At 66.1% G+C, this 55,704-nt stretch carries 50 protein-coding genes; 32 read left to right on the top strand and 18 right to left on the bottom strand.

What is annotated here, in order from left to right:
• Nucleotides 1-803: enoyl-CoA hydratase (locus tag DNX69_RS07900; protein ID WP_110786017.1), on the bottom strand; the 803-nt coding region annotated here is incomplete at its 3' end.
• Nucleotides 804-893: 90 nt separating this feature from the next.
• Between DNX69_RS07900 and DNX69_RS07905 the strand changes: the two genes are divergently transcribed.
• From DNX69_RS07905 to DNX69_RS07925, 5 genes are all read left to right on the top strand, one after another.
• Nucleotides 894-1,322, top strand: a complete 429-nt coding sequence (locus DNX69_RS07905; RefSeq protein ID WP_110785473.1) for a PaaI family thioesterase — start codon at nt 894-896, stop codon at nt 1,320-1,322.
• Between the two features lie 155 nt (nt 1,323-1,477).
• Entirely contained in the window at nt 1,478-1,942 is a 465-nt protein-coding gene (rplM, locus tag DNX69_RS07910) for a 50S ribosomal protein L13 (RefSeq protein ID WP_110786018.1), read from the top strand.
• A 1-nt stretch (nt 1,943) separates the two neighbouring features.
• A complete protein-coding gene (gene rpsI, locus DNX69_RS07915) occupies nt 1,944-2,426 on the top strand; it encodes a 30S ribosomal protein S9 (RefSeq protein WP_110785474.1) in 483 nt (160 codons plus the stop codon).
• Between the two features lie 298 nt (nt 2,427-2,724).
• Nucleotides 2,725-3,960 carry a GGDEF domain-containing protein gene (locus DNX69_RS07920; RefSeq protein ID WP_110785475.1) on the top strand — a complete coding sequence of 412 codons (1,236 nt, stop codon included), beginning with the start codon at nt 2,725-2,727 and terminating at the stop codon, nt 3,958-3,960.
• 80 nt (nt 3,961-4,040) lie between these two features.
• The gene (locus DNX69_RS07925; protein WP_110785476.1) at nt 4,041-4,343 is read left to right on the top strand and encodes an antibiotic biosynthesis monooxygenase family protein; all 303 of its coding nucleotides are present in this window, start codon (nt 4,041-4,043) and stop codon (nt 4,341-4,343) included.
• On the opposite strand, the gene DNX69_RS07930 is transcribed toward DNX69_RS07925, so the two are convergent.
• On the bottom strand, nt 4,327-5,487 hold the full coding sequence (locus DNX69_RS07930; protein ID WP_110786019.1) for an AI-2E family transporter: 1,161 nt from the start codon (nt 5,485-5,487) through the stop codon (nt 4,327-4,329). The two genes, DNX69_RS07925 and DNX69_RS07930, sit on opposite strands and share 17 nt — an antisense overlap.
• Nucleotides 5,488-5,725: 238 nt before the next feature.
• Here DNX69_RS07930 and DNX69_RS07935 point away from each other — a divergent pair, with 238 nt between their 5' ends.
• Entirely contained in the window at nt 5,726-6,673 is a 948-nt protein-coding gene (locus DNX69_RS07935) for a septal ring lytic transglycosylase RlpA family protein (RefSeq protein ID WP_110785477.1), read from the top strand.
• 59 nt (nt 6,674-6,732) lie between these two features.
• On the opposite strand, the gene DNX69_RS07940 is transcribed toward DNX69_RS07935, so the two are convergent.
• Nucleotides 6,733-7,680, bottom strand: a complete 948-nt coding sequence (locus DNX69_RS07940) for an alpha/beta fold hydrolase (protein WP_110785478.1) — start codon at nt 7,678-7,680, stop codon at nt 6,733-6,735.
• Between the two features lie 146 nt (nt 7,681-7,826).
• Here DNX69_RS07940 and DNX69_RS07945 point away from each other — a divergent pair, with 146 nt between their 5' ends.
• The 6 genes from DNX69_RS07945 to DNX69_RS07970 all read left to right on the top strand — a co-directional run bounded on the left by DNX69_RS07945 (nt 7,827) and on the right by DNX69_RS07970 (nt 14,059).
• Nucleotides 7,827-9,068, top strand: a complete 1,242-nt coding sequence (locus DNX69_RS07945) for a D-alanyl-D-alanine carboxypeptidase family protein (RefSeq protein ID WP_110785479.1) — start codon at nt 7,827-7,829, stop codon at nt 9,066-9,068.
• 2 nt (nt 9,069-9,070) lie between these two features.
• The gene (tmk, locus tag DNX69_RS07950) at nt 9,071-9,763 is read left to right on the top strand and encodes a dTMP kinase (protein ID WP_110785480.1); all 693 of its coding nucleotides are present in this window, start codon (nt 9,071-9,073) and stop codon (nt 9,761-9,763) included.
• Nucleotides 9,760-10,815: a DNA polymerase III subunit delta' gene (locus DNX69_RS07955; protein ID WP_110785481.1), complete on the top strand. Its 1,056-nt coding sequence runs from the start codon at nt 9,760-9,762 to the stop codon at nt 10,813-10,815. Before tmk ends, DNX69_RS07955 begins: the two co-directional genes overlap by 4 nt.
• 80 nt (nt 10,816-10,895) lie before the next feature.
• Nucleotides 10,896-12,440: a methionine--tRNA ligase gene (gene metG / locus DNX69_RS07960; protein WP_110785482.1), complete on the top strand. Its 1,545-nt coding sequence runs from the start codon at nt 10,896-10,898 to the stop codon at nt 12,438-12,440.
• A 3-nt stretch (nt 12,441-12,443) separates the two neighbouring features.
• Nucleotides 12,444-13,235, top strand: coding sequence for a TatD family hydrolase (locus DNX69_RS07965; protein WP_110785483.1), 792 nt, complete (start codon nt 12,444-12,446; stop codon nt 13,233-13,235).
• A 23-nt stretch (nt 13,236-13,258) separates the two neighbouring features.
• Nucleotides 13,259-14,059: an MBL fold metallo-hydrolase gene (locus DNX69_RS07970; RefSeq protein ID WP_110785484.1), complete on the top strand. Its 801-nt coding sequence runs from the start codon at nt 13,259-13,261 to the stop codon at nt 14,057-14,059.
• A gap of 177 nt (nt 14,060-14,236) precedes the next feature.
• Here DNX69_RS07970 and DNX69_RS07975 read toward each other — a convergent pair whose 3' ends face one another.
• The 5 genes from DNX69_RS07975 to DNX69_RS26825 form a co-directional block, all read right to left on the bottom strand.
• Nucleotides 14,237-15,886, bottom strand: a complete 1,650-nt coding sequence (locus DNX69_RS07975) for an acyl-CoA synthetase (protein WP_110785485.1) — start codon at nt 15,884-15,886, stop codon at nt 14,237-14,239.
• Nucleotides 15,887-15,940: 54 nt separating this feature from the next.
• Nucleotides 15,941-17,824 (bottom strand): TRAP transporter large permease subunit, encoded by a 1,884-nt coding sequence (locus DNX69_RS07980; RefSeq protein WP_110785486.1) that lies wholly within the window; start codon nt 17,822-17,824, stop codon nt 15,941-15,943.
• A gap of 12 nt (nt 17,825-17,836) precedes the next feature.
• Complete coding sequence (locus tag DNX69_RS07985; RefSeq protein WP_110785487.1) at nt 17,837-18,856, bottom strand: TRAP transporter substrate-binding protein; 1,020 nt, start codon at nt 18,854-18,856, stop codon at nt 17,837-17,839.
• Nucleotides 18,857-19,697: 841 nt separating this feature from the next.
• Nucleotides 19,698-20,363, bottom strand: coding sequence for a nucleotidyl transferase AbiEii/AbiGii toxin family protein (locus DNX69_RS07990; protein ID WP_133255988.1), 666 nt, complete (start codon nt 20,361-20,363; stop codon nt 19,698-19,700).
• A complete protein-coding gene (locus tag DNX69_RS26825; RefSeq protein WP_110785489.1) occupies nt 20,335-21,042 on the bottom strand; it encodes a winged helix-turn-helix transcriptional regulator in 708 nt (235 codons plus the stop codon). Before DNX69_RS26825 ends, DNX69_RS07990 begins: the two co-directional genes overlap by 29 nt.
• Nucleotides 21,043-21,137: 95 nt before the next feature.
• Here DNX69_RS26825 and DNX69_RS08000 point away from each other — a divergent pair, with 95 nt between their 5' ends.
• From DNX69_RS08000 to mnhG, 8 genes are all read left to right on the top strand, one after another.
• Nucleotides 21,138-22,361 (top strand): metallophosphoesterase family protein, encoded by a 1,224-nt coding sequence (locus tag DNX69_RS08000; protein WP_110785490.1) that lies wholly within the window; start codon nt 21,138-21,140, stop codon nt 22,359-22,361.
• Nucleotides 22,358-25,810, top strand: a complete 3,453-nt coding sequence (locus DNX69_RS08005) for a YhaN family protein (RefSeq protein WP_110785491.1) — start codon at nt 22,358-22,360, stop codon at nt 25,808-25,810. The genes DNX69_RS08000 and DNX69_RS08005 overlap by 4 nt, the downstream gene beginning before the upstream one ends.
• A gap of 192 nt (nt 25,811-26,002) precedes the next feature.
• Entirely contained in the window at nt 26,003-28,921 is a 2,919-nt protein-coding gene (locus DNX69_RS08010) for a monovalent cation/H+ antiporter subunit A (protein ID WP_110785492.1), read from the top strand.
• Nucleotides 28,921-29,262 (top strand): Na+/H+ antiporter subunit C, encoded by a 342-nt coding sequence (locus DNX69_RS08015; RefSeq protein ID WP_110785493.1) that lies wholly within the window; start codon nt 28,921-28,923, stop codon nt 29,260-29,262. The genes DNX69_RS08010 and DNX69_RS08015 overlap by 1 nt, the downstream gene beginning before the upstream one ends.
• Nucleotides 29,259-30,893 carry a monovalent cation/H+ antiporter subunit D gene (locus tag DNX69_RS08020; protein ID WP_110785494.1) on the top strand — a complete coding sequence of 545 codons (1,635 nt, stop codon included), beginning with the start codon at nt 29,259-29,261 and terminating at the stop codon, nt 30,891-30,893. Before DNX69_RS08015 ends, DNX69_RS08020 begins: the two co-directional genes overlap by 4 nt.
• Complete coding sequence (locus tag DNX69_RS08025) at nt 30,890-31,378, top strand: Na+/H+ antiporter subunit E (protein WP_110785495.1); 489 nt, start codon at nt 30,890-30,892, stop codon at nt 31,376-31,378. Before DNX69_RS08020 ends, DNX69_RS08025 begins: the two co-directional genes overlap by 4 nt.
• Nucleotides 31,375-31,656, top strand: a complete 282-nt coding sequence (locus DNX69_RS08030; RefSeq protein WP_110785496.1) for a K+/H+ antiporter subunit F — start codon at nt 31,375-31,377, stop codon at nt 31,654-31,656. The genes DNX69_RS08025 and DNX69_RS08030 overlap by 4 nt, the downstream gene beginning before the upstream one ends.
• Complete coding sequence (gene mnhG / locus DNX69_RS08035; RefSeq protein ID WP_110785497.1) at nt 31,653-32,030, top strand: monovalent cation/H(+) antiporter subunit G; 378 nt, start codon at nt 31,653-31,655, stop codon at nt 32,028-32,030. Before DNX69_RS08030 ends, mnhG begins: the two co-directional genes overlap by 4 nt.
• Before the next feature lie 16 nt (nt 32,031-32,046).
• On the opposite strand, the gene DNX69_RS08040 is transcribed toward mnhG, so the two are convergent.
• The 3 genes from DNX69_RS08040 to DNX69_RS08050 all read right to left on the bottom strand — a co-directional run bounded on the left by DNX69_RS08040 (nt 32,047) and on the right by DNX69_RS08050 (nt 35,804).
• Nucleotides 32,047-32,829, bottom strand: coding sequence for a YggS family pyridoxal phosphate-dependent enzyme (locus DNX69_RS08040; protein WP_110785498.1), 783 nt, complete (start codon nt 32,827-32,829; stop codon nt 32,047-32,049).
• A gap of 21 nt (nt 32,830-32,850) precedes the next feature.
• Nucleotides 32,851-34,155, bottom strand: a complete 1,305-nt coding sequence (locus tag DNX69_RS08045; RefSeq protein ID WP_110785499.1) for a serine hydroxymethyltransferase — start codon at nt 34,153-34,155, stop codon at nt 32,851-32,853.
• Nucleotides 34,156-34,313: 158 nt separating this feature from the next.
• Nucleotides 34,314-35,804, bottom strand: coding sequence for a PLP-dependent aminotransferase family protein (locus tag DNX69_RS08050; protein WP_110785500.1), 1,491 nt, complete (start codon nt 35,802-35,804; stop codon nt 34,314-34,316).
• Here DNX69_RS08050 and DNX69_RS08055 point away from each other — a divergent pair.
• Both DNX69_RS08055 and pdxY read left to right on the top strand, forming a co-directional pair.
• Nucleotides 35,797-36,087 (top strand): hypothetical protein, encoded by a 291-nt coding sequence (locus DNX69_RS08055; RefSeq protein ID WP_133255989.1) that lies wholly within the window; start codon nt 35,797-35,799, stop codon nt 36,085-36,087. The genes DNX69_RS08050 and DNX69_RS08055 overlap by 8 nt on opposite strands.
• The gene (gene pdxY, locus DNX69_RS08060) at nt 36,084-36,950 is read left to right on the top strand and encodes a pyridoxal kinase (protein WP_110785502.1); all 867 of its coding nucleotides are present in this window, start codon (nt 36,084-36,086) and stop codon (nt 36,948-36,950) included. The genes DNX69_RS08055 and pdxY overlap by 4 nt, the downstream gene beginning before the upstream one ends.
• Nucleotides 36,951-36,999: 49 nt before the next feature.
• On the opposite strand, the gene DNX69_RS08065 is transcribed toward pdxY, so the two are convergent.
• Nucleotides 37,000-37,833: a DUF3471 domain-containing protein gene (locus DNX69_RS08065; protein WP_349626962.1), complete on the bottom strand. Its 834-nt coding sequence runs from the start codon at nt 37,831-37,833 to the stop codon at nt 37,000-37,002.
• 244 nt (nt 37,834-38,077) lie between these two features.
• The gene (locus tag DNX69_RS08070) at nt 38,078-38,551 is read right to left on the bottom strand and encodes a collagen-like protein (RefSeq protein WP_425327297.1); all 474 of its coding nucleotides are present in this window, start codon (nt 38,549-38,551) and stop codon (nt 38,078-38,080) included.
• A gap of 270 nt (nt 38,552-38,821) precedes the next feature.
• Between DNX69_RS08070 and DNX69_RS08075 the strand changes: the two genes are divergently transcribed.
• On the top strand, nt 38,822-40,888 hold the full coding sequence (locus DNX69_RS08075; protein ID WP_110785504.1) for an ATP-dependent helicase: 2,067 nt from the start codon (nt 38,822-38,824) through the stop codon (nt 40,886-40,888).
• A 6-nt stretch (nt 40,889-40,894) separates the two neighbouring features.
• On the opposite strand, the gene DNX69_RS08080 is transcribed toward DNX69_RS08075, so the two are convergent.
• Together DNX69_RS08080 and DNX69_RS08085 are read right to left on the bottom strand one after the other, a co-directional pair.
• Complete coding sequence (locus tag DNX69_RS08080; protein WP_110785505.1) at nt 40,895-41,218, bottom strand: YdhR family protein; 324 nt, start codon at nt 41,216-41,218, stop codon at nt 40,895-40,897.
• A gap of 54 nt (nt 41,219-41,272) precedes the next feature.
• Nucleotides 41,273-42,079: an enoyl-CoA hydratase/isomerase family protein gene (locus DNX69_RS08085; RefSeq protein ID WP_110785506.1), complete on the bottom strand. Its 807-nt coding sequence runs from the start codon at nt 42,077-42,079 to the stop codon at nt 41,273-41,275.
• A gap of 91 nt (nt 42,080-42,170) precedes the next feature.
• Here DNX69_RS08085 and nthA point away from each other — a divergent pair, with 91 nt between their 5' ends.
• The 4 genes from nthA to DNX69_RS08105 all read left to right on the top strand — a co-directional run bounded on the left by nthA (nt 42,171) and on the right by DNX69_RS08105 (nt 45,136).
• Nucleotides 42,171-42,803 (top strand): nitrile hydratase subunit alpha, encoded by a 633-nt coding sequence (gene nthA, locus DNX69_RS08090; RefSeq protein ID WP_110785507.1) that lies wholly within the window; start codon nt 42,171-42,173, stop codon nt 42,801-42,803.
• Nucleotides 42,800-43,456 carry a nitrile hydratase subunit beta gene (nthB, locus tag DNX69_RS08095; RefSeq protein ID WP_110785508.1) on the top strand — a complete coding sequence of 219 codons (657 nt, stop codon included), beginning with the start codon at nt 42,800-42,802 and terminating at the stop codon, nt 43,454-43,456. Before nthA ends, nthB begins: the two co-directional genes overlap by 4 nt.
• Nucleotides 43,456-43,878 (top strand): nitrile hydratase accessory protein, encoded by a 423-nt coding sequence (locus tag DNX69_RS08100; RefSeq protein ID WP_110785509.1) that lies wholly within the window; start codon nt 43,456-43,458, stop codon nt 43,876-43,878. Before nthB ends, DNX69_RS08100 begins: the two co-directional genes overlap by 1 nt.
• 124 nt (nt 43,879-44,002) lie before the next feature.
• Nucleotides 44,003-45,136 carry a GNAT family N-acetyltransferase gene (locus tag DNX69_RS08105; RefSeq protein ID WP_110785510.1) on the top strand — a complete coding sequence of 378 codons (1,134 nt, stop codon included), beginning with the start codon at nt 44,003-44,005 and terminating at the stop codon, nt 45,134-45,136.
• On the opposite strand, the gene DNX69_RS08110 is transcribed toward DNX69_RS08105, so the two are convergent.
• Both DNX69_RS08110 and queC read right to left on the bottom strand, forming a co-directional pair.
• A complete protein-coding gene (locus DNX69_RS08110; protein WP_110786021.1) occupies nt 45,109-46,389 on the bottom strand; it encodes a serine hydrolase domain-containing protein in 1,281 nt (426 codons plus the stop codon). The two genes, DNX69_RS08105 and DNX69_RS08110, sit on opposite strands and share 28 nt — an antisense overlap.
• An 85-nt stretch (nt 46,390-46,474) precedes the next feature.
• On the bottom strand, nt 46,475-47,188 hold the full coding sequence (gene queC, locus DNX69_RS08115) for a 7-cyano-7-deazaguanine synthase QueC (protein WP_165825213.1): 714 nt from the start codon (nt 47,186-47,188) through the stop codon (nt 46,475-46,477).
• 127 nt (nt 47,189-47,315) lie between these two features.
• Between queC and mazG the strand changes: the two genes are divergently transcribed.
• The 3 genes from mazG (at nt 47,316) to DNX69_RS08130 (ending at nt 49,876) form a co-directional block, all read left to right on the top strand.
• Complete coding sequence (mazG, locus tag DNX69_RS08120; RefSeq protein WP_110785511.1) at nt 47,316-48,140, top strand: nucleoside triphosphate pyrophosphohydrolase; 825 nt, start codon at nt 47,316-47,318, stop codon at nt 48,138-48,140.
• Between the two features lie 78 nt (nt 48,141-48,218).
• Complete coding sequence (locus DNX69_RS08125; protein ID WP_110785512.1) at nt 48,219-49,514, top strand: hemolysin family protein; 1,296 nt, start codon at nt 48,219-48,221, stop codon at nt 49,512-49,514.
• Entirely contained in the window at nt 49,511-49,876 is a 366-nt protein-coding gene (locus tag DNX69_RS08130; protein WP_110785513.1) for a hypothetical protein, read from the top strand. The genes DNX69_RS08125 and DNX69_RS08130 overlap by 4 nt, the downstream gene beginning before the upstream one ends.
• Before the next feature lie 114 nt (nt 49,877-49,990).
• On the opposite strand, the gene DNX69_RS08135 is transcribed toward DNX69_RS08130, so the two are convergent.
• Nucleotides 49,991-50,491 (bottom strand): single-stranded DNA-binding protein, encoded by a 501-nt coding sequence (locus DNX69_RS08135; RefSeq protein WP_110785514.1) that lies wholly within the window; start codon nt 50,489-50,491, stop codon nt 49,991-49,993.
• Between the two features lie 479 nt (nt 50,492-50,970).
• Here DNX69_RS08135 and DNX69_RS08140 point away from each other — a divergent pair, with 479 nt between their 5' ends.
• Nucleotides 50,971-51,732: an outer membrane protein gene (locus tag DNX69_RS08140; RefSeq protein WP_110785515.1), complete on the top strand. Its 762-nt coding sequence runs from the start codon at nt 50,971-50,973 to the stop codon at nt 51,730-51,732.
• Between the two features lie 268 nt (nt 51,733-52,000).
• A complete protein-coding gene (gene uvrA, locus DNX69_RS08145) occupies nt 52,001-55,027 on the top strand; it encodes an excinuclease ABC subunit UvrA (protein ID WP_110785516.1) in 3,027 nt (1,008 codons plus the stop codon).
• Nucleotides 55,028-55,704 lie beyond the last annotated feature (677 nt).

A 55,704-nucleotide genomic window follows, 5' to 3' on the forward strand; every position in this document is an offset into this window, starting at 1 on the left:
CGCTTCTCGAGAAACGCGCCGATGCCTTCCTCGGCGTCGGCGGCCATCATGTTCTCGGCCATCACCTGGGAGGCGTAGTGATAGGCATCGGCGAGGTTGAGTTCGGCCTGGCGGTAGAACGCCTCCTTGCCGACCTTGATGGTGTGCGATGATTTGCCGGCGATCTGCTCGGCCAGCGCCACCGCCGCGGCGCGCTCGGTGCCGTGCGGCACCACGCTGTTGATCAGGCCGATGGCGCGCGCTTCGGCGGCCGGGACCGGCTCGCCGGTCAGCAGCATGTGCATTGCGTGTTTGCGCGGCACGTTGCGCGACAGCGCGACCATCGGGGTCGAGCAGAACAGCCCGATATCGACGCCCGGCGTCGCGAAGGTCGCCTGGTCGGACGCGATCGCGAGATCGCAGCTCGCGACGAGCTGGCAGCCTGCCGCGGTGGCGACGCCTTGCACCGCAGCGATCACCGGCTTGGGCAATTTGACGATCGCCTGCATCATCGCGCTGCAGGAGGTCATGATCCGGGAGAAGCTGGCGCGGCCACGATCGGCGTCGTTGCGATGCGCGGTCAACTCCTTCAGGTCGTGGCCCGCGCAGAACGCCGGGCCGTTGGCGGCGATTACCACCACCCGCACGCCGTCGTCGCGCCCGATCAGATCCAGCGCCGCGTGCAGATCGTCGATCATTTCCAGCGACAGGCTGTTGCGCGCGGCCGGCCGGTTCAGCGTCAGCACCGCAACACCGCCATCGACGGTCTCGCGAAGCAGAATCGGTGAAGGCTGGGTCGCAGCGAAGGTGGGCAACACGGTCATGGTGACGTCCGGGAACAGAATGAAGCGCTGGGAACGCGCGTCACCTTATTGTAACAAGCCGGGCGAAGCGAGAGCAGGGACGGGAACGACATGACACATGCGAGAATGAGCGTAGCCGAACTCGAGGAATTTCTGCAGCGCGAGTTCCCGCAGGCATTCAGCCACGGTGACATTTCGATCGAGACCGCCGATGGTCGCACGTCTCTGTTACGGCAGCGCTACAGCGACCGGATGCTGCGCCCGGGCGGAACCGTGTCGGGCCCGACCCTGATGGCGCTGGCGGATTTCGCCATGTACGTCGTGCTGCTGTCGGCGATCGGCCCGGTCGCGCTCGCCGTCACCACCAATCTCAACATCAACTTCCTGCGCAAAGGCCAGCCCGGCCAGGACGTGGTCGCAGTCGCCAAGCTGTTGAAACTCGGTCGCCGGCTGGCGGTCGGAGAGGTGGCACTGCTGTCCGGCACCTCGCCGGATCCGATCGCCCATGTGACGTCGACCTATTCCATTCCAACCGCTTGATGTTTTGGAAGGTACTATTGCACCATATTTGTAACCCGCTGTAATTACGCAATAAATTCAGGAAGGAGGGGATTGACGGGAAAGCGGTGCTTCTCTACAAGCGCCCGCAGTCCGGTGCTTCGCGCACCGAATTCCCCCTGTCATGGATCATTCTCATGAAGACGTTTTCGGCCAAGCCCGCCGAAGTCACGAAGAAGTGGGTCATTATTGACGCCACCGGTCTCGTGGTCGGCCGGCTCGCCACGCTGGTCGCGATGCGGCTGCGCGGCAAGCACCTCCCGACCTATACCCCGCACGTCGACTGCGGCGACAATGTCATCATCATCAACGCCGCGAAGGTGGTGCTGACCGGTCGCAAGCGCGACAACAAGGTTTACTACCATCACACCGGCTTCATCGGCGGCATCAAGGAGCGCTCTGCCAAGGCGATCCTCGAAGGCCGTTTCCCGGAGCGTGTGGTCGAGAAGGCGATCGAGCGCATGATCCCGCGCGGTCCGCTCGGACGTGTGCAAATGGGCAATCTGCGCGTCTATCCCGGCGCCGAACACCCGCACGAAGCTCAGCAGCCCGAGAAGCTCGATATCGGTGCGATGAACCGCAAGAACATGAGGGCCGCATAAGATGTCCGAGACAATGCAGTCTCTCGATCAGCTCGCCGCGCTGAAGACCACCGTCACTGCCGCCGACGCGCCGACCTACACCAAGAAGGTCGACAAGTTCGGTCGCGCCTACGCCACCGGCAAGCGCAAGGACGCGGTCGCCCGCGTCTGGATCAAGCCGGGCGCCGGCAAGATCACCGTCAATGCCCGCGAAGTCGAAGTGTATTTCGCCCGCCCGGTGCTGCGGATGATGATCCAGCAGCCGCTGGTCGCTGCGGCTCGTGCCGGCCAGTACGACGTGATCTGCACCGTTGCCGGCGGCGGTTTGTCCGGCCAGGCCGGTGCGGTCCGCCACGGCATCTCCAAGGCGCTCACCAATTTCGAGCCGGAGCTGCGCAGCGTGCTGAAGAAGGGCGGCTTCCTGACCCGCGACAGCCGCGTCGTCGAGCGTAAGAAGTACGGCAAGGCGAAGGCCCGTCGCTCCTTCCAGTTCTCGAAGCGCTGATCTTTCCCCGGTCTTCCGGGTACTCTCAAAAAGGGCGTCCTGCGGCTGCGGGGCGCCCTTTTTCTTTGCGTGCGGAGACTGGCGGGGAAGCTGCCAGCGGTCCGGTCCGAGGTTACCGGCAGGGCGCGCAATGCATGCAAATTGTCTGAAATTTCCAGCGACTTATCGGACAAATCGGACCCGTTACACAAACGCGATCTCAATTCACACGGAGTCAAATCGCCCGCACAAGGGGATCAGCGCCGTGCCTGCGGTGTTGAAATGCCGTCACTGGAAAGCCATCACCGAGTACCCCACCATGTCGCTCGACATTTCGACGCTGTTCCTGGTCGCGACGCTAATCTGCGCGCTGCTCGGTGTCATGCTGCACTACTTCGGCCGTCAGGAGAAAATCTCGGCCTTAAACTGGTGGGGCAACGCTTATCTGCTCGGCGCCATCACGGTGGCGTTGTGGACGGTTCTCCGCCCGGTGTTCGGCGAAGCCGTCACGCTTGGGCTTGCCGGCGTCGGCTTCATCACCTGCGGCATGGTTTGGAATGCAGCGCGGGTGTTCCACGGTCTGAAGCCGAGCTGGCCCGGATTGTTTCTTGGTGCCCTCGTTTGGGCAGCAACGGTCGCCAGTCTTTCGCCCGAGCAGGAAGCGCTGCGGATGACGGTCGGGGCGGCGATCGTCGCCGTCTATGCGGCACTGACAGCCAGTCAGCTTTCGGCCGAACGACGCAAATCGATGCAGCGGCGCTGGCCGACCATCGTGGTGCCGCTGCTGCACGGCACGGTTCTGATGCTGCCGATCGTGCTCGCCGATCTTTGGCCGTCGCCGCATTCCGGCCTGGTCGGCAATGCCTGGGTGATGCTGTTCGCGGTCGAACTGGTGCTGTACGCCATCGGCACCGTGTTCGTGATTTTTATGCTGGTCACCGAACGGACCGTGACGATTCACAAGACGGCGGCCTCGCTCGATCCGCTGACCGGGATGCTCAACCGCCGCGGCTTCTCGGAAGCCTGCGCGCGAATGATCGACCGTGAGGTCAATGCCGGCCGCCCGGTGTCGGCGATGATTTTCGACATCGACCACTTCAAGTCGATCAACGACCGGTTCGGTCATCCGGCCGGCGACGAAGTGCTGAAGCTGTTCGCCACCATCGTCGCCGCCTCGTTGCGGATCTCGGATCTGTCGGGGCGGATCGGCGGCGAAGAGTTCGCGGCACTGCTGCCATGCCCGATCGACGAAGCGGTGACGGCGGCCGACCGGGTGCGCGAAGCGTTCCAGAATTGCGGCATCGAGGTCGACGATGCGCCGGTGGCCACCACGGTGTCGATCGGCGTCGCCGGCGGACCGGCCGGGATTGAACTCGACGTACTGCTCGCTGCCGCCGACACCGCGCTGTATCAGGCCAAGCGCGGCGGCCGAAACCGAGTGGTGGCGACAGCCGAGCAGCCGGTGTCGCTCGAGGAAAGCCGACGCAAGGCGGCGCAGACGCGCGAGCACCAGGTTGTGGCGCGCGGCAACTCGGTCGGGCAGGCCGTCGCCTGAAGCCGTGATCGCGGATCGGCTTCAATTGCGCGGCCCGCTGCGATAAGACGCTCGTCCCATCACGGACGAGGCGCAGGTACATGATCACCGAAATCGCACAGATCGACATCAAGCCCGGCAGCGAGGCGGACTTCGAAGCCGCGGTCGCCAAGGCGCGCGAGGCGTTCGGCCGCTCCGAAGGGTTCTGCGGCTTCGAGCTGCACAAGTCGATCGAGAAGCCGCAGCGTTATCGCCTGATGGTGAAGTGGCAGACGCTGGAGAACCACACCGTGGACTTTCGCGGCTCGGAGAACTTCACCGAGTGGCGCGGCCTCGTCGGCAGCTTCTTCGCCGCACCGCCCGACGTCGAACACACCGAGACGGTGCTCACGTCTCAGGCGTAACCGCCAGCGCCATCGGGGAGGGGCCGGCCGCTGCGGCGGTTTCCCCCGGCTCCTCGCCGCGCAGATGGTCGATCACCACCCGGCCGATCGCCATCAGCGGGAGCGCCAGCGCCAGCCCCCACAGCCCGAACACGATGCCGAGCAGGATCTGCATCGCGAACAGCGTTGCCGGTGGAATGTCGATCGCCTGGCGCTGAATCAGCGGCGTCAGGATGTAGCTCTCCAGCGCATGTACGCCGAGGAACAGCACGAAGGCGCTCAGCACGGCGATCCAGCCGGAGCCGATGGCGGCGAGCACGATCACCAGCCCGCCGAGAATCGCCCCGACGGTCGGAATGAAGGCGAGAAGGCCGGCCTGGATGCCGAGGATGAAGGCGCCGGGAATCCCGATCAGCGACAATCCGATCGCGGTAACCGCGAACACCGCGATCATGGTGATGAGCTGGGCCAGCAGCCAGCGCTTCAGCATATCGCTGGTGTCGCCGACGATCACCTCGGCCTGCTGTTGATGGCGTCGCGGCACCATCCTGACCAGCCCGTTGCGATACACGCCGGGTTGCGCCGCGAAGGCGAGGCCGAGGAACAGCACGATGAAGAAGTTGCCGACGGCACCGATGGTGCCGAGGATCAGCTTCAGCGTCTGGCTGACGATCGCGCCGCCGCCGGAGGCGATCTCGCCGGCGCTCGGCAGGTTGCGCGGCTGCACCGGTGTCGTCTCCGAATGCGCCGCGCCAGCGCCGTTGCCGCCGCCGAGCTCGAGGAAGCTGGTGTCGACGCCATTGCGCTCGAGCAGGGCTTTCACGTTGACGATCTGGGTCTTGATCGTGCCGGACAGCGCCTTGGCCTGCTGGCTGATGGTGTTGCCGCCGAGCACGGCGATGCCGAAGAACAGGCCGCTCAGGATCACGCAGACCAGCGCGAGCCGAAGGCCGTGCGGGCCGCCGACCAGCTTGCCGGTGAGCTCGGTGAGGGCGTTGAGAAACACGCCGAACAGGACCCCGGCGAAGATCAGGAACAGTGTGCCGGCGAAATGCCACGCGGCATAGAGCAGTGCCGCGAAGGTCACGGTGGCGATGCCGCCGAGGGCGATCGCCCCGGCAAGGTCGGTACGGGACGGAACGCGATCGGGAAGGGGAGCGGTCACATGCGGTCCTTTCGACTGTCGGCGCGCAGTGTTCCGCGAATCGCCGCGGCTGAGCAAGCGCCCGAATCCTGTATCAGCGCTTGGTAACCATACTTTCGCCAAAGCCTGTTCGTCCCATTTTCGCCGTGTTCGCTCTGCGATATGGTCATGGTTCGATGCGGAAGTGGGCTGTGTCGAAGTCGCGACCGGGGAAGGTCCCATCTTGGGCCGATGTCGCGAGAATGGTATTTGGGGACTTATGGGGATTCGCGAGCGAGATTCGTTGGGCCGCGTCGCGCGGGTGGCTTTCGCCGCTAGCGCCTGCCTCGCCCTCGCAAACTGCGCCCAGAACGGTGCCTTCAGTCGGGTCGATCCGAAATACGGCGTGTCGTCGAGCCCGCGGGTGGTCGGTTTCGGTGAACCCGTACCCAAGGGCGGCGGCACCTACCGGGTTGGTAAGCCCTATGTGGTGGCCGGCCGCACCTACGTTCCGCAGGAAAATCCGCACTACCGCGCCGAAGGGCTCGCATCCTGGTACGGCACTGATTTCCACGGCCGGCTGACCGCCAACGGCGAAGTGTTCGACATGGCATCGTTGTCGGCAGCTCATCCGACCTTACCGATCCCGAGCTATGCCCGCGTGACCAACCTTGCTAACGGCCGCTCTTTGATCGTGCGCATCAACGACCGCGGCCCGTATCACGGCAACCGGCTCATCGACGTCTCGAACAAAGCCGCAGAACTTCTTGAATTCAAACACAAAGGCACCGCGCGGGTGCGGGTCGAATATGTCGGCCGTGCGCCCCTCGAAGGCTCCGACGACCGCCAGTTGATAGCGACGTTGCGCCAGGGCGAGCCGGCACCGGCGCCGACTGGTGTGCGGATCGCATCGGCCAAGCCGTTCGTTCCCGACTTCGGGGCCGGCAGCGGCGGTGGCCGAATTCACGGCGATGTTCCGATGCCGGAAGGCCGGCCATATTCGCTCGGCAACACGTCGGTGGACGTCGCTTCGGTGTCCGCAACTTCGGAAATTTCGGCCTCGCGCAGCACCCGATCGAACCGCCAGGAGCTGGCGCCGAACCCGCGCGCGGTGTCCTACAACGTCGATGCACGAGAGGCGCGAGCGGAGTACCGGCCGGTCAGCACCGCGCCGTCGCGCGGCAACGACGAGATCGGCAACCTGCTATCGGCCCGCGGGCTTTACTGACCCGCGAGCTGCACCGATCGGCAGGCAGCCCTGAGCGGCTCTATCGAGCTGCAGCGCTCTCAATAGTTCTCCTTCAAAAACGCGATCAACGCCGCGTTGACCTCGGCCGGCTTCTCCTGCTGGATCCAATGGCCGGCGCCGTCGATGATCAACTTGTGCTTCAGATTGGGCAGCACCCGCTCGATCGCACCGAGATGCTTGCCGCTCATCTTGTCGGAGATCACCGGATCATTGCTGCCGGCAATGAAAGCTGACGGCTGATGGATCTGGGCGCCCTGCCAAGGGGAGGTCAGCTCCCAGTTGCGGTCGATGTTGCGATACCAGTTAAGGCCGCCGCGGAATCCGCTTTCTTTGTACCGTTCGATGAAGAAGGCGAGCTCGGCCTCGCTCAGCCATCCCGGCAGCGGCAGCGTAGCTGCCGAGCGGCCGATGAAGCCGCGCCCCTCCGGAACGAACAGTGACCTTGCCGGATCGGCGAACCCGCCGCACAGCATGCCGCGCATCGTCGCGGCGACGTCGCGCTCGAACTCGGTCTCAGCAACACCGGGCTTCTGGAAATACTGCCAATAGAAGTTGGTGATGCCCGCGGCGCGCAGCAGTTCCAGCGGCCGGCCCTTGCCGCGCCATGGCGGCGGCACGCTAAGGCCTGCCACCGCGGCGAACAGGTCCGGCCTGAACAGCGCTGCGTGCCAGGCCACCGGCGCGCCCCAATCGTGGCCGATGATCGCAGCACGGGTTTCGCCGAGCTCCCGCACAAGGCCCACCATGTCGCCGACCAGATCGAAGATGCTGTAGGCCTCGACCGGTTGCGGCGCCGAGGAGCGGCCGAAGCCGCGCATGTCCGGCGCGACCACCCTATAGCCGGCGTCCGCTAGGGCTGTGATCTGATGCCGCCAGGAATATGACAGTTCTGGCCAGCCGTGACACAGGATCACCAGCGGACCTTCACCCTGTTCACGCAGGAACAACTCGATGCCATTGGCCGTGATCGTGCGTGTGGAAGCCATGATGTGTCCGCCCTGTTTGATTTTTTGAGTTTATCTGGAAGCGAGCTTGCGCCCACGGTAGGATTGATCATCCGTATCTACAATCGAAAACGGGCGTGCCGGTTGCTCGGCCGATACGACTGCAACGCTGCTTGGAAATCCGATCGATGGCCGTCCTGACTTCGCTGCTGTCCACGCGCTGTTCGCTTTGGCGCGGTCTGTGGGCAGGCCTGATTGCCGTCACGCTCGGGGCAGGGCCGGTCACGGCCGCCAATCAGAGCGTGCAGGGCGCCAAGAAGGACGACGGCGGCTACGAGACCCAGGCGCCGACCGCGATCCTGCTCGATGCCGAGAGCGGCAGCGTGCTGTTCGAGAAGAATGCCGACGAATTGCGCGCCCCGTCCAGCATGATGAAGCTGATGACGGTGGAGATGGTGTTCCATCTGCTCCAGACCGGCGAACTGCAGCCGACCCAGGAATACCGCGTGAGCGAGAATTCCTGGCGCTACGGCGGCGCGCCCGCCGGCGGCTCGACGATGTTCGCCGAAATCCACAGCAGCATCTCGGTCGAAAATCTGCTGCGCGGGGCAGTGATCCAGAGCGGCAACGATTCCTGCATGGTGCTGGCGGAGGGCATCGCCGGCAGCGAGGCCGCGTTCGTCGAGCTGATGACCGAGCGCGCCCGGCAGATCGGGCTGACGCAGTCGACCTTCGGCAACTCGACCGGGCTGCCCAATCCCGACAACAAAATGAGCGTGCGCGAACTGGCGAAACTCGCCCGGCACATCATCCTGACCTATCCGGAATTCTACCCGCTGTTCGGTGAGAAGGAATTCACCTGGAACAAGATCCGGCAGACCAACCGCAACCCGCTCTTGAATTCGCTGGCCGGTGCCGACGGCTTCAAGACCGGCTACACCAAAGAAGGCGGCTACGGCATGGTCGGCTCGGCGGTCCAGAACGGAATGCGGCTGATCGTCGTGGTCAACGGCCTAGAGGATGCCGATGACCGCGCCAGCGAGGCCAAGAAGCTTCTGGAATGGGGCTTCCGGAATTTCGAGTCGCGCGCACTGTTCGCCGATGGCGCCACAGTCGGCTACGCCCGGATCTTCGGCGGCCAGACTCGCTACGTGCCGCTGACGCCGGCCAATCCAGTGCGGGTGATGGTACGCAAGAACGGCAGCGACAAGCTGCTCGCACGGATCGTATATCAGGGGCCGGTGCCGGCACCGGTCGAGGCCGGCCAGCGCATCGGCGTGGTCCGGGTGTGGCGCGGCCCCAATGTCGCGGTGGAGGTGCCGTTGAAGGCAGCCGAGGCCGATCCGGTCGGCTCGACCATGCGGCGCGCCGTCGACGGCGCCAGCGAGTTGATGATCGGTGTGCTCCGTGCCGGCATGGCAAAGCTCTGAAGATGGTTCAAAGAAAACCGATAAAGTCTTCGATGCGCGGGCGCTTCATCACCTTCGAAGGGGGCGAGGGCGCCGGCAAATCGACCCAGATCCGGCTGCTGGCGAAGCGACTCGAGAAAGCGCGGCTGCGCGTGCTGGTGACCCGCGAGCCGGGCGGCTCGCCAGGCGCCGAGGCGATCCGCAGCGCGCTGCTGGCCGGCATCGGCAAGCTGATCGGCGGCGCAGACGCCGAGGCACTGTTGTTCGCCGCCGCCCGCGACGACCATGTCCGCACCCTGATCGAGCCGGCGCTGGCGCGCGGCGAATGGGTGCTGTGCGACCGGTTCTACGACTCGACCCGCGCCTATCAGGGCAAGCTCGGCGCCGTCAGCCTCGAGTTGCTCGACGCGTTGCAGCAGGTGACGATCGGCGAAATGAAGCCGGACCTCACCGTCATCCTCGATATTCCGGTCGAGATCGGGCTGGCGCGCGCCGCGGTCCGCCGCGGCAGCGACACCCCGGACCGGTTCGAATCCGAAGCGATCGACTTCCACCGCGGCCTGCGCGAGGTGTTTCGCCAGATCGCCGCGGATGAGCCGGCGCGCTGCGTGCTGATCGACGCCAATGCCGAGCCCGAGGAGGTCGCCGACCGGGTCTGGGAGGCGGTGCGCCTGCGGCTGCTCGAACCCGCGCGCGCCGGAGCCAAAACCGCATGAGCGCACGCAAGACTGCCACCAAGGCTCAAGCCCAGGAGTCCGCCGTCCGCCATCCGCGCGAGACCACGACGCTGTTCGGCCATCATGCGGCCGAGCAGGCGTTGCTCGACGCCTATCGCGGTGGCCGGATCGCCCATTCCTGGCTGATCGGCGGCGCCCAGGGGATCGGCAAGGCGACGCTGGCGTACCGGATGGCGCGGTTCGTGCTGGCGCATCGCGAGCCGCAATCGGACGCGGTGCAGGGCGCCGCCTCGCTGGCGATCGACGCCGACCATCCGGTGGCGCGCCATATCGCCGCCGAGGCACATGGCGGACTGCTGACGCTGGAGCGTTCGGCGAACGAGAAGGGCGTGCTGCGCAATGTCATCACCGTCGATGAATCGCGCGAGACGATTTCGTTCTTCGGTGCCACCGCGGCGATCGAAGGCTGGCGGGTGTGCATCGTCGACACCGTCGACGACCTCAACGCCAACTCGGCCAACGCGTTGCTCAAGGTGATCGAGGAGCCGCCGCAGCGTTCGCTGTTCCTGCTGCTGTCGAATGCGCCGGCGCGGGTGCTGCCGACCATCCAGTCGCGCTGCCGCAAGCTGATGCTGCGCCCACTCGCGATTGCCGATGTGATCGCAGCGGCCGCCGACGCGACCGATCTCGACCCTAATGATCCGCAGCTCGTCGAGGCGGCCGCGGCCTCCGAGGGCAGCGTCTCGCGTGCGCTGATGCTGACGGGCGGCGGCGCGCTCAGCCTGCAGCAGACCACGACCGCGCTGCTCGACAGCCTGCCCAATGTCGATCCCCGCGCCCTTCATGCCCTCGGCGATGCGATCGGCGGCACCGACCGCGCCACGTTGCAGGCGTTCGTCGACGGCATCGACCGCTGGGTCGCAGCGCGGCTACGCACGCCTGATCCCAACGCGGAACTGCCGCGCCTTGCACGGCTGGCGGAGGTATGGGAAAAGATCGGCCGCGCCGCACGCGACACCGAAGCCTACAATCTCGAGCGGAAACCGCTGGTATTTTCGGTGTTCGGGCTTCTCGCGGAGGCGGTGCGCTGACGCCGATCCGGCGATCGATCGCCCGGCATGGTCAGCGCCGCCGCGCTCAACCGATCCAGATTTGAAAGGCGTCCGCGCAGATGGCGCAGCGAAATTCATTCTACATCACCACGGCGATCTCCTATCCGAACGGCGCGCCGCATATCGGCCACGCCTACGAGGCGATCGCGACCGACGCGCTGGCCCGATTCCAGCGGCTCGACGGCAAGGATGTGTTCTTCCTGACCGGCACCGACGAGCACGGCCTGAAGATGATCCAGACCGCGCAGAAGGAAGGCCTGACCCCGGCCGAGCTCGCCGCCCGCAATGCCGGGCGCTTCCGCGACATGGACGACCGCTTCGGCATCTCCTACGACCGCTTCATCCGCACCTCCGAGGAGCAGCATCACGCGTCCGTCCAGGAAGTCTGGAAGAGGATGCTGGCCAACGGCGACATCTATCTCGACAGTTATTCCGGCTGGTACTCGGTCCGCGACGAAGCCTATTACGCTGAGGACGAGACTGTGGTCGGCGAGGATGGCGTTCGCCGCGGTCCGCAGGGCACGCCTGTCGAGTGGGTCGAGGAGAAGAGCTACTTCTTCAAGCTGTCGGCCTATCAGGACCGACTGCTGAAGCTCTATGAGGAGCAGCCGGACTTCATCGGCCCCGACGCGCGCCGCAACGAGGTGGTCAGCTTCGTCAAAAGCGGGTTGAAGGATCTGTCGGTGTCGCGCACGACGTTCAACTGGGGCGTCAAGGTGCCGGGCGATCCCGAGCACGTGATGTATGTCTGGGTCGACGCGCTGACCAACTACATCACCGGTGTCGGATTCCCCGACGAGAGCGACAAGAACTGGCACTACTGGCCGGCCGACGTCCACGTCATCGGCAAGGACATCATCCGCTTCCATGCGGTGTATTGGCCGGCGTTCCTGATGTCGGCGGGCATCCCGATTCAGAAGCGCGTCTACGCCCACGGCTTCCTGTTCAACAAGGGCGAGAAGATGTCGAAGTCGGTCGGCAACATCGTCGACCCGTTCAATCTCGCCGACCAGTACGGCGTCGATCAGGTGCGCTACTTCTTCCTGCGCGAGGTGCCGTTCGGCTCCGACGGCAGCTACAATCACGAGGCGATCGTCAATCGCATCAACGCCGACCTCGCCAACGACCTCGGCAATCTGGCGCAGCGTTCGCTGACCATGGTGGCCAAGCAGTGCGACGGAGAGGTGCCGGCGCATGGCCCGTTCAGCGAGACCGATCAGGCGATGCTGGCGATGGCCGACGGCATGATCGCGCAGGCGCGGACCGCGATGGCGAGCCAGCAGATCCATCAGGCGCTCAATGCGGTGTGGGCGGTGGTGGCGGAAGCCAACCGCTACTTCGCCGGCGAAGCGCCGTGGGCGCTGGCCAAGACCGATCCGGCGCGGCAGAAGACGGTGCTGTACGTCACCGCCGAGGTGCTGCGGCAGATCGCGATCCTGGCCCAGCCGGCGATCCCGACCTCGGCGGCCAAGCTGCTCGACATCCTCGGCGTTGCCGAGGGACAGCGCGACTTCGCGGCGCTGCCGACCCGGATCGTGCCCGGCACGAAGCTGCCGGCACCGGCGCCGATCTTCCCGCGCTACGTCGAACCGGCGACCGCGTAAGCCATGCTGGTCGACAGTCACTGCCATCTCGACTTCCCCGACTTTGCCGACGATCTCGCCGGCATCGTCGCCCGTGCCGAGGCGAGCGGGGTCGGGCGCATGGTCACGATCTCGACGCGGGTGAAGAAGCTGCCGGACCTGCTGGCGATCGCCGAGCGTTTCCCCAACGTGTATTGCTCGGTCGGCACCCATCCGCACCAGGCGGACGAGGAAGACGGCATCACCACGGCGGAACTGGTGAAGCTGGCAAAGCACCCGAAGGTGGTGGCGTTCGGCGAGGCCGGGCTCGATTACTTCTACGAGATGGGCTCGCGCGACGCGCAGGAGCGCGGATTCCGCGCCCACATCGCGGCTGCGCGCGAAACCGGCCTGCCGCTGGTGATCCACACCCGCGAGGCGGACGAGGATTGCGGCAAGATCCTGGACGACGAAATGGGGAAGGGAGCGTTTCGCGCGGTGCTGCATTGCTACACCGGCGGGCGCGACCTTGCGATGCGGGCGATCGATCTCGGGCTGATGATCTCGTTTACCGGCATTCTCACCTTCAAGAAGTCGCAGGCGTTGCGCGATCTCGCCGCTGAGCTGCCGGCGGACCGCGTCATGGTCGAGACCGACTCGCCGTATCTGGCGCCCGGCAAATATCGCGGCAAGCGCAACGAGCCGTCTTATGTGGTCGAGACCGCCAAGGTGCTGGCCGAGATCCGCGGCGTGACGCTCGACGAGATCGCACGCCAGACCACCGACAACTTCTTCCGGCTATTCGGCAAGGTGCCGCCGCCGGCTGCAGCCGCCTGACGCCTTTCAATCGGGGACGCCGCATGACGTTGACGCTCACCATCCTCGGCTCGGGTTCGTCTGCGGGCGTGCCGCGCCCGGCGCTCGGCTGGGGCGCCGCCGACCCGTCCAACCCGAAGAACCGTCGGCTGCGCTGCTCGCTGCTGGCCGAGCGCGTCACGCCGGACGGCATCACCAGGGTGCTGATCGACACCTCGCCCGACCTGCGCGAGCAACTGATCCGTGCCGATGTCGATCATCTCGACGCGGTGTTCCTGACCCACGAGCACGCCGACCAGACCCACGGCATCGATGATCTACGCTCGGTGGTGATGGCGATGAAGCGGCGCATCCCGGTGTATCTCAATCAGTCGACCGGCGAGCATGTGCTGTACCGCTTCGCCTACTGCTTCAAACAGGCGCCGGGCAGCTCCTATCCGGCGATCCTGGAATCGCGCGAGATCGAAGCCGGCGACAGCAAGACCATCGCGGGCACCGGCGGCGACCTGACGCTGACCGCGTTCCTGGTCCAGCACGGCGACATCCCGGCGCTCGGCTATCGCATCGCCGGCGCCGCCTATACGCCGGACCTCCACGACATTCCGGCAGCGAGCTTCGGCGCGCTCGAAGGCCTCGATCTCTGGATCATCGACGGCCTGCGCTACAAGCACCACGCCAGCCACTTCAACATCGAAGCCGCACTGAAGTGGATCGACCGCTTCAAGCCCAAGCGCGCCGTGATCACCAACATGCATGCCGACATCGACTACGAGACGCTACGCAAGGAATTGCCGGAGGGCGTCGTGCCGGGGTTCGACGGGATGCGGCTGGAGGTCGAGGGCTGACCTCTCAACTGGTCGTTCCGGGGCGCTCGCGACAGCGAGCGAACCCGGAATCTGCAACACGCACGGCCTTGCTCGACACCTTGAGATTCCGGGTTCGCGCTTTGCGCGCCCCGGAATGACAAACGAGAGTCGGTCGTCCATCGCGGTCGCCACCGCAATGACACCGGGGCGAAGTAACTACTCCAAAATCGCCTTCGCCGACTTCACCTGATCGCGCAGCATGAATTTCTGGATCTTGCCGGTCGAGGTCTTGGGGATCGACGAGAACACGATGGTCTTGGGCGTCTTGAAGCCGGGGAGGTGTTCACGGCAGTAGGCGATGATCTCGGCTTCGGTGGCGTTGGCGCCGTCCTTCAGTTCGACGAAGGCGCAGGGGACTTCGCCCCATTTCGGGTCGGGCTTGGCGACCACGGCCGCGAACAGGATCGCCGGGTGCTTGTACAGCACGTCCTCGACCTCGACCGACGAGACGTTCTCGCCGCCCGAGATGATGATGTCCTTGGAGCGGTCCTTGATGATCACATAGCCGTCGGCATCGAGCACGCCGAGGTCGCCGGTGTGAAACCAGCCGCCGGCGAGCGCTTCCTTGGTTGCCTTCTCGTTCTTCAGATAGCCCTTCATCACGATGTTGCCGCGGAACATGACCTCGCCGATGGTCTCGCCATCGCGCGGCACCTCCTGCATCGTCTCCGGATCGAGCACGGTGACGGCTTCCTGCATCGGGTAGGGCACGCCCTGCCGGCGCTTCAGCTTGGCGCGTTCGGCGACCGGCAACTCGTCCCAGCCGGGCTGCTCGGCGCAGACCGAGGCGGGGCCGTAGACTTCGGTGAGGCCGTAGACGTGGGTCAGCTTGATGCCGATGGTCTCGGCGCCGGCCAGCACCGCCATCGGCGGCGCGGCGCCGGCGATCAGGCCGACGACCGGTTTGGCCGCGGCGCCCTTCGGCGCTTCAGGTGCATTGATCAATGCGTTGTAGACGATCGGCGCGCCGCACATGTGGGTGACGCCGTGCTTTGGGATCAGTTCGAAGATCTTGGCCGGATCGACCTTGCGCAGGCAAACATTGATGCCGGCCGCCGCTGCGAGCGTCCACGGGAAGCACCAGCCGTTGCAGTGGAACATCGGCAGCGTCCACAGATACACCGGATGCTGGCCGAGATTGCCGGCGAGGATGTTGCTGACAGCGTTGAGATACGCGCCGCGATGATGCGTCACCACGCCCTTCGGATTGCCGGTGGTGCCGGAGGTGTAGCCGAGCGAGATCGCGTCCCACTCGTCCTCGGGACGATGGCCGGCGAAGGTCGGATCGCCGGACGCGACCGCGTATTCGTATTCGAGTTCGCCGATGCGGTGGCTGCCGGGATACATCTTGTCGTCGACGTCGATCACCAGTGGCTTCGGCTTGGTCATCAGCGTCAGCGCCTCGGCGACGACGCTCGAAAACTCCGGATCGACCAGGATGATCTTGGCGCCGCCGTGATCGAGCTGGAACGCGATTGCCGCGGAATCGAGCCGGATGTTGAGGGCGTTCAGCACCGCGCCGGCCATCGGCACCGCGAAATGCACTTCGACCATCGCCGGCACGTTGGGCAGCATCACCGCGACGGTGTCGCCGCGGCCGATGCCGCTGCGGGTCAGCCACGATGCGAAGCGACGGCAGCGCGCGCGGGTTTCCTTCCAGGTGTAGTGCCGCCCCTCGTACACCACGGAGGTCAGCTCCGGATAAACGTTGGCCGTGCGCTCCAGGAAGCTCAGCGGTGACAGCGGCACGAAGTTGGCCGGGGTCTTGTCCAGACCGATGCTGTATTGACCTTGCGGGGTGCTCATGACGACCTGCCTCTCACTTCACGACGGCGCCGCTGCGTTTCCCCCGCAGCGCCTCTACAAGAATCCAATCGAGATCCACGGGATCGCCGCGACCACGATCAAGCCGATCAGCAGCGCCAGCATATATCCCCAGATCGGGCGCATGCCCTCGGCAGGATCGACCCGGCCGATCGCGCAGGCCGCATAATAGCCGACACCGAACGGCGGTGCGAACAATCCGATGCCCATCGCCAGGATCACCACCATGGCGTAGTGCACCTCGTGGATGCCGACGGCGCGGGCGATCGGAAACAATAGCGGGCCGAACAGCACGATCGCCGGAATGCCTTCGAGCACGCTGCCAAGGATCACGAAGGCGACGATCGATACCGCCAGGAAGGTGGCGGAGCCGCCGGGCAGGCCGGTCATCGCCGCCGCCAGCGAGCGCGAGAAGCCGGATTGCGTCAGGCCCCAGGCCATGCCGGTGGCGGTACCGATGATCAGTAGGATCGCACCCGACAGCGCCGCGGTCTCGACCAGCATCGGCCGCAGCCGCCGCCAGTCGAACTTGCGGTACACCAGGATGCCGACCACCACGGCATAGACGATGCCGATGGTCGAGACCTCGGTGGCGGTGGCGACGCCTTCGACCACGGCGGCGCGGATCACGAACGGCAGCGCCAGCGCGGGCAGGGCGACGATGAACGCCTTGCCGATGTCGCTGCCTTTGGCGCGGGTGACATGGCTGAGATCCTCACCGCGATAGCGCCACCACACCAGACTGCACAGCATGATCGCCAGCACCACGCCGGGCAGCAGGCCGCCGGTGAACAGCGCCGAGATCGACACGCCGGTCACCGAGCCGATGGTGATCAGCACGAGGCTCGGCGGAATGGTTTCGGTCTGGGCGCCGGTGGCGGAGAGCAGGGCGACCAGATCGCCCGGCTTGGCGCCGCGCTGCTTCATCTCCGGAAACAGCACCGGCGCCACCGCCGCCATATCGGCGGCCTTGGAGCCGGAAATGCCGGACACCAGATACATGGCGCCGACCAGCACGTAGTGCAGGCCGCCGCGGACATGGCCGAGCAGGCTGGCGAGAAACGCCACCATCGCCCGCGCCATGCCGGTCATCTCGATCAGCAGACCGAGGAACACGAACAGCGGCACCGACAGCAGGATGAGGTGGCTCATGCCCTCGTCCATTCGGCCGACCAGGATCAGCAGCGGCGTCGTGGTGGTCAGCGCCAGATAGCCGTAGATCGCCAGGCCAAATCCGAACGCGATCGGCACGCCGGCGAACACGCAAGACGCGACCACGCCGACGAAGAAGATCACCAGATTGAGATTGCCGAGCGGCTTGAACAGCGGCTGCGCCAGCCAGAACGCGCCGATCAGCAGCGCGACCGTCAGTGCCGCGCCGAAGACCAGCTTGAGATCGCCGAACCGGATCAGTCGAAACAGGGCGAACAGCGCCATCAGCAGGATGCCGACCGGCAGCGCCGCGGCGCGCCAGCTGTTGGCGAGCGACAGCGCCGGCGTGGTGATGTAGCTCTCTTCGTAGGCGTATTCGTAGGCTGGCGCGGCGATCAGCAGCAGGAACGCCAGCGCCGCGCAGATGCCGACCAGATCGAGCCAGGCACGCAGGCGCGGGGAGGCCCCCGCCACCATCGCGGTCATCCGCATGTGCTCGCCGCGGCGGAACGCGACCGCCGCGCCGAGCATCGCCAGCCACAGGAACAGGATCGACGCCAGCTCGTCGGACCAGATCAGCGGACTGTGGAAGACGTAGCGAGATACCACGCCGGCGAACAGCACGACGATCTCGACCACTACCAGAACGGCGGCCGGAATCTCGACCAACAGGCCGAGACCGGCCTCCAGCGCGCCGATCAGCGTCTTGCGCTGCGGCGCGTGGAGCCGTTCACCTGCGGTGAGCTGTGAAGCGTCGGCGTTCGCCATCGCGGCCAGCCGTTACGCCAGCTTGCCGACGGATTTTTCGAGCAGCGACCACGCCTGATCGCCGTATTTGCCTTTCCATTCGGCGTAGAAGCCGGCGCTGCGCAGCTTGTCGCGGAACGGCAGCACCGTGGGCTGATTGAAGATCAGGCCCTTGGCGGTCAGCTCTTCCTTGACGGTGGTGTTGAGCTTGGCGGTGTCTTCGCGTTCCTTCACCGCGGCGGCGTTGATGTTCTTGGCGACGATCGCGCGCACGTCGACCGGCAGCTTTTCCCAGGCGCGGCGGTTGGCCAGGAACCAGAATCCGTCCCACATGTGGTTGGTCAGCGAGCAGTACTTCTGCACTTCGTACAGCTTGGCGGTCGAGATCAGCGCCAGCGGATTCTCCTGGCCCTCGACCACCTTCGTCTGCAGCGCTGAATAGACTTCGCTGAAATTGATCGAGGCGGGCGCCGCATCGAACGCCTTGAACATCGAGGTCCACAGCGGCGACACCGGCACGCGGATCTTGAAGCCCTTGAAGTCGTCCGGGCCGTTGATCGGCTTGGTCGAGGAGGTGGTCTGGCGGAAGCCGTTGTCCCAGATCTTGTCCATCACCATCAGGCCGGCCTTCTGGATCTCGCCGCGGACATGAGCGCCGAGCTCGCCATCCATAGCCTTCCAGACCGTTTCATAGTCCGGGAACGCGAAGCCGATGCCGTTGATCGATGCGGCCGGCACCAGGGTCGACAGGATCAGGCCCGACAGCGTGAAAAACTCGACGCCACCGGCGCGAATCTGGCTCAGCATGTCGGTGTCGGAGCCGAGCTGGTTGTTCGGGAAAACGTCGATCTGGACGCGGCCGTTGGTCTCGGCCTTGATCGCCGCCGACATCTCGCGGGCGCGAACGTTGAGCGGATGGGTGTCGGGCAGGTTGTTGGCGTATTTGTATTTGAACTCGGCTTCGGCCGCACGCGCCACCCAAGGCGCACCGATGCCGCCGATCGCGGCGGCCGCTGCCGACGCCTTCAACAAGCTCCTGCGTGAAAAACTCATCTCGCTTCCTCCTGACGGGTATTCTTTTTGTGAGAACGCACCCGAAATGTCGACGCGCCTTTGGTCGTCATTTCGACTGGTCCGGTCAAGCAGTTTTGAGCCGCCAGTGGACGGCCGGGCGATCGGTATGGCCAAGGTCACGGCCGGCCGGCTTGGCGCGCCGGACCAAGACGGACCGGTCGGGCACCGGGCCTGCGGACGTCGCAGGCTCCGGCCGACGGATGGTCGGCGGACGGCTTGGGACCACATCGCACAAGCCGCCAGAGGCTCGGCTGAACCTGCCACAAGGCGGCTGCATTGGCCGAGCCGCGCGCATGACTGCGCGCTTCCAAGACGGCCGCGATGTCGCGACGGCGGCCATCATTCGGAGACCACATCTGGAAGGATCGCAGCTTCGAAGCATCGACCAAGCAGAACGCCCGAACCACGACGCTGTGCAGGCAGAACTTTGCGTATGCCAGACAAGCCTCTGGTGAATCGCGCTTATCCATATATTCCATAATATACCTTATGCGAATGCGGATCAGCTTAACCGGGGCCTTTGGCATGGGCTGGCTGACGTGCACTTGACCGACCACGGCCAGATCGAACGCCTCAATGGCAAGATCAAGCGCCCCACAGAGCTGGTCGGCATCTGCCCCGACGAGGACGCCTCGCCATTTCGTCGCTGCTGTCCACGACGAACAAAACGTCGAATGGCCCGCCCGGCAGCCGCGGGCTCGACGCTGAAAAAACAGCGCCCGATCGGCCAAGTCCTGCCGGCAGACGCGATGCCGCCCATGCGCCTCGCCACCCAGAGACTCTCGTCCGACAGGCCTCGAGGCCGGCGGATCAGGGCCGCCTATCGCGGCCGGTTGCCGGGCTCGTTTGCGTCCTTTGGAATCAACGTCCTCAACTCCGCGAGCGCCTGGAGCGCGATCTCGCACGCCTGGTCGATGAATTCCTCGCCACGAGCCGTGGGATTGATCACGTTGCGCATGTCGGCCTGATAATCGCCTTTCACGAGGTTCAATCGGTCGAGCGCCGCGGCCACCTCGGCATCCGAGATCGCGGGACATTCCGCAATCTCGCGTAACGCCTCCCGGTCATGCAGATAAATGGCGGCAAAATCATATGCATCGCGTGGTGTGTATTGCGAGGCTCGGTACTTCAGCTTCTTGGTCCCGATCTCGGCCGCTCTCTCCGCAGGGATGAGACGCGCTCCAAAACGAAGCTCGTAGGTCGGCTGATCGATGTAGGACGGCGCATTCAAAAAATCGATCTCGCCGACATTACGAAGGATGAGCTTGAGATACTTGCCCGGCCAATTCCACGTGTCGCACAGCGCTTTGGTCACGGGGTTCACGCTCGGGGCCAGGTTCTTCAACGCGGCGCTGGAATCGAGAAAAATATCCACGTCGTAGCTGATGCGATGATCCAGGATTTGCGCCAACGCCGTGCCGCCGCCGAACGTCCATAGGGTTGGCGCGCCAGGCAAGCTATCGAGGGCAATCAGGGCTTTCTGCATCAGGTCTTCCCATTGCGAAGGAAGCCATTTCCCTGACCCATCTCTCATTGTCGGACTCCCTCACCCGCCAGATATCGATCGCCTTCGACAAGTCGTTGAATGTCACCAATCGATCGAGGACGAGCTTGTGGATGACAGACACATCCACCTCATCGAACAGGGCCTGCACATACACCCGCCATCTCGGGTCGGACACTTCGCCTTTGAGGCACGCGAGCAACGTCTTTTCATCGATGCGGAACGGCATGGGCGTGTTGATCGTGGTCACCGCGATCGTGAGACTGTCGAATGCCGCGGTCGATGTGGACTCGGCTTTGTCGCGCCGCGACCGCTTGGTGACGACGCCCTCGAATAATCCGGCGTTGTCGTCGCCCCATTTGCAAAGAGGCTCCAGCGCATGGGCAAGGGTTTCGCCGATGGGGCTGAGTGCGTAGTCGACCCGCGGCGGGACTTCCTTGTAATCCGTGCGCTTAACGAGGCCGTCCGCCTCCAGTTCTTTCAGCTGCTGAGTCAGCACTTTTTCGCTGGCATGACGCACAGACCTCTTCAACTCGCCGAACCGCTTAGGGCCAGGCAAGAGGAAATGCAGGATGAACGGCTTCCACTTGCCGCCGAGCACCCGAAAGGTGGTGTCGAGCCCGCAATCGCGCGCCGAATTGGACCGAGGATCGACTTGCATTACATATACTTACAAAACGGATGGTACGCGTCAAATAGAAAGCGTTGATCCCGTTCATTGACCCACGACCGCTTTGCCTCGAAGTTCGTTGCATCATGCGATTCACCTTCATTCACGCCGCCGACCTTCACATCGACAGCCCGCTGGCCGGGCTGCGGACCAAGAATGAGGACGTCGCGCAGCTGTTCGCCGCGGCCGGACGCAAGGCTGTTCAGGCGCTGGTCGACGAGACCATCGCCAGTGGCGCCGCGTTCCTGATCATCGCCGGCGACATCTTCGACGGCGACTGGAAGGACGTCACCACCGGGCTGTTCTTCGTCGGCGCCCTCGGCGCGCTGCATCGCGCCGGGATTCCGGTGTTCATCATCAAGGGCAATCACGACGCCGAAAGCCTGATGTCGCGTGGGCTGCCCTACCCGGACAGCGTCACGGTGTTTCCGACCAAGGCCGCGACGGTCGAACTCGAACATTATCGCGTGGCGCTGCACGGCCGCAGTTTCGCCGACCGGGTCAACGCCGATTTCGTCGCCGGCTATCCGGTGCGCCGCGAAGGCTGGCTCAATATCGGCGTGCTGCACACCTCGCTCGACGGCACCCGCGGCCATGAAGGCTACGCGCCGTGCAGCCTCGATGACCTCAAGCGATTCGGCTACGACTACTGGGCGCTCGGCCACGTCCACGCCGCCGAGATCGTCAGCCGCGATCCGTGGGTGGTGTTTCCGGGCAATCTGCAAGGCCGCAGCGTCCGCGAAACCGGACCCAAGGGCGCGATGCGCGTCACCGTCGAGGATGGTCGCATCGTCGACGTCACGCCGTTGGCGCTCGACGGCGCGCGCTGGGCGCATCTGACGATCGATCTGTCCGGCTGCACCGAGGAAGCGCAGATTCCCGCGCTAGTCGGTGAGCGGCTCGCCGAGCTGCATGGACGAAGCGAAGGCCGCGCGCTGGCGATCCGGGTGACGCTGACCGGCGCGACGCCGCTGCACGACAAGCTGTTGGTGCACCGCGAGACGCTGCAGGACGACCTGCGCGCCGGCGCACTGAAGCTCGCCGCCGATTGTTGGATCGAGCAGCTCAAGATCAAGACCTCGATGCCGGCGCGCGCCGCGGCCACTGAACTGAACGGCGACGACATCGACGTCGCCGCTCTGCTCGCCGAAGGCGCGCAGGATCCCGGTTTCGCCGCGGCTCTGGCCGAGCTGACCGAGACCATCAAGGCCAAGCTGCCGCGCGATCTGCACGATGAGTTCGACGCCTCCGAACTCATCGCCAGCCTGAGCGACGATGCGCGCGCGCTGCTGAGCGGAGAACTGTCGTGAGGATCGAGTGGCTGGCGCTTGAGCGCTACGGCATCTTCACCGACCGCGTGCTGTCGTTCGCGCCGCAGGCCTCGCTGCACGTCGTGCTCGGCGCCAACGAGGCCGGCAAGACCTCGGCGCTGACCGCGATCGGCGATCTGTTGTTCGGCTTCGGCGCTCGCACCGATTACGATTTCAAGCACGACAGCAAACTGCTGCGGATCGGCGGCAGCTTCCGCCATTCCGACGGCCGCCTGGTCGCGGCGCGCCGGCGCAAGGGCAACAAGAACACGCTGCTCGACGACGACGATCGTGCCCTGCCCGATGATCACTTCGCAGCCTTGCTCGGCGACGTCTCGCGCGTGACCTTCGACCGCGAATTCGGCATGACCGCGCAGGCGCTGCGCGACGGCGGCAGCAAGCTGCTCAGCGCCGGCGGCGATCTCGCCGAAACGCTGGCGGCGAGTTCGGCCGGCATGGCCGAGCTGTCGCGGATCAAGGATCGCCTGCAGCAGCAGGCCGACGACCTGTTCACGCCGCGCAAATCCGGCAGCAAGCCGTTTTATCTCGCGGCCGACCGCCGCGACGCCGCCGACAAGGAGCTGCGTGACGCCATCGTCACCCGCGAGGCACTGCGGCAACTGCAAGCCGCGGTGCAGGACGCCGAGGCGGAACTGGAGCGGCTGAAGATCGAGCACGCCGCCTGCGGCGGCAAGCTCGCGCGCTGGCAGCGAACGCAGCGGGTGCGTTCGCAACTCGCCCGGCTCGACCGCATCGAGACCGAGCTCGTGGCTCTGGCTGATCTGCCGGCCGTGACCGGTCAGGTGCTCGCCGAATGGCGCGCGGCGCTCGACGGCAAGACCGCGCTGGAGGCCGAGATCGCCGCGCTCGACGCCGCTGCCGCGGCAGATGCCGCCGAGCTGGCAACGATCGATGTCGACGAGGCGCTGTTGGCGGAAGCCGGCACGATCGAAGCGTTGCGCGAGCGGCTCGGCGCAGTGCGCAAGGCCGCGACCGATCTGCCTCGGCGCCGCCACGACCGCGCCGTCGCCGAGGCGGCGCTGGACGATTGTGCGCGCCGGCTCGGGCTTCCGTCCCATATCGAGCTGCTGGCTTCGCTGCCGACCGAACCGGCGCTCGCCGATGCCCGCGACCGCATCGAGAAGATGCGGCGCACCACGCAGGAGCTGGCCGAAATCGAAGCCCGGCATGCGCGGGCCAAGCGTGAGTTCGACGGCGCCGCCGCGACCGGCGATGATCCTCACCTCGTCGATCTCGAACCGCTGCGCCAGCGCTTCGAGGCGCTCGGCGACATTCCGGCGCAGGAAGACCGTTTGCGCCGGGATCGGGCCGCGCTCGCGGTCGAATGCGAAGCGATCGGTAGCGCCCTCGCCGCGCTCGATCCGGCGCCGGGCCCGCTCGACCGGGTGCGCGCGCTGCCGGTGCCAGACCGCGCCGTCATCACCAAATTCGCCAGCGCGTTCGAACTCAGCGAAACCGAATTGAAGCGGCTCGATGCCGAGATCGCCAAGTACGATGCGGCGATCACCGCGTCCGAAAAAGAGCTGGCCAAATTGTCGAGCGCCGGCGCGGTGCCGACCAAGGCCGATCTGGTCGCCGCGCGGCAGACACGCGACGAACGCCTCGGCGCGCTCTACGACGGGCTCGATGGCGATCGCGGCGAACGCCGGCTCCGGTTCGACGATGTCGCCGAAGCCTCGCGCACCATCGACGCCATCACCGACTCGCTGCTGACCGATACCGAACGCGCCGCGTTGCACGAGGACGTGCAGCGTCGACTTGCGGAAACGCGCAGCGAGCGCGAGCGCGTGATCGAAAAGCGCGCCGGCCTGCAGCAGGGACTCGCTGATATCACCGAGCGCTGGACCAAGGCCTGGGCTGCATCGGAACTGCGGCCGTCGGGGGCGGCCGAGATGCTGCGCTGGCGCGACCGGCTCGACGAGATCATCGCCAGACTGGCGAAATGCGACCAGCAGCGTGCCGGCATCGCCGCGCAGGAGATGGCGCTCGGCGACGGCAAGGCGGCGATCATCCGCTTTCTCGACAGCGTCGGCCGCCAGCCCGACGCGACCGCACCGGCGGGCGTGCTGTATCGCGAAGCCAAGGGGCGATACGATCAGCTGGTCGCGGCCTGGAGCGACGCCAAGGCTCGCGCCGCGACCCGCGACCGGATCGCGCGCGATCTGGCAGAGGCAGAGACCGCGCGCGCGGACTGCGAGCATCTGCTCGCCGAGCTCCGCCAGCATTGGCCGCAGACCATGACGGCGATCGGGCTCGCCGCCGACGCCTCGCCGGCTCAGGCCGAAGCCGCGCTGACGGTGTGGAGTTCGGTCGGCGTACCGCGCGCCAGTTACGAGCGCGAGGGCCGTAGCGTCGACACCATCACGTCGGACCTGCAGGAGTTCGACCGCGACGTCGCCGATCTCGTCGGCCGGGTCGCGCCGGATCTGACCAGCCTCGCTGCCCAGGACGCCGTCTCGCGCGTCGGCGAGCGGCTGGTCGAGGCGCGCCGCGTCAGCGAAGCCTGCCGCCGCCTGCACGACAATGCGGCCAAGTGTGCGATCGGTCGCAGCGCGCTGGTGGCTAAGCTCGCCGCGACCACCGAGACGCTTCAGCGCGCCGGCGAGGCGTTGGACGCCGAGATCGCCGCCGTGCCGGCGCTGCTGTCGCGGCTCGGCATTCGGCTGCAATTGCAGACCGAACAGACGGAGCTGCGCCGGCACCTGCTCGAAATCGCCGACGGTCACGACGAGACCGCGCTTCGTCAGGAGCGCGAGGGCATCGATTTCGACCGGCTGCAGGCCGACATTGCCAGCGCCACCGAACAACAGGCGCAGCTACTTAAGGACATCGCGGAGGCCTCCGCGACGCTGCATCAGCGGCAGCGCGAATGGGAGGCGCTGACCAAGGGCCGTGACGCCGCCGGTGCGGCCGTTCGGCGCCGCGATGCCGCGGCCGAGTTGCTCGGCATCGCCGAAGACTGGCTGCTACGCGCGGCGTCGGCGTTGCTGGCCCGCCGCGTGGTCGAGCTGCACCGCGCCAAGGTGCAGGATCCGATGGTCGCCCGCGCCGGTGAGCTGTTCGCGCTGGCGACGGCGGATGCCTTCGCGGGGCTGGGGATCGACTACGGCGATCAGGACGAGCCGACGCTGGTGGCGCGTCGCGCCTCGGGCGAGCGGGTGCCGCTGTCCGGACTGAGCGAGGGCACGCGCGATCAGCTGTTCCTGGCGCTGCGACTGGCGCTGCTCGAACGTCGCGCGTCCGAGCCGCTGCCGTTCATCGGCGACGATCTGCTCGCCAGCTTCGATGACCGGCGGACTCTGGCGACGTTGCGCCTGCTCGCCGAAGCCGGCCGGCAGCGCCAGATGATCCTGTTTACTCATCACCGCCATGTCGCCGAGCTCGCGCAGTCGCTGCCCGAGCATCAGGTCGATCTCGTCGAGCTGTAGAGGCTCCGCCGTCGCCGCGGATCGAGTGAGCCAAAACGTCGCATCGCTCAATAAGGGCTGTGCGCTGCCGCGCGGGTTCGACGCGGTTCAATGGTCTTGCTCCGGACGCTTCCAAGCCCCATAAAATGAATCCTAGCCAAGAACGTTGCCGAAAGGGCTGCGGAACGAAGAACTGGATCGGAAGGACCAAGAATGCCGCAGAACGTCTATCTTCTCGCGGTTCTCCTTCTCCCGTTCGTCGGCAGTCTGATTGCGGCCCTGCTACCGGCCAATGCACGGAATGCCGAGGCCTGGCTCGCCGCCGTGATCTCACTCGGCTGTCTGGGGCTGCTGGTTTTCTTGTATCCCGGCGCTGGGGCCGCGCCGATCCGCTATCAGCTCGATTGGCTGCCGCAGGCAGGCTTAAGCTTCACGCTGCGGCTGGACGGCTTTGCGTGGGCATTCGCCTGCCTGATCAGCGCGATCGGTTCGCTCGTCGTCCTGTATGCGCGCTACTACATGTCGCCGTCCGATCCGGTGCCGCGGTTCTTCTCGTTCCTGCAGGGCTTCATGGGCGCGATGCTGGGCATCGTGCTGTCCGGCAATCTGATCCAGCTGGTGTTCTTCTGGGAGCTCACCAGCCTGTTCTCGTTCCTGCTGATAGGCTACTGGCATCACAACGCCGCGGCCCGTGAGGGCGCCCGCATTGCGCTGACGGTCACGGGGACCGGCGGGCTGTGCCTGTTCGCCGGCGTCGTCCTGCTCGGCCATATCGTCGGCAGTTACGATCTCGACGCGGTGCTGGCGGCCGGCGCCGAGATCCGCGGCCACGCGCTGTATGTGCCGACGCTGATCCTGATCCTGCTCGGTGCGCTGACCAAGAGCGCGCAGTTCCCGTTCCATTTCTGGCTGCCGCGGGCGATGACCGCGCCGACCCCGGTGTCGGCCTATCTGCACTCCGCCACCATGGTGAAGGCCGGCGTGTTCCTGTTGGTGCGACTCTGGCCAGTGCTCGGCGGCACCAATGAATGGCTGTGGCTTGTCGGCACCGCCGGGCTCGCGACCTTCATCGTCGGCGCATACCTCGCGGTGTTCCAGCGCGACCTGAAGGGCCTGCTCGCCTACTCGACCATCAGCCATCTCGGCCTGATCACGCTGCTGATCGGCCTCGACCGGCCGCTGGCGCTAGTCGCGGCGATCTTCCACGTCTTCAACCATGCGACCTTCAAGGCGTCGCTGTTCATGGCGGCCGGCATCATCGACCACGAGACCGGCACGCGCGATCTCCGCCGCCTCAGCGGTCTGCGCAAGTTCATGCCGAAGACCGCCGCGTTGGCGATCGTCGCCGCCGCATCGATGGCCGGCGTGCCGCTGCTCAACGGCTTCCTGTCCAAGGAGATGTTCTTCGCCGAGACGATCGAGACCCACGACGGCTCGATGCTCGATGACGCCCTGCCCTATATCGTCACCGTCGCCAGCATGCTCACCGTGGCGTACTCGCTGCGGTTCATCCGCGAAGTGTTCTTCGGGCCGCCGCCCACCGACCTGCCGCGCACGCCGCACGAGCCGCCGCGCTGGATGCGGTTTCCGGTCGAGCTGCTGGTGCTGACCTGTCTGGTGGTCGGGATCGTGCCATCGCTGACGATCGGGCCGTTTCTGCAGATCGCCGTACATGCCGTACTCGGCGCGGCAACGCCGTATTACAGCCTCGCGGTGTGGCACGGCTTCAACTTGCCGCTGCTGATGAGCGTGATCGCGCTGATCGGCGGCGTCCTGCTATACCTTTTGTTGCGCAAACCGCTGCAGCATGGGCTGCGAAGCTCGCTGTTCGCCGGGCGCTTCAAGACACAGCGGCTGTTCGACCTCGTGCTGGTGACGGTATCTTGGCGCTGGGCGCGCGCCATTGAGCGGGTGTTCGGCACCCGCCGACTGCAGCCGCAACTGCTGCTGCTGGTCTGCGCCGCCCTGCTCGCCGCGGCATGGCCGGCGTTCCAGCGCGGCATCGCGATGGCCCCGGTGGCATTCGACGGCATCGATCCGGCGCTGGCGTTGGTGTGGACGGTCGGCATCGCCTGCGCGCTCGGCGGCGCCACGGTCGCCAAATTCCATCGCCTCGCAGCGCTGATCCTGATCGGCGGATCGGGGCTGACGACCTGTCTCACCTTCGTGTGGTTCTCCGCGCCGGATCTGGCGCTGACCCAGATCGGCGTCGAGATCGTCACCACGGTGTTGTTGCTGCTCGGACTGCGCTGGCTGCCGAAGCAGCTCGAGACCGGCGAAGTCACCGCCAACCGCGGCGTCCTCAAACGCGTGCAGCGGATCCGCGACCTCGCCGTCGCAACCGCCGCCGGCGCCGGTGTCGGGCTGCTGGCCTATGCGGTGATGACGCGCGCCGCACCGGACAGCATCGCGCAATTCTTTCTGCGGCACGCTTATTCCGACGGCGGCGGCACCAACGTGGTCAACGTCATCCTGGTGGACTTCCGCGGCTTCGATACGCTCGGTGAAATCACCGTGCTGGCGGTGGTGGCGCTGACGGTGTTCGCCCTGCTGCGCCGCTTCCGGCCCGCCGCCGACAGTATCGACATCCCCGAACAGCAGCGGCTGCAGGACGAACGCGACGATGCCGCCGCCGATCGGCGCAAGGGTGACACCATCGTCGATTATCTCGAAGTGCCGGCGATGATCATGCAGCTGTTGTTTCCGTTCATCTTCATTGCCGCGATGTACCTGTTGCTACGCGGGCACGATCAGCCGGGCGGCGGCTTCGTCGCCGGCATCGCGATGGCTGCGGCGCTGATCCTGCAATACATGGCGGGCGGTGCCCTCTGGATCGAGGCGCGGCTACGTATTCATCCGCTGCGCTGGATCGGCATCGGGCTGTTGCTGGCGCTGTTCACCGGCGCCGCGGCGTTGCCGCTGGCGCGGCCGTTCCTCACCTCGGCCTTCGCCTATGCGGACATTCCGTGGATCGGCAAGGTGCCGCTCGCCAGTGCGGCGCTGTTCGACCTCGGCGTGTTCTCGCTGGTAGTCGGTGCCACCGCGCTGATGCTGCTGGCGCTGGCGCACCAATCGATCCGCGGCCACCGCCGCCCTGCGGCCGGCCGCGCCGCAACGCCCGAGACCAACTGATGGAACTGATCGTCTCACTCGCCATCGCCGTGCTGACCGGCTCCGGAGTGTGGCTGCTGCTGCGGCCGCGCACCTTCCAGGTGATTATCGGCCTGGCGCTGCTGTCCTACGCGGTCAATCTGTTCATCTTCAGCATGGGCCGGCTCAAGGTCGGCGCCGCCGCCGTGCTGGAGAAAGGTCAGATCAGCGATCCGCAGGCATTCGCCGATCCGCTGCCGCAGGCGCTGGTGCTCACCGCCATCGTCATCAGCTTCGCCACCACGGCGCTGTTTCTGGTGGTGCTGCTGGCAGCGCGCGGCCTCACCGGGAACGACCACGTCGACGGTCGAGACCCCGAATGACGAACTGGACCGACCATCTGATCATCCTGCCGATCCTGCTGCCGCTCCTCGTCGGCGCGGCGATGCTGCTGATCGACGAGCGCCATCAGCAGATCAAGGCGTTCGCCAATCTCGGCTCGATCGTGCTGATGGGCGTCACCGCGCTGCTGCTGATGCGCGCGGCGGACACCGCGACCGTCACAGGCGCGGCACCGATCGCGGTGTACCGGCTCGGCGACTGGCCGGCGCCGTTCGCGATCGTGCTGGTCGCGGACCGGCTGTCGGCGCTGATGTTGGCGCTGACCAGCCTGCTCGCTTTCGCCGCCACAGTGTTCGCGACTGCTGGTTGGCAGCGGCTCGGCGCGCATTTCCATTCGCTGGTGCAGTTCCTACTGATGGGGCTGAATGGCGCGTTCCTGACCGGCGACCTGTTCAACCTGTTCGTGTTCTTCGAGCTGTTGCTGGCCGCGTCCTACGGTCTGGTGCTGCACGGCTCAGGACAAGCGCGGGTGCGCGCCGGGCTGCAGTACATCGCCGTCAACCTCACCGCCTCGGTGCTGTTCCTGATCGGGGTCAGCCTGATCTACGCGGTCACCGGCACGCTCAATATGGCCGATCTTGCAATCCGGATTCCGCACGTCCCACCTGAGGACCGCGCGCTGCTGGAAGCCGGCGCCGCCGTTCTCGGCGTCGCATTCATGGTCAAGGCCGGGATGTGGCCGCTGTGTTTCTGGCTGCCGACGACCTATGCGGCCGCAGCCGCGCCGGTCGCCGCGATGTTCGCGATCATGAGCAAGGTCGGCATCTACATCCTGCTGCGGCTGTCGCTGCTGTTCTTCGGCGCCGACAGCGGCGCCTCGGCGCTGTTCGGAACCCAGTGGCTGATCGCAGCCGGCATCGCCACCATCCTGTTCGGGCTGATCGGCGCGCTGGCGTCGCAGGAAATCTCGCGGCTGGCCGGCTACGCGGTGCTGGTGTCGTCCGGCACCGTGCTGGCGGTCGCAGCCGCCGCCGGCAAGCCGGACGTGACCGCTGCGGCGCTGTTCTATCTGGTCAATTCCACGCTGGCGATCGCCGCGTTCTTCATGCTGATCGAGCTGCTCGAACGCGGCCGTGACCCCGGCGCCGACATGCTGGCGGTGACACGCGAGGCCTATGGCGAGGACATGCCGGACGATCCGGACGCCGAGGAGGTCGGCCTCGTGATCCCGGCTTCGATGGCGATCCTCGGCTGGTGTTTCGTCGGCTGCGCCGCGGTGATCGCCGGGCTGCCGCCGGTGTCGGGCTTCATCGCCAAATTCGCGATGCTCACCGCCCTGCTCGGCGACGACGCCGCAGCGGGGATCTCGCCGATGAGCTGGACATTGCTGGCGCTGTTGATGCTGTCCGGCCTGACCATGCTGATTTCCATGACCCGCGCCGGCATTCGCACGCTGTGGTCGCCGACGGAGCGCGTCGATCCGCGGGTACGGCTGGCGGAGATCGTCCCGATCGCACTTCTCCTGCTCGGCTGCGTGGCGATGACCGTGCAGCCGCAGGCCGCGCTGAGCTACATGCAGGGGGCGGCGAATTCGCTGCATACGCCGTCGGCCTATACCGACAGCGTGCTGGCGCCGGTGCCGTCGCGGGTGAAGACGGGGGGCGGCTCATGAACAGGCTGTTGCCGTTTCCGCTGATCTCGCTGTGTTTGCTCGCGATGTGGCTGTGGCTCAGCCAGAGCCTCGCGCTTGGCCCGATTTTGCTCGGCAGCCTGTTCGCCCTGATCGGCGGCTGGCTGTTGCGGCTGCTGCAGTCCGATGCCGACCGCGTCCGCAATCCCGGCGCGATCATCCGCCTGAGCGGCCTGGTGCTGATCGACGTGATCCGCTCCAACATCGCGGTCGCCAGCATCATCCTCGGCGGCCAGCGCAACCGGATCACCTCCGGCTTCGTCGATATCCCGCTCGATCTGCGCAGCCGGCAGGGACTCGCTGTGCTGGCCTGCATCGTCACGTCAACGCCCGGCACATTGTGGGTGAACTTCGATCGGGAGACCGGCGTGGTGCAGCTTCACGTACTCGATCTGGTCGACGAGAACGAATGGATCGAGCGCATCAAAGGCCGCTACGAACGCTTGCTGTTGGAGATCTTCGAATGAGCGCTGCCGTGATGACATGGTCGATCGTGATCGCGCAGGTGATGCTCGCCGTCGCCATGGCGTGCGCCGCCTACCGGATGCTGATCGGCCCGCGCGCGCAGGATCGGGTGCTCGGGCTCGACACGCTGTACGTCAACGCCATGCTGCTGATGCTGACGGTCGGAATCCGCACCGGCAGCGACGTGTATTTCGAGGCGGCGCTGATCATCGCCCTGCTCGGCTTCGTCGGCACCGTGGCCCTGTCCAAATTCCTGATGCGCGGCGAGGTGATCGAATGACCCATGCGGCGGAACTTCCGGCCTGGGCGGCGTATTGCGTGGCGATGTTGGTGCTGCTCGGTGCCGGCATCACGTTGATCGGCTCGCTCGGAATGCTGCGGCTCGACGGGTTCTACCAGCGCGCCCACGCCCCCACGCTCGGCACCACATTCGGCACCGCCTTCATCTGCGGCGCGTCGATGCTGTGCTTCTCGCTGCTGGAATCGCGACCGCTGCTGCACGAGGTGCTGATCCTCGGCTTCGTCACCATCACCACCCCGGTGACCCTGATGCTGCTGGTGCGCGCCGCACTGTTCCGCGACACAGCGGAAGGGCATATCGACGACATCGTGCAGCGCGCCAGACGCAAGCCGGGCGACGAAGAGCCGCTCTGATCCCGTTCTGCCGGATCTACGAGCCGAAGTTCGCGTCCGGCCAGTAATGCCTGTCGCTGGTCGGCCGGGCGCCAAAGATCGCCTGCCCGACCCGCACCACGGTCGCCCCCTCCTCGATCGCAGTCTCGAAATCGCCCGACATGCCCATCGACAGTTGCGTCAGGTCGGAATGAACAGCCATCGCGTGGTCACGCAGGTTGCGGAGCAGCCGGAAGCACCGGCGAACCCGTTCCGTCTCGGTGCTGAAGATCGCCAGTGTCATCAGCCCGCGCGGCTTCAGCCGTGGATATTCGGATAGACGCCGGGCAAACGGAACGAGATCGCCGGGCGCAAGACCGTATTTGCTCGCCTCGCCGGAGGTGTTGACCTGCACGAACACGTCGAGGTCCCGCCCCTCCGCATCCAGGCGACGATTCAGTTCGTCGGCGAGGCGCAGACTGTCGAGCGCATGGAATTCGGTGGCAAGTTTGACGAGATACTTCACCTTGTTGGTCTGAAGGTGGCCGATGATCGACCAGCGGATCGGAAGATCCGCGAAGATGGCCTGCTTGTCGCGGGCCTCCTGGAGCTTGTTTTCGCCGAACTCCGAGATACCCGCCGCATAGGCGAGGCGAAGGACGTTAGCCGGCACTGTCTTGGTGACGGGCAGAAGATGCACGTCGTCAGGACTCCGCCCGCAGCGTCGGCAAGTGGCGGCGATGCGGTCCCGGACCAGTTTCAGGTTAGTGGCAAAGGCTGCGGCGGGATCGGCGCCGAAACGTGCGATCTCATCCGGAGAGAGTTCGGGGGTGGCAGGCATCGTGATGTGAGACCGCCCTGATCAGTAAGGCAACGGAAAGTTCGCGGCGAGCCGCTGAACGCGCGCGGCGATGCCTTGCCGCTCGGCATCCAGCGTCCCGGCACGGACGGCGTGCAGCGTACCGAGCACAAGGCTGGCGATCTCGCGATATTGGTCCGCGCCGAAGCCGCGGGAGGTGCCGGCCGCCGTGCCGACGCGGATGCCCGACGTCACCATCGGCTTCTCCGGATCATTCGGGATCGCGTTCTTGTTGAGCGTGATCCCCACCTGCTCCAAGGCACGCTCGGCGATATTGCCGGTCACGCCGAACGGCCGCAGATCGACGACCGCCAGATGGCAATCGGTGCCGCCGGAGGTGATCGTCAGTCCGCCATCCGCAAGCGCTTCCGCCAGGACACGGCAATTCTCGACGACGGCGCGCGCATAGTCTCTGAACTCCGGTTGCAGCGCTTCGCCGAAGGCGACGGCCTTGGCGGCGATGACATGCATCAGCGGGCCGCCCTGCAGCCCAGGGAACGTCGCCGAGTTGATCTTCTTGGCGACGTCCGCATCATTGGTCAGTACGAACCCGCCGCGCGGCCCGCGCAGCGTCTTATGCGTCGTCGAGGTAACGACATCGGCGAACGGAACCGGCGACGGATAGACGCCGCCGGCAACAAGTCCAGCGAAATGCGCCATGTCGACCAATAGGACAGCGCCGATCTCGTCGGCGATCTGACGGAAGCGGCCGAAATCCAGGATCCGCGGATAGGCCGAGCCACCGGCGATCAGAACCCGCGGCCGGTGCTGGCGCGCGAGCTCGGCGACCCGATCCATGTCGATCCGGTGCGTCTCCGGATCGACGCCATAGCTGACGGCCCTGAACCAGCGGCCCGACATGTTGACCGTCGCCCCATGGGTGAGATGGCCGCCGGCCTTCAGATCGAGGCCGAGGATCGTATCGCCGGGCGCGAGCAGCGCGAGAAACACCGCCTGATTGGCCTGGCTGCCCGAATGCGGCTGGACGTTAGCGTGAGCGCTGCCGAACAGCTGATTGACGCGCGCAATCGCCAGATCCTCGATTGCGTCGACATTCGCGCAACCGCCGTAGTAGCGCCGATGCGGATAGCCCTCGGCGTATTTGTTGGTCAGCACCGAGCCTTGCGCATCGAGAACCGCCCGGCTGACGAAGTTCTCCGAAGCGATCAGCTCGATCGAGCAACGCTGGCGGCTTTCTTCGTCTGCGATCGCAGCGGCGACCACATGGTCGGCCGCGGCTAAGCCGACGGCGCTCACGCTCGGGTGAGCGACGGAGTGCAAGGCGTGCTGCGCGATCGATGTGCCCATGGCTGATCTCCTTGACCTGGACGACTATGCTGCTGCGCGCATCGGAAGCGTCGCGGCATCGTCGATGAGCAGCACCTAGCACGGGCTTGGTCTGGACATCCCCTCCACTTCCGGAGCCTCGACCCAACCAATTGCCGGCGGCGAGACGCATCACCGGCTCAGGATTTGGTCGCCGCCCGCAGCGCTTTGGCCAAGTTCTTCACCGCGGTTTCGATCTCGAGCGGCGTGTAGGCAGCAAAGCCCATCAGAAAGCCGGGCTCGCCGTCGCGGCCGTGATGCAGCCCCGACAATCCTAGCAACTCGATCCCGGCACGGCGCGCTGCGTCGACCGCAGTTCGCTCCGGTAGGTCACATGTCAGCATGCAGGGCAGTTGCAGGCCGCCGACCGGAATCCGCGGCTCGACGAAATCGGATAGATACTTGCCGACCAGCCGGGCCAGCACGTCGAGGCGTTCGGCATAGACGGCGCGCATCGTGCGCACATGCGCGCCGAAATGTCCGCCCTCCATGAAACGGGCCAGCGTGAACTGCGCCATCGAGGCGCTGTGCCCGTCCAGCAGCGTGCGGGCAACCGTCATCGGCGTCACGAGCTGAGGCGGTAAGACGACGTAGCCGATCCGCAAGCCGGGAAACATCGATTTGGTGAAGGTGCCGATGTAGACGGTCCGGTCGTGCGGATCGAGGCCTTGCACGCAAGCGGTCGGCTTGCCGGCGTAGTGGAATTCGCTGTCGTAATCGTCCTCGATGATCCAGGTCTGATGTCGCGCCGCCCATTCGATCAGTGCGAGGCGGCGATCCAGCGCCAGCGTCGCGCCGGTCGGAAACTGGTGCGAAGGCGTGAGGAACACCGCCTTGGCCCGGCGCGGTTGGGCGGTGATCTGGTCGACGACAAGGCCGTGACGATCGACCGGAATCGGAACGCATTCCAGCCCTGCGGCATCGAACGCTTTGCGGGCACCGTAATAGGCGGGATCTTCGATGAAGATCCGATCGCCGGGATCGAGCAGCATGTTCGCGCACAGCGACATCGCCTGCTGCGAACTGGTGAGCACCAAGACCCGATCAGCGGAGGCGCGCGCGCCGCGCTCGAGGTTGACATAGTCGGCAATGGCGCGGCGAAGCGGCTCGGTGCCTTGCGGATCGCAGTGCAGCAAGGTCTGTGCGCCGAGCTCCTTCCGGGCCTGGCGCTCCAGTCGATCCCAGAGCTGAACCGGGAACGTGCGGGTTTCCGGCACGCCATGGACGAACGGCCTCGGCAGCAGCTGCTCGCGAACGCCGCCGCTCTGGAACATGGCGGCGCCGCGCCTGCTGAGAGTCGGCGCCCGGCTGCGGAGCAGCGCATCCCGCTGCGACAGTCGGCGGCCCGGCTTGAACTCCGTCATCTCCGCCACGAAGCTGCCGCTGCCGACGCGTCGGTCGATGAAGCCTTCGGCGTGAAGCTGGCCGTAGGCGAGTTCAATCGTATCACGCGATACCCCCAGCGATTTGGCGAGCGCACGCGAGGCGGGCAGCGGTTTGCCCGCCGCCAGCGCCCCGTCGACGATCAGTTGCCGGATGGCGCGCTGAACCCGCGCGTAAAGCGGCATCACCGCGTGGGCCGGGTGGGCGACCCATGCCTGCACCGACTCGAGCTGGGAGTGCTTGAACAAATGGTCTGCTCGTCTTGTGGATAATGGAGGGGCTCATCAGGCCATCGAACGGCTAAATGTCAATGCGGCCATGTCTGACGGTCTTCAGTCAGGAAGCGGAAGGCGAGCTTCCGCCTCGGCGACTCCCCCATCCGTCATCGCCGGCCTGATCTCGAAGAACGTCAAAGACGGCGGCGCATTCTGGGGCCTGCTGATCGGTGGACTCGCCTATCTTGTCCTCAACGGCCGCGGACCTTACAGCGTGACCGCCGCTGTCGCTGCGACTGACACGGCAGCGAAATGAACCACGGGACCACGCCGATGACGACGTCCATCATCTCGATCCAAAGCCAGGTCGTGCACGGCCACGTCGGCAACAGCGCCGCGGTACTGCCGATGCAGGCCCATGGGTTGACCGTGGCGGCGGTGCCGACAACGCTGCTCTCCAACCATCCGGGCTTTGCGACCACGCGCGGGCGGGTGCTGGACGCCGAACTGGTCGGTGACCTGCTGCGCGGGGTCGAGGAACGCGGACTGATCGAGAGCAGCCGCTTCATCGTGTCCGGCTATCTCGGTTCGCGCGCCAATGGCGACGTGGTCGCTGCCTTCGTCAAACGAGCAAGACAGCTCAATCCCGCCATCACCTACATCTGCGATCCGGTGATGGGAGACACCCATGTCGGGACCTTCGTCGCCGATCAGGTCGTCGACTGCATCTGCAAAGAGCTGGTCCCGCTCGCGGATCTGCTGACGCCCAACCAGTACGAGGTCGGGCTGATCGCAGGCGGCCCGCCATCGACATGGCCCGAGCTCGAGGCGGCGGTGCATCAGATCCAGACTGCGCGGCACGCCAATGTGGTCGTCACCAGCTGCAGGCTGGCGGATACGCCGCACGACTCGCTGGAGAACCTCGTGTTCGAGGGCACCACCTCCACGCGCCTGCCCTCGCCGCGCCTGGAGCTGGCAGCGGCCGGAACCGGCGATCTCTACGCCGGCCTGCTGACGGCAGGACTGGCGCATGATCTCAGTCTCGTCGATGCGGCGCGCCGCGCCGCCGCCATCGTGCTCGACGTGCTGAAGCGCACCATGGCCGCCGGTGAACGCGAGATGCAGCTTGCCGGCGTCATCGATGCGCTCAGCCCCGGCTGCAAGCAGCCGCCTCGATGACGCGGGAAGATGATTGCATTCGCAGTGTCCGGCGTGCGGCGCCTGCCCGTTAAAGCCCCGGTGACACCCAGGCGGTCGAGATCGCACCGCTGGCGTTCAAGGCGATCCGCCAATACAGCGGCCGCTGCAGATGCTGGACGAGATAGACGTCGACGCCGCCTTGGCCGACGCCGACGAATTCGATCGAGCGGGCCGGTCCGGCGTCGCTGATCTCGGTCTGCAGCGCGGGCAGCTGTTGTCTGGTCGCGTCTGCGACCACCTCCGTCATCTCGTCGTAGCTCGGTTGCCCGTTGCGAATTCCGTCGATCAGGCGGTGCAACGCGGCCTGGGTGCCGGGGCTCGGCCGGCGGCTCGTCAGTCGCTCGGTGATCTCGTGTTCGATCCGCCGCGCCGCATCGGCGTCGATCCGCGGCATCGGAACGTCGAGGCCGTTCTGGTGCAGCACCAGCGATTGCGCCGCGCCCGCCGCATCGGTCACGAAGCTGATCTGCGCGTTGACGATCCTGGCGAAGAACTTGGTGCGGCTCTCGGCGAACAGCGGCACGGCGGGCTGACCGGTGAGCCGCGAGACCAGCCGGCCGTCCTCGCGGCTGATCGTCATCACGCCATGATCGGCGAGCTCATATAATCCGACGTAGCGATCGAGGATCTCGGGATCGAGCCGGATCTCCTGCGGCTCGGATCTGTCATCCCGCGCGCCCGACGAGCCCGGCGCCGAGCCGCCGGCCGACTGCACGGCCGCGGACAGCACGTTCCAGTTCTGGCAGCCCAAAACCTTGGCGATCAGTTCCAGGCTCTCGCTGTGGGTGAGTTCGGCTTTCGGCTTGATGGCCTCGCGCAGTGTCTGCGCCATGGCCTTTGCGTCGCGGAAATCGCGCATCATGAACCCTCTGCAGGGCGAACTGATCAGGTCAGATGCTTGCGTTACTGACTCCGTTCGCCTCGGCAAGAGGGAGATACGGGTCGCTCCGATACATTCACCAATCCCCGGATGGGGCGCAAGCGGCGGGTCGTATCCACCCGATGCGGATCCTGGCGTGTGCCGAACCCGATGTCAAACCTCGGCACCGCCGCAAGCCATCGCGGCCACGCGGCGCGATGCCGCGGGCCGGATCGCACCAAGACGATTAGTTCTTCGGAGCGGCTTCGCCAGCCTCGCCCTTCGGGCCTGCATCGCCCTTCGGCCCGGCGTCGCCCTTGGGACCAGCGTCACCCTTCGGGCCGGCGGGGCCAGCCGGACCGGCGGGACCAGCCTCGCCCTTCGGGCCGGCGGGACCAGCGGGACCTGCATCACCCTTTGGACCGGCAGGACCGGCCGGACCCGCGGGGCCAGCATCGCCCTTCGGCCCGCGCTGGCCGCAATTGGCGACGATAAGATCCTTGGCTGTCTGGTCACCGGCCTTCACATCGATCTTGCAGGTCTCGGGCAGGTAGCTGAGCGAGAACTTGAAGCGGCGCGACGACGAGCTCTTGACCTTGTCACCGGTGCCGATGACTTCGACCTCTTGCCCGCCCTTGGCGGTCTTGCCGGTGATCACCAGCTTGCCGTGCTCGATCGCCACGGTATCGAGATCGAGAGCCAGCGCGTTCGTCGACGTCATCACCACGATCGCCGCCCCTACCAATAAGGATCCTCGCACCATCCAGCTTCCCCTCATGTCCTCACGGCGTCGCCAGCCGCGCTGCAACGCGGTCGCGGACCATCCGCGACCGCCTGAATCATAACCCAACATCCGCGGCAGCATAGCCGGCAGCCTGTGACATTTTTTTCCGCGCGCCATCGGACGATCCTTCCCCGCAGCACGCGACCGCCATTGCGAACAAAGCAGGAATCTGGAAGCGTCCGCTGTTCATCCGATAGGCGCTGATTCGTGTCTTTGCCCGCCCCGATCCTCGACGGACTCAATCCAGAGCAGCGCAGCGCCGTCGAGCACGGCGCGGCGGCAGGGAACTGCCCGCCGCTGCTGGTGATCGCCGGCGCCGGTAGCGGCAAGACCAACACGCTGGCGCACCGGGTTGCGCATCTGGTGGTCGGCGGTGCCGATCCGTACCGCATCCTGCTGATGACGTTCTCGCGCCGCGCCGCTGCCGAGATGACCCGCCGGGTCGAACGGATCGCCCGCAAGGTGCTGGGCGATCGCGCCTCGGCGCTGAGCGGCGGTCTGCATTGGGCCGGCACGTTCCACGGCATCGGCGCAAGGCTGCTGCGCGACTACGCCGAACGGATCGGACTCGATCCGGGCTTCACCATCCACGACCGCGAAGATTCCGCCGACCTGATGAATCTGGTCCGCCACGATCTCGGCTTCTCCAAGACCGACGCCCGGTTTCCGGCCAAGGCGACCTGCCTGTCGATCTACTCACGCTGCGTGAACGCCGGCCAGCCTCTCGATGTGGTGCTCGGCGCCAACTATCCGTGGTGCGCCGGCTGGGCCGCCGAACTGAAGCAATTGTTCGCCGCTTACGTCGAGGCCAAGCAGCGCCACAATGTGCTCGATTACGACGACCTGTTGCTGTACTGGGCGCAGGTGATGGAGGAGCCGGCCTTCGCCGAAGAGATCGGCGGCCGGTTCGATCACGTGCTGGTCGACGAGTATCAAGACACCAACGCGTTGCAGGCGCGGGTGCTGCTGGCTCTGAAGCCCGACGGCGCCGGCCTCACCGTGGTCGGCGACGACGCCCAGGCGATCTATTCGTTTCGCGCCGCCACGGTGCGCAACATTCTCGACTTCCCGAAGGCGTTCAATCCGCCAGCCCGCGTCGTCACGCTGGACCGCAACTATCGTTCGACCCAGGCGATCCTGTCGGCCGCCAACGGCGTGATCGATTTGGCGCGTGAGCGCTTCACCAAGAATTTGTGGACCGACCGCGCCGAGGGCGCGCGGCCGCTACTGGTCGGCGTCCGCGACGAGGCCGATCAGGCGCGCTACATCGTCGAGCGCGTGCTCGACGCCCGCGAAGGCGGCGCGACGCTGAAGCAGCAGGCGGTGCTGTTCCGCACCTCGTCGCATTCGGCACCCCTCGAACTCGAGCTGACCCGTCGCAACATCCCGTTCGTCAAGTTCGGCGGGCTGAAGTTCCTCGACGCCGCGCACGTCAAGGACATGCTGGCGCTGCTGCGCTTCGTGCAGAACCCACGCGACCGCGTCGCCGGCTTCCGGGTGATGCTGCTGATGCAGGGCGTCGGCCCGGCGTCGGCGCAGAAGGCGCTCGATGCGATCACCGCCGCGGCCGACCCGCTCGGCATGCTCGCCACCCTGCCTGCACCACCGCGCGCCGGCGCCGACTGGCGCGGCTTCGTCGAGGCGGTGCAGGAGCTACGCAGCGGCGAGGCCGGCTGGCCGGCCGAGATCGAGCGGGCTCTGATCTGGTACGCGCCGCATCTCGATCGCATTCACGAGGACGCCGAAACCCGCCGCACCGACCTGGTGCAGCTGGCGCAGATCGCATCAGGCTATCCGTCGCGCGAGCGCTTCCTCACCGAGCTGACGCTCGATCCGCCGGATGCGACCTCCGATCAGGCCGGCGTACCGACGCTCGACGACGACTATCTGATCCTGTCGACGATCCATTCCGCCAAGGGCCAGGAATGGAAACAGGTGTTCGTGCTCAACGTCGTCGACGGCTGCATGCCGTCCGACCTCGGCACCGGCACCTCGGCCGAGATCGAGGAAGAGCGCCGCCTGCTCTATGTCGCGATGACGCGGGCGAAGGACGATCTGCACCTGGTGGTGCCGCAACGCTTCTTCACCCACGGCCAGAACGCCCAAGGCGATCGCCACGTCTACGCGGCCCGCACCCGCTTCATTCCCGAGCGTCTGCTGCCGCTGTTCGAGCGAACCACCTGGCCCCGTGTCACGCCCGAAGCCGCCGTGGCCGCAGCCCAGCGCGTCCCGCGCATCGACATCAACTCGCGGATGCGGCGGATGTGGACGTGATAACGATCACGCCGCCGCGCTGGTGGTAATCGTTCCACCATTGGCGTTGTCGACGATCACCGGGCTGTCGAACCAGCTCATCACCGGTTCGGCACCGTAAAGCGCCGCGACGCGGGCGCGCCATTCGCCGGCATAGACGGCTTCGGCGGCCTCGCGGCTCTCCCACAGATAGATGCCGCCGGCGGTCGCGCCGTCTTCGGAGCGAATGTAATATTTGCGGATCAGGCCCGGCAGCTTTTGGTATTTCGGCGCGCTGCTCTCGAACCGCTTCTTGGCCTCCTCCAGGCTGATCGGCGTCGCCATGTGAAACTGCACAACGGTGGTGATCATCGATGCCTCCTCGGTATTTTGGGCAATATAACGCTTCCGCGGTCCGGCGTCGCCTCACCGTCCCCGGAACCGCGGCTTGCGGCGCTGCAGGAAGGCCTCGACGCCTTCGCGGTGATCGGCGCTGAAGCCGGCAAGCGCGAATTGATCGAGGTCCATGTGGCTGGCGAGATCGTCGAGCGCATGGGTCAGCCGGTTGACCGTCAGCTTGGTCATCGCCACCGACATCGGCGGCTGCGCGGCAATCTTGTCGGCGAGCGCGAGGGCCCGCGTCAACGCCTGCCCCGGCTCGGCGATCTCCTCGACCAGTCCCCAGTCGTGCGCCTCGGTGGCGCTGATGCGGTCGTCGGCCAGGATCACCGCCTGCTTGGTGCGCGCCGGCCCGATCAGATGCAGCATCCGCGGCACGCTCTGCCAGCTCATGTTCATGCCGAGGCCGATCTCCGGCACCCGCAGATGCGCGTCGCGGGCCATCACCCTGAAATCCAGCGCAACCGCCAGCGCCACGCCGCCGCCGACACAGAAGCCTTCGATCGCTGCGATCGTGACCTGCTCCACCTCGTGCCACGCCCGCGTCAACCGCGGTCCGATCTTAAGATGCCGGCGCAGCGCACCGAGATCCATCTCGGCCCGGCTGCGGCCCTCCGGGTCCTTCAGATCGAAGCCGGCGCTGAACGCGGTTGCGCTGCCGGCCAGCACCACCACCGAGGTGTTCGCATCATCCTCGAAACTGCGCGCTGCGTCGGTCAGTTGCCGCATCGCGTCTGGCGACAGCGCGTTGAGGCCGTCACCACGATCGAACCTGACGATCGCCACCCGTCCTTCCGGCCCCAGTCCCCGTTCGATGCTGACGCACCCGCTCATCCTGTTCCTCCCCGGTCGTTGCTTTGGTTGCTCCGAGCCTAGCAGCCTCGCGGCTCGACAGCGCAGCAAAATCCAATCTATCCTGCGACGCATGAGCAGCGAGCATCCTCACCACCACGATCACGACCATTCCGAATTGTCGGAGACCGAGCTGCGGGTGCGCGCGCTCGAAACCATCCTGACCGAAAAGGGCTACGTCGATCCCGCCGCGCTCGATGCGCTGATCGAGACCTACGAAACCAAGGTCGGCCCGCGCAACGGCGCTCGCGTGGTCGCCAAAGCGTGGAGCGATCCCGCTTTTCGGCAGCGGCTGATGCACGACGCCACCGCTGCGATCGCCGAGCTCGGCTACGCCGGCCGCCAGGGCGAGCACATCGTCGCGGTCGAGAACACGCCCGCGACCCACAACATGGTCGTCTGCACGCTGTGCTCTTGCTATCCGTGGCCGGTGCTCGGCCTGCCGCCGGTCTGGTACAAGTCGGCGCCGTACCGGTCGCGGGTAGTGAAAGAGCCGCGCGCGGTGCTGGCCGAATTCGGCGTGACGCTGCCGCAGGACATCGCGATCCGGGTGTGGGATTCCACCGCGGAGATTCGCTATCTGGTGATCCCGATGCGGCCCGATGGCAGCGACGGCCTCAGTGAAGATCAGCTCGCCGACCTTGTCACCCGCGACAGCATGATCGGCACCGGTCTCGCCCGCACGCCTGCGGAGATCACGGCATGAACGGCGCGCACGACATGGGCGGCATGGACGGCTTCGGGCCGGTAATGCCCGAGCCGAATGAACCGCTGTTTCATGCCGCCTGGGAGCGTCGCGCCTTTGCGCTGACGCTGGCGATGGGCCGGCCTGGCGGCTGGAACATCGACATGTCCCGGTTCGCCCGCGAGAACCGCGCGCCGGTCGATTACCTGTCCAAGAGCTACTATCAGCTCTGGCTCGCCGGCCTCGAAGCGCTGATGGCCGAGCGGGGGCTCGTCACCGCCGACGAGATCGCCGCCGGATCGCCGCTGCATCCGCCCAAGACCGTGCCCGTGCTCGAGGCTGCCGGCGTTGCGCCGATGCTGGCGCGCGGCACGCCGACCGAACGCGACGCGGCGGCCCCTGCCCGGTTCGGCGTCGGCGATCGCGTCCGTGCCAAGGAGCTGCATCCGCGAACCCATACCCGTCTGCCGCGCTACGTCCGCGGCCGGGTCGGTACCGTCGAACTGGTGCACGGCGCCCATGTCTTTCCCGACAGCCACGCGCTTGGCCGCGGCGAGCAGCCGCAATGGCTGTACACCGTGGCGTTCGAGGCGCGCGAATTGTGGGGCGACGACGCCGATCTGGCTTCGCGGGTCTCGGTCGACGCCTGGGATTCCTATCTGGAGCCGGCCTGATGAGCGGCCAGTCCGAGGCCGCGGCGATCGCCGCGCGCAGCGTTCCCGGCCTGCCGCGGGACGATGACGGTCCGGTGTTCCGCGAGCCATGGGAGGCGCACGCCTTTGCGATGGCGGTGACACTCCATGGACGCGGCCTGTTTACCTGGCCGGAATGGGCGGCGGCGCTGGCCGCCGAGATCCGCCGCGCGCAGGCTGCCGGCGATCCGGACTGCGGTGACACCTACTACCGTCATTGGCTCGCGACGCTGGAACAGATCATCGCCGCCAAGGGCGTCGCCAGCCTCGACACCCAGCGTCGCTACCGTGACGCCTGGGACCAGGCTGCCGATCGCACGCCCCACGGCCTTCCGATCGAGCTGCGTTCGGACGATTTTGCACAGCCCAAGCCGTTTTCCGCGGTGGAGTCACCACCGCGTTAACGTTGATGCCACAAGTTTGACCTTCGCCTCGCTCAGGTCAACGAGAACCGAAACGATCGGCGCTATTCTGCCACCTGTCGATATCCTGCGGGATGGCCGGGATGTCGCGGCAGAGAGTTGGGTGATGGCGCAGATCGATCTTGACCGACCGATGCGGTGGGCGGCGAACGCCGCAGGCCGCTACGTTGCCGAAGTCACCTGTGACACCGAATTGTTTCTGCAGCGCGCCGCTGCGCTCGGCCCCGCGGCCGCGATCACTCCGTTTCAGTCAGCCGACTGGCTGAGCGCTTGGCTCAAGCTGCTCGGCCCGTCCGCAGCTGCCGAGCCGCTGCTGATTACCGTGCGCGACAGCTTCCGCGGCGAGATCGCCATGCTGCTGCCCCTGGTGGTACGCCGGGTGTGCGGCGTGGCGCTGGTCGAGTTCGCCGATCTGTCGGTGTCGGACTACAACGTGCCGTTGCTCGGGCCGGCCGCGCCGTCGACGTCTGGTGGCGCGGCTGCCGCGCTCGAGGCGGTGCTGTCGGCGATGCCCGAGGTCGACGTGGTGCGGCTGTGCAATCTGCCGCTGACCGCGGGTGGCAAAGTCAATCCGCTGGCGCTGATGGCGTCGTCGCCCTCCGCTTCGGTGCGCAACGTCACCACGCTGCCGCGCTCGTGGGACGATTATCTCGAGTCGCGCCCGCGAAAATTCCGCAAGGCACTGCGTCAGCATCATCGGGCCCTCGATGCGCTCGGCGGCGTGCGGGTGCGGATGATCACCTCGCCGGTCGACGACGCTGCGCGCCTGTTCGGCAAGCTGGACGAATTTCAGCGCGCCCGGATCGCTGCCCTCGGCAAGCGCTATGTGCTCGACCGGCCGGCTTACGCACGGTTCTATCGCGAGGTGTTTTCGCGCGGCCGGGCGATGCTGTCGGTGATGGAATCCGGCGACTCCGTGGTCGCGGTGGCCTACAGCCTGCTGCACCGGCAGTGCTGCACCACCGTCCGCCTCGCCCATGCCGGGGCCGAGTGGAACCGCGGCTCGCCCGGCATCGTGCTGGCGAGCGAGATCATCCGCTGGCTGATCGACAGCGGCGTCGAGCAGTTCGATCTCGGTGCCGGCGGCTACGATTACAAGAAGCAGCTGGGCTGCGAAGCGCAGCCGCTGCTGGTGCTGGAGAAAGCGCTGACGCTGAAAGGGCGGATGGCGCTGTCGGCGTGGTCGACCTATTCGGGCGGGCGGTCGCTGGTTCAGTCGCTCACCGCAAAGACGTCGTAGACCAACTTCTTGAACATCGGCACCACCCGGCCGCGCTCGGTTTCGGTCTGCTGCATCAGGATGTAGATCATATCGAGTTTCGGATCGACGCCGAAATAAGTCCCGCTGCCGCTGTCCCATTTCAGTTCGCCGATCGAGCCCGGCGCCGGCGGCCTCGCCTCGCCCGGTTCGACCCGCACCGCAAGCCCGTAGCCATAGCCGAAGCCGTCGCCCGGGAAATAGAAGTAATCACGCTCGACGCCGGATCCCGGTCCAATTTGGTCGGTGGTCATCGCCTTGAACGCGGCCGGGCTGAGATAGCGCCGGCCGTCGAGCGCACCGCCTTCGAGCAGCATCTGGGCGAACCGCGCGTAGTCGGTGACGGTCGAGAGCAGACCACCGCCGCCCGACTGCCATTCCGGATGGGCGCGGCGCTGCCGCTCGGAGTCGGCCAGCACGGTGTCGGCCGGAAACACTGCCGCCATCCGCGCCCGCTCGGCCTCGGTGCGCGGCACGAAGCTGGTGCTGGTCATGCCAAGCGGATCGAACAGCCGCTGCTTCAGAAAGCCGTACAGCGGCTCACCCGACACGATCTCGATGACGCGGCCGAGCACGTCGGTGGAATGGCCGTAGCGCCACAGCTTGCCGGGCTGGCGCGCCAGCGGCAGCCGAGCGATCCGCTCGGCGAACTCGGCGTTGTCGAACCGGCCGGCGAACAGATGCGCCTGCTGATACGCCGCCATGATCAATTCGCCGCCGATATACTCGTAAGTAATCCCCGACGTGTGCCGCAGCAGGTCTTCGATCGTCACCGGCCGATCGGGCGCGACCAGCTTCAGCACTGGTTTGCCGTGCCTGGTCGTCTCGATCCCGACCTTCACGCGCGCGAACGCCGGGATGTACTTGGCGAGCGGATCATGCAGCGCCAGGCGTCCTTGGTCGATCAGCATCATCGCCGCGACGCTGGTGATCGGCTTGGTCATCGAATGCAACGCGAAGATCGTATCAGGCGTCATCGGGTGCCGCCGCGACGCGGTGCGCCAGCCGAAACACTGCAAGTAAACCGGTTTGCCGTGCTGCTGGATCAGCGCCACCGCGCCCGGCAGTTTGCGCGCCGCAACCTCATGATCGAAGAAGGCGGTGAGCCGCGCAAGCTTGCCGAAGTTCGGCGCCGACACGGAAGCTGCTGCCCGCCCTGTCAAGGGTGACATGATCAGCGCCGCGCCGGCGCCTTGCAGCACAACGCGGCGGCTGATCGAAACGGTTGACGGCATGGCGAAGCGGTCCTTGGCGGACATGTCAACGCCGATCCTACCACGCGCAGCTTCGCGGCTCGATCATACCAAGGGGTGCGGTCGGTCAGATCCCTGCGGCATATTCGCGCCAGCCCTTGGCGCGCAGCCGGCACGCCGGACACTCGCCGCAGCCATAGCCCCAATCGTGCCGCGCGCCGCGCGTGCCGAGATAACAGGTGTGGGAGTCCTCGCGGATCAGATCGACCAGCGCGTCACCGCCGAGATCCTTCGCCAGCTGCCAGGTCGCGGCCTTGTCGCGCCACATCAGCGGCGTATGCAGCGTGACGTCGCGCGCCATGCCGAGCGTCAGTGCGTTCTGCAGCGCCTGGATGGTGTCGTTGCGACAGTCCGGATAGCCGGAGTAATCGGTCTCGCACATCCCGCCGACGATGTCGGTGATGCCGCGCCGATAGGCCAGCGCCGCCGCAAAGGTCAGGAAGATCAGATTGCGGCCGGGCACGAACGTGTTCGGCAGGCCATCTGCGCCCATCGCGATCGCGACATCGCGGGTCAGCGCGGTGTCGGAGATTTCCGCCAGCGTCGGAATCGTCAGCGTATGATTGTCGCCGAGCTTGGCAGCCCAATCCGCGCTGATGGCGCGGAGGCCCTCGAGCAGCCGCTCCCGGCATGCCAGTTCGATCAGATGCCGCTGGCCGTAGTCGAACCCGATGGTCTCGACCTTGGCGAAACGCGCCAGCGCCCAGGCCAGACAGGTCGCGGAGTCCTGTCCGCCGGAGAACAGCACCAGCGCGGTCTTGTCGGAAGCATGCTCGGTCATGGCGCATGGCTGTAGCACCACGCACCGGGCTCGCCAAATCCGGCGCGGTTTTCGCTGGGATGGCGGCGCCGGTTGCGGCATACGGATGAAACGTCGCCCGCCTTGCCCTTACCCCTGGACCCTCGCCATGCCCCCTTCCCGCGACATCGCCCGCCTGATCGAGATCATGGCCGCGCTCCGCACCCCGGTGACCGGCTGCCCGTGGGACCTTGAGCAAGATTTTGCGAGCATCGCGCCCTACACCATCGAGGAAGCGTTCGAGGTCGCAGAGGCGATCGCACGTCACGATCTCGACGATCTGCGAGAAGAGCTCGGCGACCTTTTGTTGCAGGTGGTGTTCCACGCGCGGATCGCCGAAGAGCGCGGCGCGTTCGCGTTCGGCGATGTGGTCGAGGCGATTACCCGCAAGATGATCCGCCGTCATCCGCATGTGTTCGCCGACGCCGATGGCAATCTGACGCCGTCGCATGTCGAAGGCGTCTGGGACCGGATCAAGGCCGAGGAGAAGGCGGAGCGCGCCGCTCGACGCGGCCTCACCGAGCAGCCGTCCAGTTCCGTGCTGGCCGGCGTCAAATCCGGCCAGCCGGCGCTGTCGCGGGCGATGGATCTGCAGCGAAAGGCCGCCAAGGTCGGGTTCGACTGGAACGACCCGCGCGCCGTGCTGGCCAAGATCCGCGAGGAGACCGACGAGATCGAGGCCGCGCTCGACCGCGGCGATCAGGCGCACATCACCGAAGAGACCGGCGATCTGCTGTTCGCCCTGGTCAACCTCGCCCGCCATGCCAAGGCCGATCCTGAGATCGCGTTGCGCGGCGCCAATGCCAAATTCGAGCGCCGCTTCGCCTATATCGAGCAGGCGCTGGCGGCCCAGGGCCGCACCCCGGACGACGCCACGCTCGCCGAGATGGATGCGCTGTGGAACGAAGCCAAGCGCGCTGAGCCGACGAAATAGCGCCGGCCGGTTCCGATTTCGTCCGCGACTCCCTATGTATGCCTGCACGCACACAATGCAGGGGGTCGCGCGAGCATCATGCTCTCGGTGGAATTGGCAATCGTTGTCGTCCTGATCGTCGTCAACGGTCTGCTGTCGATGTCCGAACTGGCGATCGTCTCGTCGCGGCCAGCACGGCTGTCGATCCTGGCGCAACGCAACGTTCGCGGCGCCCGGCAGGCGCTCAAGCTGAGCGAAGACCCCGGCCGGTTTCTCTCCACCGTTCAGATCGGCATCACCCTGGTCGGCGTCGCCTCCGGCGCATTCTCCGGCGCGACACTTGGGCAGCGCCTGAGCGACTGGCTGTCGGCCTCCGGCGTGCCGTTCGCCGACATCATCGGTGTCGGGCTGGTGGTGACGCTGATTACCTACGGAACGCTGATCATCGGCGAATTGGTGCCGAAGCAGCTCGCGCTGCGCGACCCCGAAGCGGTGGCGGTGAAGGTCGCGCCTGCGATGGCGCTGCTCGCCAGGATCGCGCTGCCGGTGGTGGCGGTGCTCGACGTCTCCGGAAAAGCGATGCTGGCACTGCTCGGCCAGAGCGGGCGGCCGGAGGACAAGATCTCCGAAGAGGAAATCCATAGCTTGGTGATGGAAGCCGAGACCGCCGGCATCCTCGAGCCTGGCGAACGGCAGATGATCGCCGGCGTGATGCGGCTCGGCGACCGCCCAGTCGGCGCGGTGATGACACCGCGTCCCGAGGTCGACATGATCGATCTGTCCGATCCGCCCGAGGTGATCCGCGCCGCCTTCGTCGAAAGTCCGCATTCAAGGCTGCCGGCGACCGACGGCGATCGCGACGATCCGATCGGCATCATCCAGGCCAAGGACGTGCTCGGAATCTACCTGCGCGGCGAAACGCCGGACTTCCGCGCGCTGGTGCGCGACGCACCGGTGATCCCCTCCTCGGCCGACGCCCGCGACGCGCTGCTGATGCTGCGCAACACATCGGTGCATATGGGGCTGGTGTACGATGAGTTCGGCGGCTTCGAGGGCGTGGTCAGCACCGCCGACATTCTGGAATCGATCGTCGGCGCCTTCGGCTCCGAAGACGGACCGCCGGAGCCGGCGGCGGTGCGCCGCGACGACGGCTCGTATCTGATCGCCGGCTGGATGCCGGTCGACGAGTTCGGCGACCTGCTCCGCATTCCGGTGCCGACGCCGCGCGATTATCACACCGTCGCCGGCCTGGTGCTGGCGCATCTCGGCACCCTGCCGAGCGTCGGCGACAGATTCGATTTCGAAGGCTGGCGGTTCGAGATCCTCGACCTCGACCACCGCCGGATCGACAAGATCCTAGCGAGCCGGCTGCCCGACGACGAAGCCTCGCCATGATCGGGCAGCCGCCGCGACGCGGACGAGGCGAGGCACGCGCCCTCGCCGCGGTGCGGCTACTGCATACGGCGATCTGGGCGTTCTTTGCGTCCTCGATCGTCGCCATTCCGGTGACGATCTGGCTCGGGCAGCTCGTGGCCGCGCTGTGGCTCAGCCTGTTCGTCTGGGGCGAGGTCGTCGTGCTGCTGCTGAACCGGATGCGCTGTCCGCTGACCGCGCTGGCGGCGCGTTACACCGACGACCGCGCCGACAATTTCGACATCTGCCTGCCGCGATGGCTCGCCCGCCATAACCAGCGGCTGTTCGGTACGCTGTTCGCCCTCACCCAGCTGCAGCTCGGCTGGGCGCTGCTGACGCGCTGACGCTCTCGCGGCCCCTGAAACGGCGACGACCGCTGCGATCGGTGCGCAGCGGCCGTCGGCAAGTTCCCATCCCGGCCGGACGCCGCCGGAATGGACCAACTGAGAAGCTGTTGCTCAGAACGGGATGTCGTCGTCCATGTCGCTGCGGCCACCGCCGCTGCTCGGCGGCATCGAGCGCCGGCCACCGCCGCCCGACGGGCCGCTGGAGCCGAAATCGCCGCCGGAATTGTCGTCGCCGTAGCCGCCACCACCACCACCGCCGCTGCGGCCGTCGAGCATGGTCAGGTTGGAGTTGAAGTTCTGCAGCACGACCTCGGTGCTGTAGCGCTCAGCGCCGCTCTGATCGGTCCATTTGCGTGTCTGCAGCTGGCCTTCGATGTAAACCTTCGCGCCTTTTTTCAGGTACTGCTCGGCGACCTTGCACAGCCCTTCGCTGAAGATCACCACGCGGTGCCACTCGGTCTTTTCCTTGCGCTCGCCGGTGGCGCGATCGCGCCAGGACTCCGAAGTGGCGATCCGCAGGTTGGCGATCGGACGGCCGTCCTGGGTCCGCTTGATCTCCGGATCGGCGCCGAGATTCCCGACCAGGATCACCTTGTTCACGCTGCCCGCCATCGACGTCTCCTCTCAAAATCTACCAACTGCTCAGCCGCTGCAGCGCGCTCCTCCGGCGCCGCGGCGGTCGTTCTGCCCAAGCGCTTACGCTGTCGGCGCCGCGCCGCCCATACGCCCCTGCGCGAAAAGCCCCGCATCGTCCGCGTTATCCACCGCGGTGAGCGGTGGAATTATGTTCTATTTTTGTTCCAAAGAGAAGCCCAGACTCCGCCCGTAGCCGAACACCTTCTAACAACGCGCGGACGAAGCCGGCGCCGCAGCCGGTATCTCGTTGCTATTTCGACCGGAATTGGTGTCGCTATCGCCGGTTTCACAACCGATGTTTTGCGCGCGAGTGTTGCAGTTCGGAGACTGCGCGCCTGCCAGGTCGCGCGTATAGTCGCAGCCGGAATTTGAGATGGGCACTCGCGCTTCCTCAAGTCCGCAGCGGGACAACTCGCGGACCAGGAACCGGTGAAGCAAACAGCCGGAGAATTGCGATGAAGAAGTTTCTATTGGGGACTGTTGGTCTGATTGCGCTCGGCGGTCTTATTGCGACCAGTGCGGCGCCGGCGATGGCCGCCGATCTCGCGGCCCGCCCCTACACCAAAGCGCCGCCGATGATTCCGGCGCTGTACAACTGGTCGGGCTTCTACGTCGGCGCCAACGGCGGCTGGGGCACCAGCCGCAATTGCTGGGACTTCGCCGGAACCGCAGCGGCGCCGCTCGCCGCCAACGTCTCCGAGGGCTGCCACGACGCCTCCGGCGGCACGGTCGGCGGCCAGATCGGCTACAATTGGCAGATGGGCACCTGGGTGTTCGGTCTCGAAGCCCAAGGCAACTGGGCAGACTTCAAGGGCTCGAACATCAGCACCTCGTTCCCGGCCTTCACCAACGAGAGCAAGGTCGACGCCTTCGGCCTGTTCACCGCCCGGGTCGGCTACGCCTGGGACAACGCTCTGCTCTATGTGAAGGGCGGTGCGGCTGTGGTGAACACCAAATACAGCCGCTACATCACCGCGACCGGCGTGCTTAATGACGACTCGAAGGAAGCCCGCTGGGGCGGCACCGTCGGCGCCGGCATGGAATACGGCTTCACCCCGAGCTGGTCGGTCGCGGTCGAATACGACCACGTCTTCCTCGATAGTCGCGACATGAACTTCGCGCCGACCACCAATGTCGACCGCGTCAAGCAGGACCTCGATCTGGTCACCGCCCGCATCAACTATCGCTGGGGCGGCCCGGTGGTGGCGCGCTACTGAGATTCGCTTCGGCTGAGCTCAGCCACGCAGCAGAAGGCCGGCCTCGCGCCGGCCTTCTGGCGTTTCGGAACCTGTTCCGCCTGCATCGGCTTCGGCCCTCCGCGTTGCCCGCGCACCCTCACCGCAACAATCCGGTTGATGGCGCGCCGAGGCTCTGGCAATCGCGACGCGTTCTTCCTATGTTCCAGTCTCAGCCTCATCCGGCGTCAGCCCCGGTCGCTCCGGCGCGCGCCCCAACCGGCGCGTTGTCGCGCGTCTGGACACCCGTATGGACGAAGTGATCAAGGCCAAGCGTCAGCCCCCCGCGGCCTCGAGCCGGACCGCCATCACCATTCGCGGCGCCCGCGAGCACAATCTCAAGAACGTCGACGTCACCATCCCGCGCGACAGACTGGTGGTGTTCACCGGCCTGTCCGGCTCGGGCAAGTCGTCGCTGGCGTTCGACACCATCTATGCCGAAGGCCAGCGCCGCTACGTCGAGTCGCTGTCAGCCTATGCCCGGCAGTTCCTCGAGATGATGCAGAAGCCGGACGTCGACCAGATTGACGGCCTGTCGCCGGCGATCTCGATCGAGCAGAAGACCACATCGAAGAACCCGCGCTCGACCGTCGGCACCGTCACCGAGATCTACGACTACATGCGCCTGCTCTGGGCGCGCGTGGGCGTGCCCTACTCACCGGCGACCGGACTGCCGATCGAGAGTCAGACCGTGTCGCAGATGGTCGACCGCGTGCTGGCGCTGCCGGAAGGCACCCGGCTGTATTTGCTGGCGCCGGTGGTGCGCGGCCGCAAGGGCGAGTACCGCAAAGAACTCGCCGACTGGCTGAAGAAGGGCTTCCAGCGCGTCAAGATCGACGGCACCTTTCACGAACTCGCCGAAGCGCCGACGCTCGACAAGAAATTTCCGCACGACATCGACGTCGTGGTCGACCGCATCGTCGTCCGCCCCGACATCGGTCAGCGCCTCGCCGAGAGTTTCGAGACCGCGCTGAAGCTCGCCGAGGGGCTAGCGGTCATCGAGTTCGCCGATGCCCCCGCAGCCTTGGCTGCTCCCGCTCCGGCCGCTGACGAGCCCGCGGACGATGCCAAGACCGACAAGAAGAAAAAGGCCGACAAGAAGGTCGCCAAGATCCACGACAAGAGCGGCGCCGAGCGCATCCTGTTCTCGGAGAAGTTCGCCTGCCCGGTGTCCGGCTTCACCATTCCGGAGATCGAGCCACGGCTGTTCTCGTTCAACAACCCGTATGGCGCCTGCCCGGAATGCGGCGGCCTCGGCATCGAACAGCATATCGACGCCGACCTCGTCGTGCCCGACAAAGAGCTCAGCTTGCGCAAGGGCGCGATCGCGCCGTGGGCGAAGTCGTCGTCGCCGTACTACCTGCAGACGCTGACCGCGCTCGGCAAGCACTACAAATTCACGCTCGACACCAAGTGGAAGGACCTGCCCAAGAAGGTGCAGAACGTGTTGCTGCACGGCTCCGGCGACGACGAGATCAAATTCTCCTATGAAGACGGCGTGCGCTCCTACGACACCAAAAAGCCGTTCGAGGGCGTCGTCACCAATATCGAGCGCCGCTTCCGCGAGACCGAGAGCGAGTGGGCGCGCGAAGAGCTCGGCAAGTACTTCTCCGACGTGCCGTGCGATGCCTGCCACGGCCATCGCCTCAAGCCCGAGGCGCTGTGCGTCAAGATCGGCGGCAAACACATCGGCGACATCTCCGAACTGTCGGTGAAAGCCGCCGGCGACTGGTTCGCCTCGGTGCCGAAGCTGCTCAACACCCAGCAGAACGAGATCGCCGTCCGCATCCTGAAGGAGATCCGCGACCGGCTCAGCTTCCTGCTCGACGTCGGCCTCAACTATCTGACGCTGGCGCGCTCGTCCGGCACCCTGTCGGGCGGCGAAAGCCAGCGCATCCGCCTCGCCTCGCAGATCGGCAGCGGCCTCACCGGCGTGCTCTACGTGCTCGACGAGCCGTCGATCGGCCTGCACCAGCGCGACAACGCCCGGCTGCTCGATACCCTGAAGCGGCTGCGCGACCTCGGCAACACCGTGATCGTGGTCGAGCACGACGAGGACGCGATCCTGCTCGCCGACCATGTGCTCGACATCGGCCCTGGCGCCGGCGTCCATGGCGGCCACATCATCGCGCAAGGCACGCCGGCCGAGATCATGCGCAATCCGAAGTCGCTGACCGGCAAGTATCTCACCGGCGAATTGTCGGTGCCGGTACCCGAGCGCCGGCCGCCGAACCATCGCCGCACCCTCAAGCTGGTCGGCGCCCGCGGCAACAACCTGAAGAACGTTTCGGCCGAGATCCCGCTCGGCCTGTTCACCTGCGTCACCGGCGTCTCCGGCGGCGGCAAGTCGACGCTGCTGATCGACACCTTCTACAAGGCGATCGCCCGCAAGCTGAACAACGCCAGCGAGCCGCCGGCACCGCACGACCGCATCGAAGGCCTCGAGCACATCGACAAAATCATCGACATCGATCAGTCGCCGATCGGCCGTACCCCGCGCAGTAACCCCGCGACCTACACCGGCGCGTTCACGCCGATCCGCGAATGGTTCGCCGGCCTGCCGGAGTCCAAGGCGCGCGGCTACGAGCCCGGCCGGTTCTCGTTCAACGTCAAGGGCGGCCGCTGCGAGGCCTGCCAGGGCGACGGCGTCATCAAGATCGAGATGCACTTTTTGCCCGACGTCTACGTCACCTGCGACGTCTGTAAGGGCAAGCGCTACAACCGCGAAACGCTCGACGTGCTGTTCAAGGGCAAGTCGATCGCCGACGTGCTCGACATGACGGTCGAGGAAGCCGCCGAATTCTTCAAGGCGGTGCCGCGCGTCCGCGAGACCTTCAAGACGCTGCAGCGCGTCGGCCTCGACTACATCCACGTCGGCCAGCAGGCCACGACGCTGTCCGGCGGCGAAGCCCAGCGCGTCAAGCTCGCCAAGGAGCTCAGCAAGCGCGCCACCGGCCGCACGCTCTACATCCTCGACGAGCCCACGACCGGCCTGCACTTCCACGACGTCGCCAAGCTGCTCGAAGTGCTGCACGAGCTGGTCGCGCAGGGCAACACCGTCGTGGTGATCGAGCACAATCTCGAAGTCATCAAGACCGCCGACTGGGTGATCGACCTCGGCCCCGAAGGCGGTGATGGCGGCGGCGAAATCGTCGCCTGGGGCCCGCCGGAAGACATTGTCAAAGCGCCGAGGAGCTACACGGGGAAGTTCTTGAAGCCGGTGCTGGAGAAGAAGGGGCCGACGCGGAAGAGGAAGGCGGACGAGGCGGCGGAGTGATTTGACGAGGGGCTTATGGCCTGCAACGGGTTTAACCATCCCACAAATTGTCAATGCGACTTCAGAGGCGGACAACGGCGCTCTCGCCCGCCCGATTGGCATGGCTGGGTCCCAAGGATCGCACGCAGAGCCTTAAAGGGACCGACCTCACAATGCCCGGAATGCCACGCGCCGGTCTATTTTATACGCGGACGACATGGGGGCGGCACCTTCTTTGATAAACTTGGCCCTCCTTGGCCCAAGCATGCATGCACCGACAAATCGAAAAAGTACTCGGTATATTCAAGATCGGGCAGACCAAGACTTCGAGTGAAGCCAGGACGCTTCGAGACGGATCGATGGCTTCCATTTTTTGTTAGACACATTGAGAAGCTTGGGGTTGGCACAATCATTCATGGCCATATCCTAGATGTTCCCACGGTAGAGCACCTCCGCACTTTGATCATGGACTGTGAGCCAGACTCTCTTCAGCCTGTGTATTTCCGTACAGAAGCGATCGATGCGGCTACCGCGGAATTGAACTATTTTCCCGTTGGGCGAGACGATCCAGTCTCATGTTTTCTGCGCAGAGACTGCAAAAACGAAATCGATCTGATCCTTAAGTGCAAGGATACGTCCAACGAAACTAGTACGCAGCAAGCGTAGCCCGGGTGAGCGGAGCGACACGCGGGCTACCC

The organism is Rhodopseudomonas palustris (assembly GCF_003226555.1).
Classification (GTDB): Bacteria; Pseudomonadota; Alphaproteobacteria; order Rhizobiales; family Xanthobacteraceae; genus Rhodopseudomonas; species Rhodopseudomonas palustris_I.

Excerpts from the sequence above, each read along its gene's own strand:
- DNX69_RS07965 (WP_110785483.1), top strand. The coding sequence starts at position 12,444 with ATGCTGGTCGACAGTCACTGCCATCTCGACTTCCCCGACTTTGCCGAC.
- DNX69_RS08020 (WP_110785494.1), top strand. The coding sequence starts at position 29,259 with ATGACGAACTGGACCGACCATCTGATCATCCTGCCGATCCTGCTGCCG.
- DNX69_RS07945 (WP_110785479.1), top strand. The coding sequence starts at position 7,827 with ATGGCCGTCCTGACTTCGCTGCTGTCCACGCGCTGTTCGCTTTGGCGC.
- DNX69_RS07955 (WP_110785481.1), top strand. The coding sequence starts at position 9,760 with ATGAGCGCACGCAAGACTGCCACCAAGGCTCAAGCCCAGGAGTCCGCC.
- DNX69_RS07990 (WP_133255988.1), bottom strand. The coding sequence starts at position 20,363 with ATGCAGAAAGCCCTGATTGCCCTCGATAGCTTGCCTGGCGCGCCAACC.
- DNX69_RS08010 (WP_110785492.1), top strand. The coding sequence starts at position 26,003 with ATGCCGCAGAACGTCTATCTTCTCGCGGTTCTCCTTCTCCCGTTCGTC.
- metG (WP_110785482.1), top strand. The coding sequence starts at position 10,896 with ATGGCGCAGCGAAATTCATTCTACATCACCACGGCGATCTCCTATCCG.
- DNX69_RS08065 (WP_349626962.1), bottom strand. The coding sequence starts at position 37,833 with ATGATGCGCGATTTCCGCGACGCAAAGGCCATGGCGCAGACACTGCGC.
- queC (WP_165825213.1), bottom strand. The coding sequence starts at position 47,188 with ATGACCGAGCATGCTTCCGACAAGACCGCGCTGGTGCTGTTCTCCGGC.
- DNX69_RS08140 (WP_110785515.1), top strand. The coding sequence starts at position 50,971 with ATGAAGAAGTTTCTATTGGGGACTGTTGGTCTGATTGCGCTCGGCGGT.
- pdxY (WP_110785502.1), top strand. The coding sequence starts at position 36,084 with ATGAACCACGGGACCACGCCGATGACGACGTCCATCATCTCGATCCAA.
- DNX69_RS08070 (WP_425327297.1), bottom strand. The coding sequence starts at position 38,551 with ATGACGTCGACGAACGCGCTGGCTCTCGATCTCGATACCGTGGCGATC.
- DNX69_RS07975 (WP_110785485.1), bottom strand. The coding sequence starts at position 15,886 with ATGAGCACCCCGCAAGGTCAATACAGCATCGGTCTGGACAAGACCCCG.
- DNX69_RS07925 (WP_110785476.1), top strand. The coding sequence starts at position 4,041 with ATGATCACCGAAATCGCACAGATCGACATCAAGCCCGGCAGCGAGGCG.
- mnhG (WP_110785497.1), top strand. The coding sequence starts at position 31,653 with ATGACCCATGCGGCGGAACTTCCGGCCTGGGCGGCGTATTGCGTGGCG.
- DNX69_RS08105 (WP_110785510.1), top strand. The coding sequence starts at position 44,003 with ATGGCGCAGATCGATCTTGACCGACCGATGCGGTGGGCGGCGAACGCC.
- rpsI (WP_110785474.1), top strand. The coding sequence starts at position 1,944 with ATGTCCGAGACAATGCAGTCTCTCGATCAGCTCGCCGCGCTGAAGACC.
- DNX69_RS07970 (WP_110785484.1), top strand. The coding sequence starts at position 13,259 with ATGACGTTGACGCTCACCATCCTCGGCTCGGGTTCGTCTGCGGGCGTG.
- DNX69_RS07985 (WP_110785487.1), bottom strand. The coding sequence starts at position 18,856 with ATGAGTTTTTCACGCAGGAGCTTGTTGAAGGCGTCGGCAGCGGCCGCC.
- DNX69_RS08000 (WP_110785490.1), top strand. The coding sequence starts at position 21,138 with ATGCGATTCACCTTCATTCACGCCGCCGACCTTCACATCGACAGCCCG.
- mazG (WP_110785511.1), top strand. The coding sequence starts at position 47,316 with ATGCCCCCTTCCCGCGACATCGCCCGCCTGATCGAGATCATGGCCGCG.
- uvrA (WP_110785516.1), top strand. The coding sequence starts at position 52,001 with ATGGACGAAGTGATCAAGGCCAAGCGTCAGCCCCCCGCGGCCTCGAGC.
- DNX69_RS08030 (WP_110785496.1), top strand. The coding sequence starts at position 31,375 with ATGAGCGCTGCCGTGATGACATGGTCGATCGTGATCGCGCAGGTGATG.
- nthB (WP_110785508.1), top strand. The coding sequence starts at position 42,800 with ATGAACGGCGCGCACGACATGGGCGGCATGGACGGCTTCGGGCCGGTA.
- DNX69_RS07920 (WP_110785475.1), top strand. The coding sequence starts at position 2,725 with ATGTCGCTCGACATTTCGACGCTGTTCCTGGTCGCGACGCTAATCTGC.
- DNX69_RS08110 (WP_110786021.1), bottom strand. The coding sequence starts at position 46,389 with ATGCCGTCAACCGTTTCGATCAGCCGCCGCGTTGTGCTGCAAGGCGCC.
- DNX69_RS07980 (WP_110785486.1), bottom strand. The coding sequence starts at position 17,824 with ATGGCGAACGCCGACGCTTCACAGCTCACCGCAGGTGAACGGCTCCAC.
- nthA (WP_110785507.1), top strand. The coding sequence starts at position 42,171 with ATGAGCAGCGAGCATCCTCACCACCACGATCACGACCATTCCGAATTG.
- DNX69_RS08015 (WP_110785493.1), top strand. The coding sequence starts at position 28,921 with ATGGAACTGATCGTCTCACTCGCCATCGCCGTGCTGACCGGCTCCGGA.
- DNX69_RS08045 (WP_110785499.1), bottom strand. The coding sequence starts at position 34,155 with ATGGGCACATCGATCGCGCAGCACGCCTTGCACTCCGTCGCTCACCCG.
- DNX69_RS08135 (WP_110785514.1), bottom strand. The coding sequence starts at position 50,491 with ATGGCGGGCAGCGTGAACAAGGTGATCCTGGTCGGGAATCTCGGCGCC.
- DNX69_RS08130 (WP_110785513.1), top strand. The coding sequence starts at position 49,511 with ATGATCGGGCAGCCGCCGCGACGCGGACGAGGCGAGGCACGCGCCCTC.
- DNX69_RS26825 (WP_110785489.1), bottom strand. The coding sequence starts at position 21,042 with ATGCAAGTCGATCCTCGGTCCAATTCGGCGCGCGATTGCGGGCTCGAC.
- DNX69_RS07940 (WP_110785478.1), bottom strand. The coding sequence starts at position 7,680 with ATGGCTTCCACACGCACGATCACGGCCAATGGCATCGAGTTGTTCCTG.
- tmk (WP_110785480.1), top strand. The coding sequence starts at position 9,071 with ATGGTTCAAAGAAAACCGATAAAGTCTTCGATGCGCGGGCGCTTCATC.
- DNX69_RS07905 (WP_110785473.1), top strand. The coding sequence starts at position 894 with ATGACACATGCGAGAATGAGCGTAGCCGAACTCGAGGAATTTCTGCAG.
- DNX69_RS08025 (WP_110785495.1), top strand. The coding sequence starts at position 30,890 with ATGAACAGGCTGTTGCCGTTTCCGCTGATCTCGCTGTGTTTGCTCGCG.
- DNX69_RS08085 (WP_110785506.1), bottom strand. The coding sequence starts at position 42,079 with ATGAGCGGGTGCGTCAGCATCGAACGGGGACTGGGGCCGGAAGGACGG.
- DNX69_RS08125 (WP_110785512.1), top strand. The coding sequence starts at position 48,219 with ATGCTCTCGGTGGAATTGGCAATCGTTGTCGTCCTGATCGTCGTCAAC.
- DNX69_RS08100 (WP_110785509.1), top strand. The coding sequence starts at position 43,456 with ATGAGCGGCCAGTCCGAGGCCGCGGCGATCGCCGCGCGCAGCGTTCCC.
- DNX69_RS08080 (WP_110785505.1), bottom strand. The coding sequence starts at position 41,218 with ATGATCACCACCGTTGTGCAGTTTCACATGGCGACGCCGATCAGCCTG.
- DNX69_RS07935 (WP_110785477.1), top strand. The coding sequence starts at position 5,726 with ATGGGGATTCGCGAGCGAGATTCGTTGGGCCGCGTCGCGCGGGTGGCT.
- rplM (WP_110786018.1), top strand. The coding sequence starts at position 1,478 with ATGAAGACGTTTTCGGCCAAGCCCGCCGAAGTCACGAAGAAGTGGGTC.
- DNX69_RS08040 (WP_110785498.1), bottom strand. The coding sequence starts at position 32,829 with ATGCCTGCCACCCCCGAACTCTCTCCGGATGAGATCGCACGTTTCGGC.